At 65.6% G+C, this 57671-nt stretch carries 58 protein-coding genes and 1 pseudogene (2 of these 59 cut by a window edge); 38 read left to right on the top strand and 21 right to left on the bottom strand.

Annotated elements, in window-relative coordinates; translation table 11 throughout:
* From CG716_RS20025 to CG716_RS19995, 7 genes are all read left to right on the top strand, one after another.
* On the top strand, nucleotides 1-400 hold the 3' end of the coding sequence (locus tag CG716_RS20025) for a LysR family transcriptional regulator (RefSeq protein WP_094482796.1). The gene continues 503 nt to the left of window position 1, outside the view; the window shows 400 of its 903 coding nt (coding positions 504-903); the start codon falls outside the window, past its left edge; its stop codon occupies nucleotides 398-400.
* 220 nt (nucleotides 401-620) lie between these two features.
* A complete protein-coding gene (locus CG716_RS20020) occupies nucleotides 621-1364 on the top strand; it encodes a GntR family transcriptional regulator (protein WP_094482862.1) in 744 nt (247 codons plus the stop codon).
* On the top strand, nucleotides 1361-1588 hold the full coding sequence (locus tag CG716_RS20015; protein WP_094482794.1) for a 4Fe-4S dicluster domain-containing protein: 228 nt from the start codon (nucleotides 1361-1363) through the stop codon (nucleotides 1586-1588). Before CG716_RS20020 ends, CG716_RS20015 begins: the two co-directional genes overlap by 4 nt.
* Nucleotides 1589-1626: 38 nt before the next feature.
* A complete protein-coding gene (locus CG716_RS20010) occupies nucleotides 1627-3060 on the top strand; it encodes an ABC transporter substrate-binding protein (protein WP_094482792.1) in 1434 nt (477 codons plus the stop codon).
* Nucleotides 3057-3914 (top strand): ABC transporter permease, encoded by an 858-nt coding sequence (locus CG716_RS20005; RefSeq protein WP_420093208.1) that lies wholly within the window; start codon nucleotides 3057-3059, stop codon nucleotides 3912-3914. Before CG716_RS20010 ends, CG716_RS20005 begins: the two co-directional genes overlap by 4 nt.
* Before the next feature lie 20 nt (nucleotides 3915-3934).
* Complete coding sequence (locus tag CG716_RS20000; protein WP_094482790.1) at nucleotides 3935-4666, top strand: ABC transporter ATP-binding protein; 732 nt, start codon at nucleotides 3935-3937, stop codon at nucleotides 4664-4666.
* Nucleotides 4666-7362: a fumarate reductase/succinate dehydrogenase flavoprotein subunit gene (locus CG716_RS19995; RefSeq protein ID WP_207760727.1), complete on the top strand. Its 2697-nt coding sequence runs from the start codon at nucleotides 4666-4668 to the stop codon at nucleotides 7360-7362. The genes CG716_RS20000 and CG716_RS19995 overlap by 1 nt, the downstream gene beginning before the upstream one ends.
* A gap of 64 nt (nucleotides 7363-7426) precedes the next feature.
* Here the strand turns inward: CG716_RS19995 and CG716_RS31155 are convergent, their stop codons facing one another.
* The 4 genes from CG716_RS31155 to CG716_RS19975 form a co-directional block, all read right to left on the bottom strand.
* A complete protein-coding gene (locus tag CG716_RS31155) occupies nucleotides 7427-9820 on the bottom strand; it encodes an IniB N-terminal domain-containing protein (protein WP_094482786.1) in 2394 nt (797 codons plus the stop codon).
* Nucleotides 9821-10210: 390 nt separating this feature from the next.
* A complete protein-coding gene (gene usfY, locus CG716_RS19985; protein WP_094482784.1) occupies nucleotides 10211-10507 on the bottom strand; it encodes a protein UsfY in 297 nt (98 codons plus the stop codon).
* A 178-nt stretch (nucleotides 10508-10685) separates the two neighbouring features.
* The gene (locus tag CG716_RS19980; protein ID WP_094482782.1) at nucleotides 10686-11954 is read right to left on the bottom strand and encodes a L,D-transpeptidase; all 1269 of its coding nucleotides are present in this window, start codon (nucleotides 11952-11954) and stop codon (nucleotides 10686-10688) included.
* 165 nt (nucleotides 11955-12119) lie between these two features.
* The gene (locus tag CG716_RS19975; RefSeq protein WP_094482780.1) at nucleotides 12120-13376 is read right to left on the bottom strand and encodes a L,D-transpeptidase; all 1257 of its coding nucleotides are present in this window, start codon (nucleotides 13374-13376) and stop codon (nucleotides 12120-12122) included.
* Between the two features lie 148 nt (nucleotides 13377-13524).
* Here CG716_RS19975 and CG716_RS19970 point away from each other — a divergent pair, with 148 nt between their 5' ends.
* Complete coding sequence (locus CG716_RS19970; RefSeq protein WP_094482778.1) at nucleotides 13525-14376, top strand: NYN domain-containing protein; 852 nt, start codon at nucleotides 13525-13527, stop codon at nucleotides 14374-14376.
* Between the two features lie 34 nt (nucleotides 14377-14410).
* Here the strand turns inward: CG716_RS19970 and CG716_RS19965 are convergent, their stop codons facing one another.
* Together CG716_RS19965 and CG716_RS19960 are read right to left on the bottom strand one after the other, a co-directional pair.
* Entirely contained in the window at nucleotides 14411-15115 is a 705-nt protein-coding gene (locus CG716_RS19965; protein WP_110883957.1) for a hotdog fold domain-containing protein, read from the bottom strand.
* Entirely contained in the window at nucleotides 15112-15663 is a 552-nt protein-coding gene (locus CG716_RS19960) for a class I SAM-dependent methyltransferase (RefSeq protein ID WP_094482776.1), read from the bottom strand. Before CG716_RS19960 ends, CG716_RS19965 begins: the two co-directional genes overlap by 4 nt.
* Nucleotides 15664-15892: 229 nt before the next feature.
* Between CG716_RS19960 and CG716_RS19955 the strand changes: the two genes are divergently transcribed.
* Complete coding sequence (locus CG716_RS19955; protein ID WP_094482774.1) at nucleotides 15893-17272, top strand: DEAD/DEAH box helicase; 1380 nt, start codon at nucleotides 15893-15895, stop codon at nucleotides 17270-17272.
* 75 nt (nucleotides 17273-17347) lie between these two features.
* Nucleotides 17348-17551: a cold-shock protein gene (locus CG716_RS19950; RefSeq protein WP_094482772.1), complete on the top strand. Its 204-nt coding sequence runs from the start codon at nucleotides 17348-17350 to the stop codon at nucleotides 17549-17551.
* Nucleotides 17552-17613: 62 nt separating this feature from the next.
* Here the strand turns inward: CG716_RS19950 and CG716_RS19945 are convergent, their stop codons facing one another.
* On the bottom strand, nucleotides 17614-18117 hold the full coding sequence (locus CG716_RS19945; protein WP_234817930.1) for a DUF5994 family protein: 504 nt from the start codon (nucleotides 18115-18117) through the stop codon (nucleotides 17614-17616).
* 139 nt (nucleotides 18118-18256) lie between these two features.
* The gene (locus tag CG716_RS19940; protein ID WP_094482768.1) at nucleotides 18257-18856 is read right to left on the bottom strand and encodes a TetR/AcrR family transcriptional regulator; all 600 of its coding nucleotides are present in this window, start codon (nucleotides 18854-18856) and stop codon (nucleotides 18257-18259) included.
* Between the two features lie 185 nt (nucleotides 18857-19041).
* Between CG716_RS19940 and CG716_RS19935 the strand changes: the two genes are divergently transcribed.
* A complete protein-coding gene (locus CG716_RS19935; protein ID WP_094482766.1) occupies nucleotides 19042-19848 on the top strand; it encodes a class I SAM-dependent methyltransferase in 807 nt (268 codons plus the stop codon).
* Nucleotides 19848-20033, top strand: coding sequence for a hypothetical protein (locus CG716_RS19930; protein WP_094482764.1), 186 nt, complete (start codon nucleotides 19848-19850; stop codon nucleotides 20031-20033). Before CG716_RS19935 ends, CG716_RS19930 begins: the two co-directional genes overlap by 1 nt.
* A 6-nt stretch (nucleotides 20034-20039) precedes the next feature.
* On the opposite strand, the gene CG716_RS19925 is transcribed toward CG716_RS19930, so the two are convergent.
* The 5 genes from CG716_RS19925 to CG716_RS19905 form a co-directional block, all read right to left on the bottom strand.
* On the bottom strand, nucleotides 20040-20843 hold the full coding sequence (locus tag CG716_RS19925; RefSeq protein ID WP_165774219.1) for a transglutaminase-like domain-containing protein: 804 nt from the start codon (nucleotides 20841-20843) through the stop codon (nucleotides 20040-20042).
* Between the two features lie 58 nt (nucleotides 20844-20901).
* Nucleotides 20902-22380, bottom strand: a complete 1479-nt coding sequence (locus CG716_RS19920) for a glycoside hydrolase family 130 protein (protein WP_094482762.1) — start codon at nucleotides 22378-22380, stop codon at nucleotides 20902-20904.
* The gene (locus tag CG716_RS19915; RefSeq protein WP_165774218.1) at nucleotides 22377-23399 is read right to left on the bottom strand and encodes a glycosyltransferase; all 1023 of its coding nucleotides are present in this window, start codon (nucleotides 23397-23399) and stop codon (nucleotides 22377-22379) included. Before CG716_RS19915 ends, CG716_RS19920 begins: the two co-directional genes overlap by 4 nt.
* The gene (locus CG716_RS19910) at nucleotides 23396-24550 is read right to left on the bottom strand and encodes a glycosyltransferase (RefSeq protein WP_234817929.1); all 1155 of its coding nucleotides are present in this window, start codon (nucleotides 24548-24550) and stop codon (nucleotides 23396-23398) included. Before CG716_RS19910 ends, CG716_RS19915 begins: the two co-directional genes overlap by 4 nt.
* A 143-nt stretch (nucleotides 24551-24693) precedes the next feature.
* A complete protein-coding gene (locus tag CG716_RS19905; protein WP_094482758.1) occupies nucleotides 24694-24942 on the bottom strand; it encodes an ANTAR domain-containing protein in 249 nt (82 codons plus the stop codon).
* Nucleotides 24943-25087: 145 nt separating this feature from the next.
* Here CG716_RS19905 and CG716_RS31150 point away from each other — a divergent pair, with 145 nt between their 5' ends.
* The 3 genes from CG716_RS31150 (at nucleotide 25088) to CG716_RS19890 (ending at nucleotide 27310) form a co-directional block, all read left to right on the top strand.
* Complete coding sequence (locus CG716_RS31150; protein ID WP_094482756.1) at nucleotides 25088-25219, top strand: hypothetical protein; 132 nt, start codon at nucleotides 25088-25090, stop codon at nucleotides 25217-25219.
* Nucleotides 25220-25417: 198 nt separating this feature from the next.
* Entirely contained in the window at nucleotides 25418-25873 is a 456-nt protein-coding gene (locus tag CG716_RS19895; RefSeq protein ID WP_094482754.1) for a DUF5994 family protein, read from the top strand.
* A 93-nt stretch (nucleotides 25874-25966) separates the two neighbouring features.
* Nucleotides 25967-27310 carry an MFS transporter gene (locus tag CG716_RS19890; protein ID WP_094482752.1) on the top strand — a complete coding sequence of 448 codons (1344 nt, stop codon included), beginning with the start codon at nucleotides 25967-25969 and terminating at the stop codon, nucleotides 27308-27310.
* 67 nt (nucleotides 27311-27377) lie between these two features.
* On the opposite strand, the gene CG716_RS19885 is transcribed toward CG716_RS19890, so the two are convergent.
* Nucleotides 27378-27845 carry a pyridoxamine 5'-phosphate oxidase family protein gene (locus CG716_RS19885; RefSeq protein WP_094482750.1) on the bottom strand — a complete coding sequence of 156 codons (468 nt, stop codon included), beginning with the start codon at nucleotides 27843-27845 and terminating at the stop codon, nucleotides 27378-27380.
* A 161-nt stretch (nucleotides 27846-28006) separates the two neighbouring features.
* On the opposite strand from CG716_RS19885, the gene soxR reads away from it, so the two are divergent.
* Complete coding sequence (gene soxR, locus CG716_RS19880) at nucleotides 28007-28480, top strand: redox-sensitive transcriptional activator SoxR (protein WP_094482748.1); 474 nt, start codon at nucleotides 28007-28009, stop codon at nucleotides 28478-28480.
* A gap of 56 nt (nucleotides 28481-28536) precedes the next feature.
* Nucleotides 28537-28989, top strand: coding sequence for a DUF5709 domain-containing protein (locus CG716_RS19875; protein ID WP_094482746.1), 453 nt, complete (start codon nucleotides 28537-28539; stop codon nucleotides 28987-28989).
* A gap of 2 nt (nucleotides 28990-28991) precedes the next feature.
* On the opposite strand, the gene stpK7 is transcribed toward CG716_RS19875, so the two are convergent.
* Nucleotides 28992-30794: a serine/threonine protein kinase StpK7 gene (gene stpK7, locus CG716_RS19870; protein WP_094482852.1), complete on the bottom strand. Its 1803-nt coding sequence runs from the start codon at nucleotides 30792-30794 to the stop codon at nucleotides 28992-28994.
* Between the two features lie 364 nt (nucleotides 30795-31158).
* Here stpK7 and CG716_RS19865 point away from each other — a divergent pair, with 364 nt between their 5' ends.
* Both CG716_RS19865 and CG716_RS19860 read left to right on the top strand, forming a co-directional pair.
* Nucleotides 31159-32793, top strand: coding sequence for a fatty acyl-AMP ligase (locus CG716_RS19865; RefSeq protein WP_094482850.1), 1635 nt, complete (start codon nucleotides 31159-31161; stop codon nucleotides 32791-32793).
* A 68-nt stretch (nucleotides 32794-32861) separates the two neighbouring features.
* Nucleotides 32862-33680, top strand: coding sequence for a GAF and ANTAR domain-containing protein (locus CG716_RS19860; RefSeq protein WP_094482744.1), 819 nt, complete (start codon nucleotides 32862-32864; stop codon nucleotides 33678-33680).
* A 9-nt stretch (nucleotides 33681-33689) separates the two neighbouring features.
* Here CG716_RS19860 and CG716_RS19855 read toward each other — a convergent pair whose 3' ends face one another.
* On the bottom strand, nucleotides 33690-34445 hold the full coding sequence (locus CG716_RS19855; RefSeq protein WP_094482848.1) for a GAF and ANTAR domain-containing protein: 756 nt from the start codon (nucleotides 34443-34445) through the stop codon (nucleotides 33690-33692).
* 49 nt (nucleotides 34446-34494) lie between these two features.
* Nucleotides 34495-35202, bottom strand: a complete 708-nt coding sequence (locus CG716_RS19850) for a GAF and ANTAR domain-containing protein (protein ID WP_094482742.1) — start codon at nucleotides 35200-35202, stop codon at nucleotides 34495-34497.
* Nucleotides 35203-35479: 277 nt separating this feature from the next.
* Here CG716_RS19850 and CG716_RS19845 point away from each other — a divergent pair.
* A pseudogene (locus CG716_RS19845) lies at nucleotides 35480-36559 on the top strand (fatty acid desaturase family protein); the annotation flags it as partial.
* Nucleotides 36560-36564: 5 nt separating this feature from the next.
* Here CG716_RS19845 and CG716_RS19840 read toward each other — a convergent pair.
* Nucleotides 36565-37179, bottom strand: a complete 615-nt coding sequence (locus CG716_RS19840) for a hypothetical protein (RefSeq protein ID WP_234817928.1) — start codon at nucleotides 37177-37179, stop codon at nucleotides 36565-36567.
* Between the two features lie 79 nt (nucleotides 37180-37258).
* Entirely contained in the window at nucleotides 37259-37894 is a 636-nt protein-coding gene (locus CG716_RS19835; protein WP_094482738.1) for a TetR-like C-terminal domain-containing protein, read from the bottom strand.
* Between the two features lie 43 nt (nucleotides 37895-37937).
* On the opposite strand from CG716_RS19835, the gene CG716_RS19830 reads away from it, so the two are divergent.
* From CG716_RS19830 to CG716_RS19750, 17 genes are all read left to right on the top strand, one after another.
* Nucleotides 37938-39065 (top strand): Rv3169 family protein, encoded by a 1128-nt coding sequence (locus CG716_RS19830; protein WP_094482844.1) that lies wholly within the window; start codon nucleotides 37938-37940, stop codon nucleotides 39063-39065.
* Nucleotides 39062-40039: a TIGR03617 family F420-dependent LLM class oxidoreductase gene (locus tag CG716_RS19825; RefSeq protein WP_094482736.1), complete on the top strand. Its 978-nt coding sequence runs from the start codon at nucleotides 39062-39064 to the stop codon at nucleotides 40037-40039. The genes CG716_RS19830 and CG716_RS19825 overlap by 4 nt, the downstream gene beginning before the upstream one ends.
* 3 nt (nucleotides 40040-40042) lie before the next feature.
* Nucleotides 40043-42436, top strand: coding sequence for a PEP/pyruvate-binding domain-containing protein (locus CG716_RS19820; RefSeq protein ID WP_094482734.1), 2394 nt, complete (start codon nucleotides 40043-40045; stop codon nucleotides 42434-42436).
* Between the two features lie 311 nt (nucleotides 42437-42747).
* On the top strand, nucleotides 42748-43620 hold the full coding sequence (locus CG716_RS19815) for an MlaE family ABC transporter permease (protein WP_094482732.1): 873 nt from the start codon (nucleotides 42748-42750) through the stop codon (nucleotides 43618-43620).
* Entirely contained in the window at nucleotides 43621-44475 is an 855-nt protein-coding gene (locus CG716_RS19810; protein ID WP_410431074.1) for an ABC transporter permease, read from the top strand. It begins immediately after the preceding gene.
* Complete coding sequence (locus tag CG716_RS19805) at nucleotides 44476-45852, top strand: MlaD family protein (RefSeq protein ID WP_094482730.1); 1377 nt, start codon at nucleotides 44476-44478, stop codon at nucleotides 45850-45852.
* Complete coding sequence (locus CG716_RS19800; protein WP_094482728.1) at nucleotides 45852-46907, top strand: MCE family protein; 1056 nt, start codon at nucleotides 45852-45854, stop codon at nucleotides 46905-46907. Before CG716_RS19805 ends, CG716_RS19800 begins: the two co-directional genes overlap by 1 nt.
* Complete coding sequence (locus CG716_RS19795) at nucleotides 46900-47919, top strand: MlaD family protein (RefSeq protein WP_094482726.1); 1020 nt, start codon at nucleotides 46900-46902, stop codon at nucleotides 47917-47919. The genes CG716_RS19800 and CG716_RS19795 overlap by 8 nt, the downstream gene beginning before the upstream one ends.
* Nucleotides 47916-49031, top strand: a complete 1116-nt coding sequence (locus CG716_RS19790; RefSeq protein WP_094482724.1) for an MlaD family protein — start codon at nucleotides 47916-47918, stop codon at nucleotides 49029-49031. The genes CG716_RS19795 and CG716_RS19790 overlap by 4 nt, the downstream gene beginning before the upstream one ends.
* Entirely contained in the window at nucleotides 49028-50227 is a 1200-nt protein-coding gene (locus tag CG716_RS19785) for an MlaD family protein (protein WP_094482722.1), read from the top strand. Before CG716_RS19790 ends, CG716_RS19785 begins: the two co-directional genes overlap by 4 nt.
* A complete protein-coding gene (locus CG716_RS19780) occupies nucleotides 50224-51474 on the top strand; it encodes an MlaD family protein (RefSeq protein ID WP_094482720.1) in 1251 nt (416 codons plus the stop codon). The genes CG716_RS19785 and CG716_RS19780 overlap by 4 nt, the downstream gene beginning before the upstream one ends.
* Nucleotides 51475-51480: 6 nt before the next feature.
* Nucleotides 51481-52068, top strand: a complete 588-nt coding sequence (locus tag CG716_RS19775) for an Rv1363c family protein (protein ID WP_094482718.1) — start codon at nucleotides 51481-51483, stop codon at nucleotides 52066-52068.
* A 5-nt stretch (nucleotides 52069-52073) separates the two neighbouring features.
* Nucleotides 52074-52850, top strand: coding sequence for a mannan-binding lectin (locus CG716_RS19770; protein ID WP_094482716.1), 777 nt, complete (start codon nucleotides 52074-52076; stop codon nucleotides 52848-52850).
* 6 nt (nucleotides 52851-52856) lie between these two features.
* Nucleotides 52857-54086: a TetR/AcrR family transcriptional regulator gene (locus CG716_RS19765; RefSeq protein ID WP_094482714.1), complete on the top strand. Its 1230-nt coding sequence runs from the start codon at nucleotides 52857-52859 to the stop codon at nucleotides 54084-54086.
* Nucleotides 54087-54241: 155 nt separating this feature from the next.
* The gene (locus tag CG716_RS19760) at nucleotides 54242-54526 is read left to right on the top strand and encodes a hypothetical protein (RefSeq protein ID WP_094482712.1); all 285 of its coding nucleotides are present in this window, start codon (nucleotides 54242-54244) and stop codon (nucleotides 54524-54526) included.
* The gene (locus CG716_RS19755) at nucleotides 54526-55770 is read left to right on the top strand and encodes a WXG100 family type VII secretion target (RefSeq protein ID WP_094482711.1); all 1245 of its coding nucleotides are present in this window, start codon (nucleotides 54526-54528) and stop codon (nucleotides 55768-55770) included. Before CG716_RS19760 ends, CG716_RS19755 begins: the two co-directional genes overlap by 1 nt.
* On the top strand, nucleotides 55767-56213 hold the full coding sequence (locus tag CG716_RS19750) for a hypothetical protein (protein WP_094482709.1): 447 nt from the start codon (nucleotides 55767-55769) through the stop codon (nucleotides 56211-56213). The genes CG716_RS19755 and CG716_RS19750 overlap by 4 nt, the downstream gene beginning before the upstream one ends.
* Before the next feature lies 1 nt (nucleotide 56214).
* Here CG716_RS19750 and CG716_RS19745 read toward each other — a convergent pair whose 3' ends face one another.
* Entirely contained in the window at nucleotides 56215-56433 is a 219-nt protein-coding gene (locus CG716_RS19745; protein WP_094482707.1) for a hypothetical protein, read from the bottom strand.
* An 8-nt stretch (nucleotides 56434-56441) separates the two neighbouring features.
* Complete coding sequence (locus CG716_RS19740) at nucleotides 56442-57245, bottom strand: glycoside hydrolase family 16 protein (protein WP_094482840.1); 804 nt, start codon at nucleotides 57243-57245, stop codon at nucleotides 56442-56444.
* Nucleotides 57246-57366: 121 nt separating this feature from the next.
* On the opposite strand from CG716_RS19740, the gene CG716_RS19735 reads away from it, so the two are divergent.
* Nucleotides 57367-57671: the 5' portion of an autotransporter outer membrane beta-barrel domain-containing protein gene (locus CG716_RS19735; protein ID WP_133066986.1), read on the top strand. Its footprint extends 1663 nt past the window's final position; only the first 305 of its 1968 coding nucleotides appear in the window; it begins with the start codon at nucleotides 57367-57369; the stop codon falls past the right edge of the window.

The following is a 57671-nucleotide window of genomic DNA, read 5'->3' as shown; positions in this document are numbered from 1 at the left end:
GGTTGCTGTGCTGCCCGCTGCGCATCCGCTTGCGGCCAAGGCCTCGCTGGCGCTCACCGAACTTGCCGACCTGCCGTTCATCGACTTCCCGCCCGGATACGGTCTACGCCACGAAACCGACCGCGGCTTCACCGGTGTGCCCCGCCGCGTCGCCTTCGAAGTCACCCGCGTCGACGAGGTGATCCAGTTCGTCCGCAAGGACCTCGGAGTCGCACTGCTGCCGGAATCGGTGGCCGCGTCGCGCGCCGCTGGTGACGCCAACCTCGCACTGCGCCCAGTGGTCGGCGCCAACCTGCATCGGCAGGTCAACCTGATCGCACCCATCGGCACGGTTCGATCCGCGGCCTGCGAGGCCTTCGTGCGGTGCGTGGAGGACCACGTACGGCGCACCGGCCGCTGACCATCCGGCGACCCCAGCTTTCGGCTCAGCACGATCAGAACTGCGCCCCTCGTCGCATTGGTGGCGCAATACCCGGTGGATGACCGGTTTCGCCTGGTCTCAAGCACTTCCCACCGGCGCAATACCGGTCCTCGCCAGCACCGAAATGACAGTCCGGCTGGTGGCTACCCGCAGCGGCTTTACCGTGTTTTGCGAAGACCTCGTCAGGCAGGAGGATGCGATGAGCGACGCCGAGTCGGTGCCGATCCGCCGTGCGCGGGCCGATCACGCTCGCCTCGTCGCCGATGTCCTACGCCACCAAATCCACGTTGGCGGATACCCGCAAGGCCTACCTAACGAGGCCGAGCTGTCCGTCGAGTTCGGCGTCTCGCGCAACACCATCCGTGAAGCGCTGACCACGCTGAAGAACGAAGGGCTCATCGACCGCGGCCCGAAAGTCGGCACCCAGGTCGCGATCCGCAAATACGACCACGGCCTGGACGCGCTCGTCGGATTGAAGGAGACGTTCAAGAGCTACGGCGAAGTCCGCAACGAGGTGCGGGCGGCGATGTGGGTGGCTGCACCGCCCGCGGTGGCGCGCCGCCTGCGGTTGGAACCCGGTGAGCAGGTGTTGTTCGTCGAGCGGCTGCGTTTCCTCGGGGATCTTCCGCTCAGCTTGGACAAGACCTACCTGGCACCCGATGTCGGAGCCGACGTCGTCGCGCAGGCGCTGGAGACCAACGACATCTTCGCGCTCCTGGAAGAGGTCACGGGGCAACGGCTGGGCTCGGCGAGCCTGGCTGTAGAGGCGGTGCCCGCCGACGCCCACTCGGCAGCCATCCTGCAGCTGCCTGAAGGCGCGCCGGTGCTGTTACTGGAACGGCTGACCCACCTCGATGACGGCCGGCCCGTCGACCTGGAATACATCCGCATGCGGGGAGACCGAATCACCCTGCGCGGCAACCTCATCAGGGAGTTCTCATGACATTGGTCAACAATCGGGTCGACGTTCCGGTGACGATCGACGAGTCGCTGTGCATCGAAGGATGCACCCTGTGCGTGGACATCTGCCCTCTCGACTCGCTGGCCATCAACCCGGACAACGGCAAGGCCTTCATGCATGTCGACGAGTGTTGGTACTGCGGCCCCTGCGCAGCCCGCTGTCCAACCGGCGCGGTCACCGTCAATATGCCCTACCTCCTCCGCTGACTCATCCGCCGAATCGCCCAACTCCAGAAAAGACACCCATGAAAAACCGCTTTGCGGTCGCGTTGGCCGCTGCCCTCGTCTTGACCTCTGCCGGCTGCTCGCTGGACTCCAAGGCCCCCGCGGCCGGTGAGGTCACCGTCGTGATCGGCTACCAGTCCAAGACCATCAACACCGTCACCGCAGGCACCCTGCTGAAAGCCAAGGGTTTCTTCGAACAGCGACTCGGCGATATCACGAAGCGCACCAACGTGAAGTACACGGTGCAGTGGCAGGACTACGACACCGGAGCACCGATCACGGCGCAGATGCTGGCCGAGAAGATCGACATCGGCTCGATGGGTGACTACCCGCTGCTCATCAACGGATCCAAGACCCAGGCCAATGAGCGTGCCAAGACCGAGCTGGTCTCGGTCACCGGATACAACGCCAAGGGCGCGCTGAATATGGTTGTGGTCAAACCGAATTCACCCGCTCATACCCTCACCGATCTGGCCGGTCAGAAAGTCTCGGCCTCGGTCGGGTCGGCCGGTCACGGCACCCTTGTGCGGGCGCTGACCAAGGCGGGTATCGACCCGAAGACCGGGGTCGAGGTGCTCAACCAGCAGCCCCAGGTCGGTGCGTCGGCGCTGGAATCCGGTCAGGTGCAGGCACTCGCCCAGTTCGTCGCATGGCCGGGGCTGCTGGCTTTCCAGAACAAGGCGCGGCTGCTGTTCGACGGAGCCGAGCTCAACGTGCCGACTTTCCACGGTGTGGTGGTGCGCCGCGACTACGCCGGCCAACACCCCGAGGTGCTCGACGCGTTCTTGCAGGCCCAGTTGGATGCCACCGACTTCCTTCATCAGAAGCCCTTGGAGGCAGCGCAGCTCGTCGCGCAGGACACCGGCCTGCCCCAAGAAGTTGTGTACCTTTACAACGGACCCGGTGGAGCCGTCTCCTTTGACACCACCCTGAAGCCATCGCTGATCGACGCACTGAAAAGCGATGTGCCGTATCTGAAGTCGATCGGGGACTTCGCTGACCTGAACATCGACCAGTTCGTCGTGGACGGGCCGCTGCGCAAGGCATTTGCCGACCGGAACCTGAACTATGACTCGGCCGTCGCTGCGACCGCCAACCCGATAACGGTCAGCGGGCAAGACCCGGTGTGCAATGTGGCCGTGACCGACCCCGCGCTGGCCGGTGAGTTGTGGATCGACGGTCACACCACCACCCAACCGGCGGCCAACCCGGGCTGCCTGCTGCGGGCCATCCGTGACGCGAACGCCAAGGGCGAGAAGGTGATCGCCGCCTACGTGCCCGACGCCGAGTTGGGCACCCGGTGGTTCGCCGACCATTCGGTGTGGGTGCACTCCCCTGGGAGCGACACCAACTTCCTGCCGTTCGACACCGATGCCGGCGCCCAGCGTTATATCGCCGCACATCCCGGCGCGGCCGTGGTGGACTATCAACAGGCCTTGGCCGGTGCGGTGTGACCGCCCAGCCCGTCGTCGCCGCCCCGCTGGCCGACGTCACCCTCGCCCCGATCGCGGCGGCCGTGTCTCGGCCGCGCGCGTGGCGGGCGTGGGTGATGCGGATCGCGTCGGTGGCGGCGGCGATCCTGCTGTGGCAACTGCTCACGGCCAATCACGTCCGGTTCTGGCTGCGCTTCGACACGCTGCCGACGGTGACCGAGATCGCCAGCACATTCACCAAACGGATTGCCGTGCAGGAGTACTGGCTGGACCTCGGCCAGTCGCTGATCCGGATCCTGACGGGGTTCGCGCTGGCGGCGGTGGTCGGGGTGGTGACGGGCATCCTGTTGGGACGCTCCGACACGTTCGCCAATGTCTTCGGACCACTGACCGAGCTGGCCCGCCCGATTCCGGCCATCGCGATCGTGCCGGTGGCGATCCTGCTGTTCCCCAGTGACGAAGCGGGAATCGTCTTCATCACCTTCCTTGCCGCCTTCTTCCCGATCATGGTCAGCACCAGGCACGCCGTACGCGCCCTGCCGACGATCTGGGAGGACTCGGTGCGCACGCTGGGCGGCAACCGATGGGATGTACTGGTTCGCGTGGTCCTGCCGGGCATCCTGCCCGGAGTGTTCGGGGGGCTGTCCGTCGGCATCGGCGTCGCGTGGATCTGTGTGATCTCCGCGGAGATGATCTCCGGGCGACTCGGCGTCGGCTACCGAACCTGGCAAGCCTACACCGTGCTGGCCTACCCCGAGGTCTTCGTCGGCATCATCACCATCGGCATCCTCGGGTTCACCACCTCCGCCGCGGTCGAACTGCTCGGCCGCCGCGTCACGCGATGGCTGCCGCGCGGCGAGGAGAATGCACGATGACGCTCGCACCTCCTGCCGGAATGACGTTGCAGCTGAGCGATATCGTGCTCAGCTATGGCGGAAGCCCGATCATCAGCCGCCTCGATCTGCAGGCGCGGCCGGGCGAGATCCTCGTCCTGACAGGGCCCTCCGGCTGCGGTAAGTCGACAGTGCTGCGAGCCCTCGCCGGGCTGCTCCGCCCCGACTCCGGCGAGATCCTCGCCGACGGGCAACCGGTGCGCACCACTTCCCGCGACCGGGCCCTTGTGTTCCAGGACAACGCGTTGCTGCCCTGGCGGACAGTGCAATCCAACGTCGAACTCGCACTCAAGCTGGCCGGCACACCGCGATCCGAACGCGCTGAGGAAGCGCGACGCTGGATCGCCGACGTCGGATTGTCCGGGTTCGAGCACTACTTGCCCAAGAGCCTGTCCGGCGGCATGCGCCAGCGGGTGCAGCTGGCGCGCGGCCTGGCCGGCGCGCCGAGGGCGGTCATGATGGATGAGCCGTTCGGGGCGCTGGACACCCAGACCAGGACCAGCATGCAAAAACTGTTGATCGACACCTGGCGCGCCCATCCGACCACCGTCGTCTTCGTCACGCACGACGTCGACGAGGCCCTGCTCATCGGCGATCGCATCGCGGTGCTGGGGCGAGCAGGTCAACCGCTGCGTGCCCTTCTCGACGTTCCCACCCCACGCGAAGCCCTCGCCGATCGCAGTGCGCTGCGGTCGGAGGTCATCGCCGCACTGGATACCCCGGAGTTCCCCTGATGCAGATTCCCGACCTCGCCGACACCACCCGCCTGGACTGTGACGTGCTGGTCATCGGTGGTGGCACCGCCGGCACGATGGCCGCACTGACCGCGGCCGAGCACGGCGCCCGGGTGCTGCTGCTGGAGAAAGCCCACGTCCGCCACTCGGGAGCGCTGGCGATGGGGATGGACGGCGTCAACAACGCCGTCATCCCCGGCAAGGCCGAGCCTGAGGATTACGTCGCCGAGATCACCCGTGCGAACGACGGAATCGTCAACCAGCGCACCATCTATCAGACCGCGACCCGCGGCTTCGCGATGGTGCAGCGACTCGAGCGTTACGGCGTCAAGTTCGAGAAGGACGAGCACGGCGAGTACGCGGTCCGTCGCGTGCACCGGTCGGGGTCCTACGTCCTGCCGATGCCGGAAGGCAAGGATGTCAAGAAGGCGCTCTACCGGGTGCTGCGACAGAAGTCGATGCGGGAGCGGATCCAGATCGAGAACCGGTTGATGCCGGTTCGGGTGCTCACCTCGGGTGGTCGTGCGGTCGGAGCGGCGGCGCTGAACTCCCGCACCGGCGAGTTCGTGGCGGTCGCCGCCAAAGCGGTGATCCTTGCGACCGGAGCGTGCGGCCGACTTGGACTGCCGGCGTCCGGCTATCTGTATGGCACATACGAGAATCCGACGAATGCCGGCGACGGTTATGCGATGGCATATCACGCCGGTGCGGAACTGTCCGGCATCGAATGCTTCCAGATCAACCCGTTGATCAAGGACTACAACGGCCCGGCCTGCGCCTACGTCGCGAACCCGTTCGGGGGTTATCAGGTCAACGCCGACGGCGACCGGTTCGTCGATTCCGACTACTGGTCGGGTCAGATGATGGCCGAGGTCAAGCGGGAGATCGAGTCCGCGCGGGGTCCGATCTATCTGAAGACCACGCACCTGCCCGACGAGACGCTCACTGCGCTGGAGAACATCCTGCACACCACCGAGCGCCCCACCCGCGGCACGTTCCACGCCAACCGGGGGCACGACTACCGGACCCATGACATCGAGATGCATATCTCCGAAATCGGCTTGTGCAGTGGTCATTCCGCGTCCGGCGTCTGGGTCGACGAGCACGCGCGCACCACGGTGCCCGGCCTGTACGCCGCAGGCGACCTGGCGTGCGTGCCGCACAACTACATGATCGGCGCCTTCGTCTACGGCGACCTGGCGGGCGAACACGCCGCCTCGACACTGGCCGACCTGGAAGCGCCGCAGGACCTTCCCGGTGATCAGCTGCGCGAGGCGCATGAGCTGGTGTACCGGCCGCTACAGCATCCCGACGGGCCGCCACAACCGCAGGTCGAGTACAAGCTGCGGCGCTTCGTCAATGACTATGTGGCGCCGCCGAAGACGGCGACCAAGCTGGCGATCGCGGTCGATACCTTCGAGCGGATGCACGACGAGATCGAACAAATGGGTGCCAGGACGCCGCACGAGTTGATGCGCTCGGTTGAGGTGTCCTTCATCCGCGACTGCGCGGAGATGGCCGCCCGGTCCTCGCTGACCCGCACCGAATCCCGCTGGGGCCTCTATCACGACCGGTCCGATGTGCCCGATCGCGACGATGTGAACTGGCGCTACCACCTGAACCTGCGCAAGAGCGTCGACGGGACCATGGAGTTCTTCAAGCGGCCCGTCGCCGCGTACTTCGTGCCCGTGCCGGGGCTCGACGATTTGCCTACCGGCGGAACAGAACCCATCCCGGTGGAGCAGCCGGCGATCGCCCGTGACCGCCAGTCCTCGGCACCCAGGACGGCCGTGGCGCAGACACCGGCGCAGCCACCGTCCCCGCGTATCGCAGCGGTGCTGGCGCTGGAGTCGCCGTCGCTCGACGACCTCGCAGAGTTCCTCGCCGACGCCGATCCCGCCGTGCGCCGTACCGCGGTCGTGGCGCTCACCGAGCACCTCTGCGACGGGTATGCGGATGCGCTGTATGCGGCGTTGGCCGACGACGACGCGGGCGTGCGGCGTGCCGCCTCCGACGGGGTGCGTGAACTGGTGGAGGTGTTGCCCGAACCGGTTGCAGCGCAACATCTTGTAACTTCGCCTGATCCCGTGGTGCGCAGTTCGGCGATCTACCTGCTCAGTTTCCGGCGGGTCGGTGATGGCGCGAGCTTCCGGGCGGCGCTGGCCGACCCTGATCACCGGGTGCGGATTGAGGCGGTACGCGCGCTGGTGTCCGTGGACGATGTCGACGGGGTGGCGTCGGCTGCCGGTGACGAGAACCGCGAGGTGCGCATCGCCGTCGCCAACGGGTTGGGCACGCTGGCGAACGGGCCCAGCACCGTCCGGACACTGATCGGCGATCCCGATCCACTGGTGCGGGCCGCGGCCTTGGCCGCGCTAGGTGAGATCGGCTGCGGCGAATCCGATCTGGCGCTCATCGAACGAGCACTGCGCGACACCGCGTGGCAGATCCGGGTCGGCGCCGTCCGCGCATTGTCCGGCGCGGGCGATCCGGCGGTGGACCTCCTGTCCCGCGCTCTGATCGACCCCCACCTCGATGTGCGCAAGGCAGCGGTACTGGGTTTGACCGGGTGGGTCGCGCAGCCCACCGCCCACGATGCACTGCTGGCGGCATTGGATGACACCGACGCCGACGTGCGCGCGTACGCCCGTCATGCGCTGGCGCGGGCCGCGGAGTTCGCGGAGATCTCGGACTAGGCTGCCGCACAAACACATCGGTGGGGACCATGGGGTCCCCACCGATTTGTGTCAGGTCTTCGGGTCAGAAGCCCACGTGGTGGTCGAGCTGGCTGTGCGACGCCACATCGGTGCTCGCCGGGCTGTGCGCGGTGGCGCTGTCGCTTGTGTCGTACAGCGAGTGGCTCGAGTAGTCGGTGCTCGCATGAGCCGCCGACTGATCGACGGTCGAGTGCTCCGGAGCCGGGGTGACGGCGGCCGCATGGCTCGAGGAGTCGATGGCCGCGTGCTGGTCGACCGTTGCCGAGTCATGCGTGGTGCCCAAGGAGCTCGAGCCGCCCGCGTTGACGCTGCCCTGCGAGCTGGTGATCACCGAGCCGCCGTTGGACCCGGCCGAGACCGCGCCGCCGGCGGCCGTGGAGCCATCGGTGTGGATGACGCTGCCCTGCGAAGGGGCCGCCGCCGAGCCATGCGGTGTCGTCGTCGCGGTGGTGCTGGCTCCGGTGTTGACCGTGCCCTGCCCGCCGAGTGCCGCGGTGTCGTGGCCGAGGATGTCGGCCTGACCGCCAAAGGCGTTCTGGACAGCGCTGTTTCCACCCGCGGTCACATGATCTGCCGACGCGCCGCCGGTCGCCGAGCCTGCCGCCTGGACCGAGTTGTGGACGTTCAGGCTCGTTGCCTCGTGGTTGAGGAAGCTGGCGCTGCCACCCGCGGAGGCATTGGTGCCACCGCTGATGCCGGCGCCAGTGGTGATTCCGGTGTGTCCGCCGGCGTCAATCACCGAGGCCGCCTCGGCGTTGGTGTGCCCGCCGACCGATCCACCCGCATTGGTCTGGCCACCGAAGGCGCCGCCCACGTTGGTCTGCCCACCAAAGCCGCCGCCGAGGTTGGTCTGCCCACCTAGTGCCGCACCGTCATTGTGCAGGAAGCTCACTGCCGCAGTGTTGCTCGCGGCGGCCTGTGCACTCGCGGACGCACTCACACCGCCCAGCGGGGTGCTGAAACCCGCGGCCGTCGTGCTGCTCATCGCGGTGTTGCCGCCCGCGGTCAGGCCGCCGCCACCCAGGCCGATGGCCCCGCCGCCTGCGGCAGCGGTCTGGTTGCTGAAGCCGGCACCGCCCAGCGGGCTGCTGAAGCCAACGTTGGACGTGCTGTTGAAGTTCGCGTTCTCCTGCGCGCTCAAGCCGGTTCCGACGTTGGCGGCGGCGCCACCACTGGCACTCGCCGTGCCGTTGAACGCAGCGCGTCGTTCGGCGTCGATCCCAGTGCCGGCGTCGCTGACGCGAGCCCGGTCGTGCATTTGCGCACCGCCGCCGAACTGGGTGTTGCCGCCGGCCGCGAGGCCGCCGCCGGCATGGGCGCCGGCACCGAACTGGCCGCCGCCCTGAGCCCCGAACCCGCTGTGCTCGTGGATGTTAGCGCCGCCGCCGACATGGGTGCGACCGCCGAGCTCCGCACCGCCGCCAACCTCGGCACCGCCGCCAGCGTGGAAACCACCGCCGACTTCGGCGCCACCACCGGCACCGAACCCGGTGCCGACACCGAGCCCGCTGTGCCCGCCGAGCTCGGCACCGCCTTCGAATTCGCCGCCGAAGCCCATCTCGGCGCCGACGCCGGAATGGAATCCGCCACCGAGCTCAGCGCCACCACCGGCACCGATACCCGTACCGAAGCCGGTGCCCAGACCAACCCCAGTCTGGCCACCGAACTCGGCACCTCCACCGAGCTCCGCACCCATTCCGGTGTGGAACCCGGCGCCCATCTCAGCGCCCAGCCCGGTCTCGAATCCACCACCGGTCTGGAAACCACCGCCGGTGCCGAAACCGCCACCAAGGCCGGTTCCCAGACCGAGCCCGGTCTGGCCACCGAATTCGGTGCCCCCGCCGACCTCAGCACCCATACCGGCGTGGAAGCCCGCTTCGACCTCAACGCTCATTCCGGCCTCGAAGCCGGCGCCCATCTCGGCACCCAGGCCGGACTGGAATCCGCCGCCCGTGCCGAAACCGCCACCAAAACCGCCGCCGACGCCGGTGCCCAGGCCAACGCCGGTCGCGCCGCCCAGTTCGGCACCGCCGCCGAGCGCCGCGCCCAGCCCGGCGCCAAGGCCTTCGCCCAGGCCGACGCCGAACCCGTCGCTCACCGCGCCGGCCAAGGAGGAGCCGCCGTCGACGCCGAGATCCAGCCCCTGGTTGTCGATCACGTTGGCGGCCACGCCGGGGGCCGACAGGAAGCCCGGCGCAACATTTTCCACCGGCGCAAAGCCGTACTGGTTCGAAAGCGCCTGTGCCAGGCCGGACACCGGGTCCGCCCCGGCGAGCTCAAGGCCCGGGATCGCGGAGGCCGCAACCGACTGAATCTGCTCAGGGCTGACATTGGCCAGGCCCGCGTTGGCCAGCGCCGCGTTCGGGTCTGCGACGTAGTTCTGGGCGGCCGATTCGTTGTTGAACAGGTCGAGGATGAATTGGATCAGGTTGTCCATGGGAGTTCCTTCCGGTGATTACTGATCACGCTATGAAGAACACGCGCATTGAGAAACGGGGCGCGGTCCCCTACCCGATACAGGTAGTACCGGGATATCCCAGCAATCCCCATTAGGGGGTTAGGGGATCGCTAGGGCGTGCACCGCGGCTCTGGCAGGACACAGGGAGTCGATTCGGTATAAATACTGTTCACAGCGCCAAATAAGGGCAATGGCGGGGTGTGAACTGATTCACAACCGTGACCTCAATATTGACATTCAGGAAATTATCAGCAAATGCGATGAGCGCGAATTTGCACGTGGCGCCGCGTTCTGGGCCCACACGGCGACTCCACGCCCGGGCAATGCCCGAGCGCTTGAACGCGAAAACCCCCGCTAAGCGGTGTGGTGTTAGCGCGCCTGGTCGGGATGTTCCGCGAACCAGCGGCGCTCCACGCGCATCACTCGGGAATGCTCCGCCATGATCAGAAGCGCGCCCACGATCAGCAGGCCCGCCGCGACCGAACCGAGCATCAACAGCAGCTCATGGTGGTTGTACGCCAGCGCAGCGATGATGCCGGCGAAGCCGATCACCCCGAGGGCGATCAGGAATAACCCGGGCAGCCACAGTGTGTCGACGAACGATTCGCCGGCATGGGGTTGAGTTGTTCGGGAGTGATCAATCGGATCGCGATATGCACCCTTCATCGCGCCTCCCTTTCCTTCTAGAGACGCTTTCCACGCTACGCCTGATGTGAGCCGCATCACACGACGCCAATGCCATGGGCCCGACGCCCGCGGCACATCAGCCCACAGTCAAAGAGAAGTAGCGCTGCGCTACTACGGGCTCCGGCCAACCTGTCAGAAGCCAGAACCGAAACAAGCCTTACGGCTTGGGCGTGAGCGCACTGCCCTTCAGCCAGTCGCCCCACGGCAGGGTCCAGTCGCCGTTCTGCCAGATCTTCAGCGCCGGGCCGCCGGTGTTCTTGACCTGGACGATGTCACCGGGCTGGGCGAAGTTGTAGAACCAGGCCGCGTTTTCGCCGTTGAGGTTCAGGCAGCCGTGCGAGACATTGGTGTTGCCCTGCGCCCAAGTGGTCGCGTTGAGCTGGTGCAGATAGATGCCGTCGGTGCTGATCCGGGTGGCATACGGGATCTTCAGCTTGTAGCCCATCGACGAGTCCACCGGCAGACCGTAGGTCGACGAATCCATCGTCACCGATTCGGCCTTGTCGATCACCGTATAGACCCCCGGCGGCGTCCAGAACGAAAAGTCCCGTCCGGCAATCGTTTCGTAGCCACCCTTGCCCATCGACGTGGGCATCGACCGAACCAGCTTGCCGCCGTCGAACACGCTGACGGTCTTGGTGGTGTCGTCCGCGATGGTGACGTGCGCATCGCCGACGGTGAAACCGGCCTTGGCATTTGCGTCGCCGTACAACCCGTCGCCAAGGCGCACCCCAAAGATGTTGGCGGACACGCTCACTGCGGTACCGGGCGGGTAGTAATTCTCCGGCCGCCAGTGCGCGGTCTTGTCGTCTACCCAGTACCAAGATCCCTGCACGGGCGGGTTGGTGGTCACCACCAGGTTGCGTTCCGCGGCGGCCTTGTCGGTGATCTGCTCGTCGAACCGCGCCGCGATGATCGTGCCGATGCCGTAGCGCATGTCCTCGTGGATCGGCAGACCACCCGGCGTCTCGAGGTACACATCGACGAGGTTGTCGGGCGATGCGGTGGTGAAGGTGGTGGTCCGTGCCAGCGGCACACCGCTGGCACTCAGGCTGGCCACCTGCATGGTGTACGTGCGCCCGTACTTGAGCGGCCCGGTCGGCTGCCACGACGAGCCGTCCGGCGACAACGCCCCGGGCACGGTCTTGCCGTAATCGTCGACCAACGACACATTGGTCAGGTTGCCGCCGACCACCTGGGCGGACACCCGGCTCAGCGGGCTGAGGTCCTGCGAGCCGTTCTGCGGCGCGACGCCGAGCAGTGGCGGCTTCGGCAGTGCCGGCGGCAACTGCACCTGGGCGGTGGCGGTGGCCGTCTTACACCCGTCGCGGCAGCCGGGCAGCCCGGCGACGTCACTCACCAGGACACCCAGGAGTAACACCCCCACGACCAGGCTTGCCGTGCGCGCACGACGGGAAAAGACCACCTAAATCACTCCAGAACTGGTCGACGATGAGTTGCCGGCGTCACCATTGACGCCTGAGATCATAGACGCCTACAGGCCTGTCGTGTCACCTGACGACAGCTGACGCGGCCGTCAGCTGCAGCAAACATCCAATCATTAGCGGAATTTAACTTTTCCGTCGCCAACTCAGTGCGACGCGCTGCCTTTGAGCCACTCGCTCCACGGCAGCGTCCAGTCGCCGTTTTCGGTCAGTTTCAGTGGCGGACCGCCGGTGTTGCGGACCTCGACGACGTCGCCGGGCACCGAGAAGTCATAGAACCAGGCGGCGTTCTCGTCGCTGAGGTTCAGGCAGCCGTGCGAGGTGTCGGTGTTGCCCTGCGCCCACACGGTTGCATTCAGCTGGTGCAGGTAGATGCCGTCAGGGCTGATGCGGGTGGCGTAAGGGATGGACTCGCGGTAGCCGAGCCGGGAGTTGATCGGCAGGCCGTAGGTGGACGAGTCCATGATCACCGGGTTGGCCTTGTCCATGACGGTGTAGACACCGGGCGGTGTCCAGAACGTCAGTGTCTGGTCACCGATCGTCTCCGAGCCACCGCGGCCCATCGAGGTCGGCATGGTGCGCACCAGGTTCCCGTTGTCGTAGACGCTGACCTGCTTGGTGTTGTCGTCGGCGACGGAGACGTGCGCGTCTCCGATGGTGAACGTCGCCGTGGAATCCTCTTCGCCGTACAAGCCGTCGGCCAGCGGCACGCCGTAGACATTGGCATGCACGCTCACCGAAGTGCCTGGCGCGTAATACTTTTCCGGACGCCAATGGGCGTTCTGGTCGTCGAACCAGTACCACGATCCGCGCACCGGTGGGTTGGTGGTGACCGACAGGTGTTGCTCGGCGGCTGCCCGGTCGGTGATGGGTTCGTCGAAGTGCGCGACGACGACGGTGCCGATTCCGAACCGGCCACCGTCCAGCGGATGACCGGCCGGCGTGGTCAGGGACACCTCGGTCTGGTCGCTGGGCACCAGGGTCTGGAAGGTCGACGACAGTTCGGACGGCACACCGCCGGGGCCGCGGGCGTCAACCGTCAGGGTGTAGGTGCGTCCGTATCCGAGCGGGACGGTGGGCTTCCAGGTCTTGAAGTCGGGGGTGACGACACCGGGCACAGGCTTGTCGGCGTCATTGACCATCGTGACGCGGGTCAGCATGCCGCTGGAGGCCACGGCGGTGATCCCGCCCAGCGGGTCGACGTTGGTGGCTCCATCGGCAGGAGTGAGCGTGACGGCGGCCGGATCCTTCGACGGTGCCGGCTGCGGGTCGCGGGCGGCGGCCTCGGTGCGGCAGTGCTCGGGACAGCGCGGCACATCGGTGACGACGGCACCGCCGAGGATGGCCAGCACCGCGAGGACGAGGCCGAGGCTCGCCCCACGCGCACGACGACTGAAGGTCAACTAGTTACTCCATGACGAAAGTATTGGGTCGGCCGCTGTTGCCGGGATACCGATGATCGATCGGCCCCTGAAGCATAGACGTTCCGGCGCCCCGTCACGTTCGGGCAAAGGCGCGTGCCGCGTCACAACATGGACAAGACTCGAGCACATGACCGAACCCGGTGCTGCACGTGTCGCGGTGTACCTCGACTTCGACAACATCGTCATCTCGCGTTACGACCAGGTGAACGGCCGCAACTCTTTTCAACGCGACAAGGCCAAGGGTTTGGAGGCTGCCAAGCTGGCTCGCGCCCGCGTCGACGTGGGTGCGATCCTGGACTTCGCGTCGTCGTTCGGAACGGTGGTACTCACCCGCGCGTACGCCGACTGGTCGGCTGACGTCAACGCCGAGTACCGCGAGCAATTGGTGGGCCGGGCCGTGGATCTGGTGCAGCTATTCCCCGCGGCGGCGTACGGCAAAAACGGCGCCGACATCCGGCTGGCGGTCGACGCCGTCGAGGACATGTTCAGGTTGCCCGACCTGACCCACGTGGTGATCGTGGCCGGCGACTCCGACTACATTCCGCTCGCGCAGCGCTGTAAGCGGCTGGGCCGCTACGTCGTCGGCATCGGCGTGGCCGGCTCCTCGAGCCGGGTGCTGGCGGCGGCGTGCGACGACTTCGTCGTCTATGATTCGCTGCCCGGGGTGCCGGTGTTCGAACCGCACGCGGCCGAGGAACCGGTGAAGCGGACCAAGCGCGCCACGTCCACCGAGGTCGAGCCGCCCGACCCGCAAACCGCGGCCACCGCGCTGCTGAAGCGGGCGCTGCAGATAGGCCTCGAGAAGGACGACGTCGACTGGCTTCACAACTCGGCGGTCAAGGCACAGATGAAGCGCATGGACCCGTCGTTCTCGGAGAAGTCGTTGGGCTTCAAGTCGTTCAGCGACTTCTTGCGCTCGCGCACCGACGTGGTGGAGCTCGACGAGAGCTCGACCACCCGAATGGTGAAGCTGCGGTAGCGGCGGGCTGTAGCGCAGCGAGCGAGGGAAGGCTCTAGGCGGTGGAGTCGATCCACACCGCGCGCGCAGCCGCGAGCAGTTCGCCCTGCCCGGTGTAGAGGGCCGAACGCGCACCGATCTTGCGGCCCTCATGCCAGTCCGAGGTAGCGACCACCACGCATTGCTCGCCCACCCGCGGCAGCCGGTCGATGTGGGCGGTCATCCGGCCCAGCACCGCGACGCCGCCCGGGATGCGGTCGAACGCCGCCCACCCGCCGGGGCAGTCCAGCGCCGCCCACACGATCTCGGGTCGCACGATCCCGTCGTCGGCCAGCGATTCGTCGGGTGCCCATCGGTCAGCCAAAATCGACCGGCCTGTTATGCGTTTTGCGAAGATCCGTAACCCGTCACCGGTCTCCCGATCCGGGCCGCAGGTGAAGCAGCTGCGAAAGGGATGGTTGGCATCGGCCAGTGCGGGCACGGCGTCGGCGGGAATGTCCAGCACCGGCGGCATGACGTCGATGGGTTCGTCGACCGGCTTGGCCACGGCCACCACGTCCCCTCCGGCCGGGCGCACCTCGTACACCGGGCCCGCCAGCTCGACCAGCAGCTCGGTGTCCAGCGGAGGTGGCTTGTGCAATGTCACTTCGACCAAGTCGGCCGCGACGTGGCCGGCGATCACACCGCAGGCGTATCCGCCGTTGGCGCTGCCGGGCGGCCCGTTGAATCGTCCAGCGAACATCACGGACGGCTCGGTCAAGGCCGCTCCCCTTTCACCCGCGCCAACAGCCACGCCTGGCCGTCGCCTTCGCCCGCGGCGAGTACGTGCAGATCCGCGAACGCATCGTCGAGTTCCCCTGCCGAGGCGCGGAAAAACCCGGGTTGCGCGCCGACTTCGCTGAGCACACTGATCGCCAGCAGACCGCCGGCCACCAGCCGGTCCACCATCGCCGGATACAACCGGCGGTCGCGGAACAGGTGGCACAGGATCATGTCGACAGGCGGCCCGGGCGGCAGTCCGTCGTCGAGATCGACCACCGAGAACCGGCACCGATCGGTGACATCAAGGCGGTGCGCCAACTCCTGCGCCTGCTCGATCGCGACGGGCGAGACGTCCACACCCCATACGCTCAGACCGCGCCGGGCCAGCCAGACCGTCGCCGCACCCGATCCGCAGGCCAGCTCCAGCGCCTGCCCATCGGCGGGGATCGCATCCACATACCGCGCGAATATCTGAGGCACGGCGGGTGGACCACCGGTTCGGCCCAGATATTTCTGGTCCCAACGGACGCGATCGGTGTCGGCCACGTCACCACGGTAGACGTGCAATGACGAACGCTTGTGCTGCTATGCTGATCCCAACGTTGGCGTCACGACAAAGTCGCCAATACGTCGTGGAACACTTTCACTTCACCGGCATTTCCGGAATTCCGGAAGCCGAGTTCAGCTGATCAGTGCCCCCCAGGCACGCAGTCTCGCGGCGATCGATATTGCTCACCGGCAATCTCGCCACCTCTCTCGATGCCCGAAAGGCACCATGCAAACCGAATCAACGTTCGCCGACCTCGGCGTGCGCCCCTCACTGGTGCGCGCACTGTCCGACAACGGCATCACCGATCCTTTCCCGATCCAAGTCTCGACCCTGCCGGACACCTTGGCCGGCCGCGACGTGCTGGGCCGCGGTAAGACCGGCAGCGGCAAGACGCTGGCGTTTTCGATCCCGCTGGTCAGTCGGCTGGCCGATACCACTCGCCGCGCTTCGCGCCCCTCGGGCCTGGTGCTTGCACCAACCCGCGAACTGGCCACCCAGATCACCGCGGCGCTGCAGCCGCTGGCTGACGCCTGCGGCCTGAAGGTCACCACCATCTTCGGTGGCGTGCCGCAGAACAAGCAGGTCAAGGCACTGCAGTCAGGTGTCGACATCGTCGTCGCCTGCCCGGGCCGTCTTGAAGACTTGATGCGTCAACGCCTGATCACACTCGACGCCGTCGAGATCACCGTGATCGACGAGGCCGACCACATGGCCGACCTGGGCTTCCTGCCGGGCGTCACCCGGATCCTGGCGGCCACCCCGGCCGGCGGGCAGCGGCTGCTGTTCTCGGCGACACTGGACAACGGTGTCGACAAGCTGGTCAGCCGGTTCCTGCGTAACGAGGTGTCCCACGCCGTCGACTCCGACCAGTCGCCGGTGGACGCCATGACCCACCACGTGTTCCATGTGTCCAGCGCCGAGGCCAAGAAGCAACTGGTGCATACGCTGGCCTCAGGCACCGGCCGCCGAATCCTGTTCCTGCGCACCAAGCATCACGCCCGCAAGCTGGCCAAGCAGTTGACTGATGCGGGCATTCCGTCAGTTGACTTGCACGGCAACCTTTCTCAGCCGGCGCGCGACCGCAACCTGGCGGCATTCTCCGCCGGGACGGCGCGGGTGCTGGTCGCCACCGACATCGCCGCTCGCGGTGTCCACGTCGACGACGTGGAGCTGGTGGTGCACATCGATCCGCCCGCCGAGCATAAGGCTTATCTGCACCGGTCCGGCCGCACCGCACGAGCGGGACGGGCGGGCGACGTCGTGACCGTGGTGCTGCCCGAGCAGCGCCGCGACACCCAGGCATTGTTGCGCAAGGCCGGGATCAAGGCCGCACCCCAACAGGTTTCAGCTGATTCGGCTGAGGTGCAGGCGCTGGTCGGCGAAGTCGCGCCGTATCAGGCACCGACGGCCGCGCCTGTGGCCTCCGCGCCCAAGCGCCACTCCCCGGCTCAGCGCCGCCCCAGTGGCGGTGGCCAAGCCGGTCGCAGCGGCCAGAACGGCCGCGGTGGCAGCGGCGGCCAATCCGGCCAATCCAGCCACGGCGGTAACGGCCAGCCCGGCCGTCGCCGCGCCCGCCGACCGCGTTCGGCGGTTGGCGCCAAATAGATTTCGTTCCGGCGGGCCCGCCGGAACGATTAACGGATGCTGTCTGCATCCATCTGAATGAGAGAAGAAAAAGTAATGGCACAGGGAACTGTGAAGTGGTTCAACGGCGAAAAGGGCTTCGGCTTCATCGCTCCCGACAGTGGCGACCAGGATCTGTTCGTTCACTACTCGGAAATCCAGGGCAGCGGCTTCAAGTCGCTCGAGGAGAACCAGCGTGTTCAGTTCGAGGTCGGACAGGGCCCCAAGGGCCCGCAGGCGACCAAGGTCTCCGCGGTCTAATCGAACCCCATACCACAAGCGAGGGCTGGTGCGGCAATGCCGTACCAGCCCTTAGCTTTTGGTTAGTCTTTAGAAGCGACCGCTTCGGTCGGGCTATCCAGTATGCGGGCCGCCGAGGACGCACTTTGCACCCGTGCGGCTTGCAGCACCCGATCGGCCACCGCGTATTCCGGAGCATCGCGGTCATCACTCATCACCGGCATGGCGGCCGCCTGACGCATGACCATCCAGCCAAGTGCCTGAGTGGTCGTGTGCGGGACGACCAGTATTCGGGCGCAGCCTGTTCGGCCGACAACAACCATGATGCGTTGGCGGCTGTCGTTCCAGCGCATGGCTCGCATCGCGGTCGCGAAATGGTTATCCAACATGGGCGCCGCCGCGGTGGCCGACCAATTGATGTCGATGTCGAGGATCTCCCCGAGCGGCACGTGCAGAACATCGATGAGGTCAGGCAATTCACTGGCCAGCGAACCGGTGCGCGGCCACCACGCCCCGTCGATGTCGCCGCCCAGAATCGCGTTGAGAGTAAGGCGTACCGGACTGGCCCTTCGGCGCGATCCGCGCATGCCGTTCATGAAAATGCCGCAGTAGAGAGTTGATTCATAAGCGTTCCTCACGCAGCAGGCTGGTCGATCCGCAGACATCGCGCGAAACGGACCACCTTTGAGACTACCCTGCGCGCTGCGAAGTCACCGCCGGGCCACGTCAGCGCTGCGGCTCGACAATGTCCTTGATCATGCTGCACACAGTCGTGAGGGTGCGCTCGTCACGCGTCGACAAGGTCAGCACGAACGCGCCCTGGATCAGCGCCAGCACGCCATCGGCGAGTTCCTCGGTGGGCCGGTCGCGACGGATGTCGCCGCGTTCCTGCCCGCCCGCGAGTAACGCGGACAGCTGCGTCTTCCACATCCCGATCTGCATGGCCAGCTGCGGCCGGAAGTAGTCGGACGTCGCGCCGACCTCGGTGGAGAACTTTCCCGTCAGACACGCGGTCTGGAATCCGGACTTGATAAAGATCTGCGACATGTCCTTGAAGTAGCCGGTCAGCTGGTCGACGGTGGACAGGTCCGTGCGCGCGAACCAGGTTGCGAATAATCCGCCCTGGAACTGGATGTAGCGGTCGAGGACGGCCTGCGCGAACGCATCCTTGGACCCGAAGTGGTGATAGAAGGACCCCTTTGGAACGCCGGCTTCGGACAGAACGGCATCGATCGTCGTCCCATGGAAGCCGTTCTCATAGAAGAGCTTGATTCCGGCCCGTAGCAGCCGCTCCTTGTGCGGGAGGACCGCTTCCTGGGTAGTCATCCGAACCGCCTTCGTTATGCCGCTGAGGTGGGCTTTCCCACTATAGGGCGGTTTCAGCCGCCACTAGACCGAGTGGCCTAGACCACATCGTCCCATTCGGTGTGTGCTAGACCACATAGTCTAGACCAGTTCGTCTAGACGATTTAGTCTAGCGCGGAAGGGGTCGAGCGAACGGAGAGCCATCCATGAGCACCACTTACACACTCGGGCACGAGGACAGCGAGGTACGCCGGCTGCTGCTCCAGGGCAGGGTGTACTACTCCGACACCAGACACGCGTTGCTGATGGCGGGGCTGAAACCCGGGATGCGGGTCCTCGACATCGGCTCCGGACCCGGCGACGTCTCGTTCCTGGCCGCCGAACTCGTCGGACCGGGCGGGCAGGTGCACGGAGTCGACGCCGCCGACATCGTGCACCTGGCCCGCTCCCGCGCTGCCGACCGCGGCCTGACCAATGTGTCATTCACTCAGTCGGCGCTGGACGAGCTGGTCTTGGACGAGCCGGTGGACGCCGTCGTCGGGCGGCTGATCCTCATGCATCTACCCGACCCGGTTGCCGCACTGCGCCAGCTTGCGGGTCTAGTCCGGCCGGGCGGCGTGGTCGCCTTCTGCGAAAACGACATCGCCGCTGTACGCAGCTATCCCGAGATTCCGGTCTTTCGGCAAGTCACCGATGCGGTGGCGCGCTCATTCGAATCACTCAGCCTAGATATCTCGTTCGGCCCGAAACTGGGCGCGCTGTTTCAGGCGGCCGGGCTGGGCGTCCCGCGGATGGCGCTGGGTGCGCCACTCGGCGGTGCCGACGACATCGATCTGTTGCGCTACGCCGCGGAGATCTGGCGCTTGGTGTACCCGAGGGCCGCCCAGCTCGGGCTGACCGAGGGTTTGCCCGATCCCGACGAGATGTTGCCGGCGCTACAACGTGAGGTTGCCGCCGCGCGGGCCACCATCATGATGCCGCCGCAGATCACCGCCTGGGCACAGGTGCGGTGATGGTCGCTATCGGAGCCGGCGGTCTGTCGCCGGCACGCTTCCTGAGCCGGGTCATCACGTGGCTGCGGGCACCCGCGTTCGCCGAGCACGAGCGCGAACCCCGGGACAAGAGACGGCATTACCCGCCGCAGCGAGCCAGCTTCGTCGAGCAGGCGTCGATGTCGCGGGAGATGTACCGGCTATGAGCGGTCTCAGCCGATCGATACCAGTTGATCGATTGCGTCCCATGGCAGTTCGCCGTCGACGATCGCCATGACCTCGATGCGCTCCAGCGTGATGGCACCCTTGTGGTTGTCCAAGAAGGCGATGTCGGCCGCGTCACGACCGGTGGCGATCCGCACCAGCGACTGCCGTGGTGCCAGGAGCGTGCCATCGACCACCCGCCACTGGCCGTTCACATACGCTTCGACCACAGCATGGAAATCCATCGGATAGAGGCCCGGCGCGTAGGCCGACACGACTCGTGCCGGGACGTTGACCGCCCGCAGAAGTGCGACCACCAGGTGGGCGAAGTCGCGGCACACTCCCGCACCTGCCAACAGGGTGTCCACCGCTCCGTCGATCGGGTCGCTGGAGCCAGGCACGTAACTCAATCGGGCGCCCACCCACAACGACACCTTCTCCAGCAGGGCCTCCGAGTCGAGGTAGCTACCGAATTCCGTTGCGGCAAAGCCATAAAACTTGTCCGCCTCGGCGTATCGACTGGGACGCAGATACATCGACAAGTCGTACTCGGTGACCGGCGCCGGGTCGGTCCGGCCGGTGACCGTCGCCTCGTAGGCCACCTTCAGGCTGCCCACCGGAACCTCGAGTTTGTGGATGCGGTTACCGTGTGTGCCGCTGATCTCCAGAGCCGAGACTGGGGATCCGTTCAAGACGAATGACAAGGCCTCGGAAACCGAGGCGCCGGGATGCGGCGCGACAGCGATCTGGAACTCCAACGTCGTCGGGCCGGTGATCTCGACCTCAAGTTGCGCGCCCACTTCTCGCTTCATTCCGCCAATGATGCACCGTCGCGCGGCCGCGCGCCCGTTTGATCCCTACGCAGTGCTCTCAATCGCGCAGCGCCGACAATAGTTCGGGCATAGGAATGGTGGCGAAACCAATCGCGCCGTCGCCGATCCCGTAAGGCAGCACCAGGGTGTCCGCGTGGACGAGTGCGCCACAGGAGTAGACGACGTTCGGAACGTATCCATTCTGCTCTTCTGATGCGGGACTCAGTAGCGGCTCACGCAGGCGGCCAATCACTTTGGTCGGGTCATCGATGTCGAGCATCACGGCGCCTATCCGATAGGTGCGCATCGGCCCGACACCATGGGTGAGCACCAGCCATCCGGCATCGGTTTCGATCGGCGAACCGCAGTTTCCCAGTTGCACCACTTCCCAGGGGGCGACCGGGCGTTGGAATGCGCGCGCGTCCGTCCAGACAAAAGGGCGATCCGAAAATGCGATGGAATTCGACTCGCGGTCAGCCCTCGACAGAGCGGCGTAGCGGCCGTTGATACGGCGGGGAAACAGTGCCAAGCCCTTATTCGCCGCAGCGCGCCCCACCATCGGGGTCGAGGTGAATAACCGGAAGTCGTTCGTCTTGAGCAGCTGCTGGCTGATGACCGACCCGCTATAGGCGGTGTAGCTGGCGTAGTAAGTCTTCGACCCGTCGTCGTCGACGAAGCGAACGAAGCGGGCGTCTTCCATGCCGGCCGATTCCGCCTGGGTCGCGGGCCACAGGACTCGTTCGGAAATCGGTATCCGGTGCGAGAATTCGACAGCATAAGTCCGGTCGGCGATGGCCCGGATCTCGGAGATGGTCTCGAGCGCGCGTCCACGCGTACTCGAGTGGGCTTCCAGGAGTTTCAGTCGATCCTCGAGGTGGGCTCGGCTAAAACGCTCGCCGAGTGTGTCGAAGACGTAGTTGGCCGCCTCTCCCGCGTCGTGGAGCCGACCAAGCTCATTGCGGAACACCACTGCGTCCAGGAGAGCCGGCATCGTCGTTCCCACGGTGGCGAGCGCAGCGGGGGGCTCAACCTCGGGGCACCCGTACTCATCGATCACACCGGTTCGAAAGCCGACGGACGATCGGTGGCCTTCACCGACGCCGCGCACGCTCATCACGAATCGCAGGGTGCCTGCCGCCGTCCCCGTCTGATCCCAGTGCGGCACGATGCTGGGGTTGCACAGGGCAGCTCCTTCGATCGCGTACTCGCCGGTGAATGCCGCACCCAGAAGCAACATTCGGGCATCAGACACTGGTGCGCCCGGGCGCAGTCGATCAGCTAGCTCGCGTGCGTGCCGGCGAAAAGTCTCGCCGAGATTGCGGTGTCGGCTATCAAACCGGGCGATCACATCGTCCAACGAGCTCAGCACCTCGTCTTCACTCAACGCGAGAATGCGTGTCAGCACCGCTCCCGCGCGCGAGTCCTGATGCTCGAAACCTTCCTGCCCAGGCACGAACAGTCGGGCGACGACTCGTGATGGATCAGCCGTGAGCCGCAGTGGAACACGATTGACGATGCCGACGTTCGTCAACATCATCTCTGCAGCAACGATATTCGTTGGGCATGCTGCAATGTCGAGATCACTGCGAGGGTGGACTCCGTACCTTGATTGCGGTTGACACCGTCGGCGTGCAGACCGTCGAATCCGCCGCCGGTCTCGGGGTTCCACATGACCTCACCGGAGTCGTTGGAACCCGTGAACCACGACGCCGCAGCCCGCACTCCGTCGATCCACCTCGCGGCCGGGTCAACGGCAGCGGCGCGAGCGCACGCGTCCGCGAGACTTGAAACCTCGATCGGCTGCTGATCGAATGCGGGGCCGACATCACCTGGCCCACGTCCCCCAACCGGCGTCGGCGATAAGTGATCGCCGGAGGTTTCAATATCCAGAAGCCAGCCCAACAGGTCCAACCCCCGCTGCCAAAGGTTCGGCGCCTCCAACGCGACACCAGCCGCGATGATCGCTTCGGCGAGCAGCGCATTTGCGTAGGTCAGTCGCGGCTCGGGCCACGGCCAGTCAGCACTATCGTTGGGTGTCGGCAGCGAGACCGCATAATCGGTGATCAACTTTCGTGCAGCGCGATGATCGGGCTGAGCCGAAAGAACCTCCGCGGCACCTAATGCCGCATATGCCATTGCGCGCGGCCATGGAGACCGTACCTTCGCAGCGCGTTCGAACTGGACGAGCGCTGACTTGCGGACCCACACAACGTCGCTGCACGCCACTGCAGTGCCGAGTCCCCACAGGCATCGGCCCCAACAGTCGTTCAGGCTCGGTTCGTCCGTCCAGTTACCCGCGCTGTCCATGCGGTTTCGGCAGGCGCCACCCAGCGATTGGGCCTCGTTCAGAAATCGCAAGGAAACACCAGCCAGGCGATTGACTTCGCCGGACGGATCGGGCTCACGGGTGGTGACGACGAGCACACGGGCCACGTCATCCGTGCAATAGCCATGTTCGCGCCGCGGCTCGTCCAGACACGCGTGCTCGAACGTGCCGCGATGGTCGGTCATCCGCTGGAGGTGGCCGAAGTTCGCAATCGGTATATCGTCGCTCACACCAGTGCCGATCTCTTCGCGCAAAGTCGTTGCGCCAGAACAAGATAATCCCCGCCCACGACCGGCCAGGCCATTGTGGGCGCCAGCAGGCGCGCCCTTGCCGCCATGTGTCCGGCCAGGCGTGGTTGCGTCAGGACTGCGTGCAAAGCGGACCTCAGTGCCTCCGTATCGTTATGCGGGACAACGATTCCGGTACCGTCACTGAGTAGCTCGGCGGCATGGGGAAACGCGGTCGCCACGACCGGGCGTCCATTGGCAATCGCGTCAACCAGGACGCCCGAGGTTACTTGGTCGGTCGAGTCGTATGGCAAGACCACCACCGCGGCGGACTGCACCATCGCACCAAGTGCCGCGGCGTCATGGTAAGTGCCGTCGAAAGTCACCGAGGCGGCGACTCCGCGAGATCTTGCCCGCTCTCGCAGTTCATCGCGGTAGCCGTCGCCGTCAGCGGCGAGAACCTTCGGATGGGTGCGGCCGGCAACCAGATAGCGCGGGCTCCCGGGAAGCTCACTCAGCGAGTCCATCGCGTCGATGACGCGCTCGATGCCCTTGCCCGGCCCCAGCAGCCCCCACGTCAACAGCGTTGGGCGGCCTGAGCGCTTCACCTGGGCCTTGTCTGCCACTGTCGCTCCGTGCGGGATCGTCGCGATCTTTCGTCGGTCCACGTCGTAGCCTTCGCAGAGACGAACATGCGCAGCGGTCGTCATCACAACAACCTGATCAGCTTCGGCCGCAATCGTTTCCAGTACCCAACGCTGCCGTGGCGTCGGATCCTTGAGCACCGTATGAGCAACAACGATCGACGGGACCCGTAGCCCACGGATGATGTCGATGACTTCGTCGCCGTCGGCTCCACCGAAGATGCCGTATTCGTGTTGCACGACGACAACGTCAGATTGATTCAGTAGTCCTGCGGCGGCTGCCACCGATGCCGGCACTCCGTTGACCAACTCTCCGATGACCCCGACGTCGTCGCTGGGCGGCCCGTCGGCAATCCGAACCACGCTGACCGAGGCGCCGTTGGCGCGCAGCCCGTCGGACAGCGCCGCGCTGAACGTGGCCAGCCCACATCGCGTCGGCGGATACGTGCTGAGAATCCCGACGGTCGGGACGCGCGAAATACCCTGATGCGGAACCGGACTGGACTTCAACGATGGGAGTACGGAAAGAAAGTTCAAGGTGAATCCCGCCTGGCGGTTGTCACCGACGTGTCCGGCGTGAGCGAATGCTCGGCAAGTTCAGCGGCGGGCGGCTGACTTATTCCGGACTGGCTGGGTTTCCAACACCCCTCACGCTACACCCCGGGGGCAGGGGATGTGCGGGGCCGGGCGCGACGCACCGCCTCATCAACCAGGCTCTGAGCTACATCCACGAGCTTGCGTTGCTCGGCTTGGCTGATCGCTCGCAAATGACTCAGCGCATGCTCGGCACTACGCCCGGACCGTCCCCTGATGAGACCAACAACTCGATCGATCACCGGTCTGACCAGCAGCGCAGTCCGAAGACGCGCAGTCAGTACGTGCGCCCGCGAAAAGGTTCGCATCGTCAGGACCGAACTGATCGGATTCCACCACCCTCGCAACCGTACTTTGGCTTCTGTTCCGTTTCTGCAACATCAGCGACGAGGTTCACGCGTACAGTCACAGATACCGGGACCGTCGACAGGCCCCCTATCGAAGGGCCCTCACATGGCAGACAAATCCCCTCGTCAATCCATGACGAAGAAGGCCGGCAAGTCGTTGAAGGAGAAGCGCGCCGAGAAACGCGCCAAATCCGACGGCGCTCCCAGCGACAACATCCTGAACGCCAAGCATCGCTGAGCGGTTCTTCCGCCGATAGATTGAATTTTCCTTGGCGGATAACCATTTTCGACCCGTCCGCCGAGCGCGGTTTTGCAGTGCGTGATTCGGCGCCGACGCGAGTATGCTCGAGGCAGCGGCGGTGTTTCGTACGCGATCACAGATCGCGTCGTTGCCGATCATCTTGGCCGGGTACATGGCCGCAGACAGGAGCGTCCGATGACGCCGCCAGAAGTTCGCACATCCGTCGGCTGGAAAGAGCCGCCGCCTCAAGAGACTCCCCGCTTGCGGCTGAAGCCCAAAGGTCCGGTGACAGGTCGGGTGGACGGGGCATGGTGGCCGCATAGCGACGACCTCGAGGCCGAAGTTCCAGATCTGCTCGCAGTGTTGTCGGTTCGCCTCGGCCCCGTCCGCTACGTCCTGTACAAGATGACGGAGTGGGTGAAGACCCGCACCAAGATGCCGATCGGCGAACGATTTGTCCGACTCGGCGGCTACGAGCGCCAGCCCAGCAATACTGTTGAAGTCCAAGGACTCAACGGCAAGAAGGTGGTCCTACTCGTGGTGCCCGCAGCGACAGATCCCGATCGGGCGCACAGCATCATGATGGCGGCCGCAGCTCCCGACGACACCTCCACCGTCGACGAGTTGCTGGCTGTGGGCCACAGTAGCTAGCCCCATCCCCCGATCGGTGGACAGCGCCGTCGACCACGAAGTTCGGCTGGCCAGCGGATACCCCCGGCAACCGCACACGGTGACGATTGCCACATGGACACACTCCAGGGGATCCACGGCCGCACCGGCCGGGTCGCGCTCGCCAGCTATGTCGGCTCGGCGATCGAGTACTACGACTTCTTCATCTACGGGACGGCCGCCGCGCTGGTGTTTCCCGTCGTCTTCTTCCCGCACCTGAGCCCCTTGATGGCCACCATCGCCTCGCTGGGGACATTCGCGGCGGCGTTCCTGTCCCGGCCGATCGGCGCCGCGGTGTTCGGTCACTTCGGCGACCGCATCGGGCGCAAGAATGCGCTGGTGTTCACGTTGGTGATCATGGGCGGGTCCAGTGTGGGCGTCGGTCTCATCCCGAGCGCCGACGCAATCGGCGTGGCCGCGCCCCTGTTGTTGATCGCCATGCGGCTGTTGCAGGGCTTTGCCGTGGGCGGCGAGTGGGCCGGCGCCGCGCTGATGAGTGCCGAGCAGGCCCCACAGGGCAGGCGCGGCTACTTCTGCATGTTCACCCAGCTCGGTCTCGGCACAGCGCTGGTGCTGGCTAACCTCATCTTCCTCGGGGTACACAGCGCCTTCGGTAACGCGGAATCGCCCTTCCTGCAATGGGGTTGGCGAATCCCGTTCCTACTCAGCGCGGTGCTGCTGGCCGTGGCTCTCTACATCCGGCTGCACATCGAAGAGAGCACGGTGTTCACCGAGTCGGCCGATGAAGGGCCCAGCGGGGTCCCGCTCGCCGAGGCCGTACGCAACCAAGGCCGCGAAGTCGTGCTGGCGGCCGGGGCGGTGATCGCGATGTTCATGCTGGCTTTCCAGGCCGGCACCTACTTCCCCAACTATGCCGCTACCCACCTGCACTACAACGAGGATCTGATCCTGCTGGTCGGCGTCCTCGGCGGCGTGTGCTCGATCGGATTTGTCGCCGCCGCGGCGACTCTGAGCGACACCTACGGCCGCCGACGCGTTGTGGGGTTCGGTTCTGTGCTGGCTCTGCCGTGGACGCTGGTCCTGTTCCCGCTCGTCCAATCCGGTGACCCGGTCCGCTACGGTGTCGCGATCATCGGCACCTACGCGATCATCGGAATCATGATGGGGCCCTTGGCCGCATTCATTCCGGAGATCTTCGCCACCCGCTACCGCTACACCGGCGCCGGCGTGTCCTACAACATCGGCGGCATCATCGGCGGCGCGCTGCCGCCGGTGCTGTCCCCCGTGCTGCTGGCGTCCGAAGGCAGTTGGGCGATCACCGCGATGATGACCGGCTTGACCGCACTGAGCCTGGTCAGCATCCTGCTCCTGAGCGAGACCGCCGGCCGCAGCCTCAACATTTTCGAGGCCGGTTCGCCGTGCGGGCCTCGCCTGCCGTTAGTCGGCCTCCGAGGCTAAGGTCTGGGCGGCAATCGTGTCTGCGTGCGAACTACAGACGTCGGTCGGTGCCGATGAGAAGCGCGTCTCAGCTGATCGGATCTGACAGGTTCCCGTAGATTTTGTCGATGCTGAAGTGATACAGCAGGCAGCCTTCGGCGATCATGGCGCTGATGAAATCGGTTTCGTCGAGTTCCGCTTCGGAGTGATTGTCACCGTGCCAGGCCAAGGGGCCGCGCGGACGGCATTGGCGGACCCTCATGAACTCCACGATCTGGCGGGGAGTGTCAGAGGTGTCGAGGATCTCGACGGTGGCCTCGACAGCCAGCCACGTTGGGCCTGGCGCGTCGTAGAAGAGAGTAGTGCGCGGGTCGCGGCGCAGTCGGCGAGTTCGAACCTTGTGGCGGTGACCAATGCTCAGCAATTGGTCGTCGACGATGGCGGGCTCCATCTTGGCGGCCTTCGGTCGTCCGTCGGCGCCGACGGTGAGCATCGCCGCGACATGATGGTGGAACAGAAATTCACGTTCCGCGGCCGGCAGTTGGGAGGGCTTCATTGGCGGTATCTGCTCTCCGATTCCTAGGAATTCGTCGTCGGGTCAAAGGTCTGGGGTGCGGTTGTGGGCGGCGCGTGTGGGCACCAGGTCGGCAAACCGTCGTCCACGCCGGGTACGTTAGAACTTCAAGTCCAGTTGAAGTCAAGACGCCAGGAGAAGCGATGTCGCACAAGCCCACCGACATGCTCACGGTCGGCGAAGTCGCCCAGCGTGCCGGCATCGCCACCAGCGCCGTGCGCTTCTACGACGACCAGGGACTGATCACCGCGCTACGTACACCGGGGAACCAACGCCGCTATCCCCGCCACGTACTGCGTCGCATCAGCATCATCCAGGCCGCCCGCCGCTTCGGCGTCACCCTCGCCGAGGTCGCGACAATCCTCGACGGCCTGCCCGCCGACCGGATGCCCAGCAAGACCGACTGGACCCGGATATCGCGGCGCTGGCACGCACAACTGCAAGCCCGCCGCCGCGAAATCGAGTGTCTGGAAGCAGAACTCACCGGCTGTATTGGATGCGGATGTCTTTCGCTGACCACCTGCCGCATCGTCAACCCCGACGATCAGCTCTCCCAACAAGGACCCGGCCCCCGCCGCCTGATCCCCACGCACAATGACAGTGCCGGGCAGCGATAGTGCCGTTTGCGGGCGAACAGCTAGGTGGCGGACATCGGCCGTGACATTCTGGAGCAGTGAGCACCTGGGATGACAGCACCGATACCGGCGAATACAGCATCGACGACGACAACCAGCTCCAGCCCGAGGACACCTTGGTCGACCGCGGCGTCGACGACATCCTCGACGAGGGGATCTCACCTCCGGAACGGCCCTACGCCCGCACGAACCTGGACCATCCCGGCCCGGAAACCCTTGACGAGCTGCTCGCCGAGGAGGAGCCCGACCCGGTTGCCCGGCTGAACAATGTGCTCGACGAGCTCAACGACGACGGTTCCGAACAAGAGTCAGAGTTCCCCGAAGACGACGAGGTGGGCAGGGCAAGGTCGGGCAGGTTGGTGGCGTCCAACGAAGGCTTCGGGGAGGACGACGACTCGGAGCTGTTCGCCTCCGACGTCGGCATCGACGGCGGCGCGGCATCGGCCGAAGAGGCCGCCATGCACGTCATCGACGACGAGGACGAGGACTAGGACTAGCGAACGGCAGCGTTGATCGCCGGCTTGTCGATAATGCCCTTCTCGACACCCCAGATTGTGGCGATCGTGCGGTACTCCCCCGTCTGGATCAGATGCTCCAGCGCCTGCTGAAGCGATGGGGCGAGGCCGGAATCCTTGGCGACCGGCCAGCCGTAGGGCGCGGAGTCGAACACCGCGCCCGCGGCTTCGAGCTGCCCGCCGCTGGTCTTGATCGCGAATCCGGTGACGGGCGAGTCGGCGGACATCGCGTCGACCTCGCCGGCGGTTAGCGCGGTGTTGAGGTCGTCCTGGCGGGTGTAGACCACCTTCTTGATCGCAGGCTTGCCTGCCGCCACGCAGGCGGCGCTCTTGGCCGGTAGCTCCACTGACTCCTGCAGCGACGGATAGGCCACCCCGACCTTGAGTCCACATGCGTTGTCGGGGTCGATCGCCTTACCGGGCCGCTGCGCCCACAGGGTGCCGGCCCGGAAGTAGGTGACGAAGTCGGCGGCCTGTTCGCGTTCCTTGGTGTCGGTGAACGACGACATCCCCAGGTTGACGTCACCGGCACGCACCGACGGGATGATCGCTTCGAACGCGGTCTCGCGGTACTCCGGGGTGAGGCCGAGGGTCCGGGCGACAGCGTTCATCAGATCGACGTCGAAGCCAACGATCTTACCGTCGGCGTCGGTGAATTCGTTTGGTGCATAAGGGATGTTGACGCCGACAATCAATCGGCCGGAGTCCCGAATCTTGGGCGGCACGGCTGCGGCGATCGATGGCACGACCTCTAAGGCTGCCGGCACCGAATCGGTGCTGGATGCCGTGCCGGCCAGACTCGACGCATTGCTCGAGCGGTTGTCCGCTGCCCGCCACTGCCAGACTCCGATGCCCGCGGCCGCGATCAGCAGCACCGCGGCGCCCACCGCGAGCAGGGCGCGACGCCGGCTCCGCTGGGGGCTCGCGGCCAGCGCGTGCCGCCCTGAGCTGCCCGGCTTCCGCGCTTTGATGCTCAGTGCCTGACATGCTGCTGCCGCCAACTGGCCGGCGCTCTGGTAACGCTGCTCAGGCTTTTTGGCCATGCCCTTGGCGATGACGGCGTCGAACGCCGCCAGCCTGGAGTCCTTGTCGGACGGACGCGGCGCGGGTGTGGTGATATGCCCGGCGATCTGCTGCTCCAGGCTGTCGTCCGGGTACGGCCGAGAGCCGGTAAGGCATTCGTACAGCACGCATGTCAGGGCATAGACATCGGAGCGAGGATCGGCCTGACCGCCGCTGAACCGCTCCGGGGCCATATAGGCCAGGGTGCCCAATGTGCTTCCGGCAGTGGTCAACCCGGCCTCACCGGCGGTGCGGGCCAAACCGAAGTCGATGAGGTAGGCGAAGTCGCGCCCGGTGATCAGGATGTTGGAAGGCTTGACGTCGCGGTGGATCAGGCCTGTCGCGTGGGCGGCATCCAATGCGGCGGCGACCTGTTCGACGATGCCGACTGCCAGGGCAGGATCCAACGACTTCCCGGTATCGGCGAGGATGGCGCCCAGCGTGCGGCCTTCGATCAGTCGCATATCGAGATAGAGCCGGCCGTCGATCTCGCCGTAGCCGTGAATCGGCACGACATGCGGTTCGTTGAGGGCGGCGGCCGCCTGCGCTTCCCGCCTGAAACGTTGCTGGAAGACGACGTCCTCGGCGAGCCGGTGCGGGAGCACCTTGATGGCGACGATCCGGTCGGTCTTGGTGTCGAAAGCGCGGTAGACCTCGCCCATACCGCCGCGACCTATCAGCTCCTGCAGCTGATAGTGCCCGAATGGTGTGCCATCCACCACGTACTCCTCGGCATGCCCCTGACCGTCGATTGAAGCTACATCACCTTTGCCAGCGATGCCGCCGGTCAGCCGGGACAAACACCTGGGTCAGGACAATCGCCTGCGAGCCTTCGACTGCCGGCACGTTGGCGCGGTACGGTCAATGCGGCTGACCCACCAGCCTCCCGGAAACGTCACGGCGGCGATCTGAACTCCCCGCCGAGCCGGCCCCTCGGCCCGACGTCGGCCGGCCCGCAGTTTTGGCGCCCGCTCGGGGCGCGTGGCCCAGCAAGCGCTGCTCTCCCACGGCACTCGCAGCAGTCTGCCTGTGGCCCCAACATTGCAGGTCACGCCGTTGCGCGGCCAGCAGAAGGAAGGCTCCATGAGCCAGTTCACCGAGACGATGTTCCAAAACGCCCGGTGGAGCATGAAGGGGATGGTCACCGGGGAGCCCGATGCCCCCGTGCGACATACCTGGGCTGAGGTGCACGCGCGCGCATGCCGGATCGCCGGTGGCCTGGCGGCGGCCGGTGTGGGCCACGGCGATGCTGTGGCGGTCCTCGCAGGCGCCCCAGTTGACATCGCGCCGACCGCGCAGGGCATCTGGATTCGCGGCGCCAGTGTCACCATGCTGCACCAGCCCACGCCACGCACTGACCTTCTGCGCTGGGCGGAGGAGACCGCCGCGGTACTCGACACGATCGACGCCAAGACCGTCGTCGTCGGAGAGCCTTTCCTGCCGGCTGCGCCGCTTATCGCCGAGCGCGGGATGCGGGTGGTGACCACCGACGAACTACTGAAGTCGACAGCGGTGCGTCCCATCCAGAGCTACGACGACGACCTCGCCCTGATGCAACTGACGTCCGGGTCGACCGGCTCTCCCAAGGCAGTTCACATCACCCACGCCAATGTCGTGGCGAACGCCGAGGCGATGTTTGTCGGCGCCAAGGTCGACCTCGATTCCGACGTGATCGTCAGCTGGCTGCCGTGTTTCCACGACATGGGTATGACCGGCTTCCTCACCGTGCCCATGTACTTCGGTGTCGAGCTGATCAAGGTCACCCCGATGGATTTTCTGCGCGATAACTTGTTGTGGGTCAAACTGATTGACAAATACAAGGCGACCATGACGGCAGCCCCCAACTTCGCCTACACCCTCTTGGCGAAGAGGCTGCGCAGCCTGGCGACGCCAGGCGATTTCGATCTGTCGTCGCTTCGGTGGGCGTTGTCCGGGGCGGAACAGGTCGATCCCGCCGATGTGGAGAACTTGTGTGCGGCAGGCGCACCCCACGGGTTGGCACCGGAGGCGATCCTGCCCGCCTACGGCATGGCCGAAACCACCGTCGCGGCATCGTTTTCCGCGTGTGGCGTAGGTATGACCGTCGACGAGGTCGACGCCGACCTCCTGGCTGTCCTGCATCGCGCGGTACCGGCGACCCGCGGGAACACCCGGCGCCTGGTGACGCTCGGCCGGCTGCTGGACGGCCTGGAGGCCCGCATCGTCGACGAAGACGGTGTCGTACTGAGCGCTCGCGGCGTCGGCGTGATCCAACTCCGGGGGGAACCTGTCACGCCGGGCTACACCACGGTCGCCGGGTTCATCTCGGCGCAGGACGACCAGGGCTGGTACGACACCGGTGACCTGGGCTACCTCACCGAGAAGGACGAGATCGTCGTATGTGGCCGGCTAAAGGACGTCATCATCATGGCCGGGCGCAACATTTATCCGACCGATATCGAGCGCGCTGCTGCCCGCGTCGACGGAGTGCGGCCGGGCTGCGCGGTGGCCGTCCGGCTCGATGCCGGGCATTCCCGCGAATCGTTCGCAGTTGCGGTGGAGTCCAAAGAGTTCGGCGATCGTGAGGCGGTACGCCGTATCGAGCACCAAGTGGTCCACGAGGTGGTCATCGAAGTCAACGCCCGGCCACGCAGCGTGGTGGTGCTCGCTCCGGGAATCATTCCGAAGACCCCATCGGGCAAGTTGCGGCGAGCTCACGCGTTGTCACTGGTCACCTGAGGATGACGAGTAAGTTGATGGCACGGGGGCGTCGCCGTCCCCGCCCGTAGCGCCTGGGAGACGAGGTGATGGACGACTACGACGCACAGCCCGAACGTAAGCCGCCCCCGGGTCCAGAGCTCTCCGCGGCCCAACTGCAGGCTGACGAGCTGGACCTGTACGCCGGGCTCAGCGGTTTGGCGGGAATCGTCTCGGACGCGTGCACTGTCGACGAAATACTCGGCCAGATAGCGCAATTCGCCGTTCAGGCGATACCAGGCGCCGACGGCGCCGCAGTCACGCTGGTTCGCCCCCACGACACCGGCTCAGATGACGGCCATTTATACATCCTGGCGTGGTCGGTGACCGCGGAGTTCGTTCGGCTCATCGACACTCTGCAGTACGAGAAGCTCGGCGAGGGGCCGTGTATCACCTGCATTCGTTCGGGGCGACCCGCGGTGAGTGGTTCGTTGGGCAGCGACCGCCGCTGGCCGCATTTGGGTGGCGCAGTGGCCCGCATGGGTGTGCATTCCGTGCTGGCGCTACCGCTCATCGTCGGCAGCCGGGTCGTCGGCGCGATCAATTCCTACGCCTACGCCCGAGACGCGTTCGCGGAGCACGCCATCCAATTGGGAAGCCAATTCGCCGGACCCGCAGCGGTGTCGGTGTACAACACGCAACTGCTGGCCAGCACCAAGCTGCGCACGACGCAACTGCAGCAGGCCCTGCGCAGCCGCGCGGTGATCGACCAGGCGATCGGCATCCTCCGCAGTCGCTCGGGCGGCACCGCGCAGGAGGCGTTCGACCGTCTCACCCGCATCAGCCAACGCGAGCACGTCAAACTGGCTGACGTGGCCGAACAGCTCGTCGAGGAGGCGGTCCGGCGGGCCCGGGCACGTCAACAATGAGAGCAGCGCTCATCGCCGGCGATGAATCAGTTCCGTCAGCGACCGGATCAGCTCCGGCCGGGTATGCCGATCCCTCATCAATCGTCTCGCGACATCGGTCAGGTGCTCGCCACGCGACCGGCTGTACGTCCGAAGTAGCCGGAATGCCTCATCCATCGGTACTCCGAGCACCTCACTGACAAATCCTTTGGCCTGCTCGACGATGACACGGCCGATGAGAGCAGAGCGCAACGGAGAAATCACGGTTGCGGCCGTGGGTGGATGTTCTTGCAGGACAGCCACACACGCGATATGGGCGAGGGTCTGAACGACCAGTCGATCAGCCTCGGTGAGTTCACCGGGCCGGGTATCGAACAGACCGAGTGCGCCAAGCACGGCACCGGCTGCGCGGACGGGCACAGCATAAACAGAGGAGAAGCCGGCCTCGGCCGCGGCACTGACGAAACGCGGCCAGCGATCGATATGGGTACCCATGTCGGCGATAAGAACCGGCTCGCCCGTCTGGTAGGACTCGATGCAGGGCCCCTCCTCGGCCTGCAGTTGGAACAGTTCGAGGTCGCGCGCCTGTTCGGAGGTGGCGGCCACCAGGTGGAGGCGTTGCAGCGGGTCGGCGAGGAGGAATCCCGCCGAAGCGACGTCGAGCAGTTCTGCGCAACGTTCGGTCAGTTCCGTGAGCAGGTCGACGACGTCGAAGTCATCGAGCAGGCTGTCGACCAGGGAGACCACCGCGCTCAGCACGCGGGTTTCGCGAAGGTTGTCGCTCACCATGGCTTACCTCCCGGCCTGGGTGTCCTTGGACGTGCGTCTGCGTACATCAGTCCGCCTCCAGTCTTAACCGCCGGTTGATGATGTCTCGAGCGACGTCTGTGGCGCTCCGGCCCGTCGCGTAGGCATGGGCACGCAGCCGCACCAGCGCCTCTCTCGGCTCTATGTCCAACTGCGCCACCAACATTCCGGTGGCTTGGCTGACCTCGGCCCGGCTCAGGACGCACAGCTCGGCCCATGCGTTGCTGGCGGGGTCGTCCACGGCGGCCTGCAGGTCACCATGGAGTAGATCCAGCACCGGTACGGCGGCCAGCTCCGCGGCGACCGCAGCGCCCGCGACTTGCTCGTCCTCCAGTGCACCCGGCCGCGCTCGGAACAAGTCCAAAGCGCCGATATACTCGCCCGCCGCCAGAACCGGCATTGCAAAGACCCCGCGGATCCGATATTCCAGCATGGCCCTTCCGTAGCTGGGCCATCGTGCTTCCCCAGGATGGGCAAGGTCTACCACGGCCACCGGAGCCTGCAGAGTGACCGCGTCCAAACACGGCCCTTCCCCGTAGGTGAACTGTAGTTCGTCATATATCCGCGCCGGACTGCCGCTGGAGCCAAGCGTGCCCGCATTCGCACCGTCGAAAACAAGCGAAATCGCTGCCGCATCAACGTCCAGCAGCAGCACACAGGCTTCACACAACCGGTCGGCGGCCTTCACGCCACGCTGGCCATCGACGGCGGCAACGAGCTCGTCCTGGATCGTCACCCTAAGCCGGACCAGGCTTGGGCGGCCGGTACGGCGCGTAACGTCCCCACTGCCATCACTCCAGCCTCCACTAGTTGGCGAGCAATTGCTCGCGATTGCCGAAGACGGGAAATCGCATCACGGCGGCAGGCGGGTATATTGGTGTCGCTGGCACCGACAGCCGGCCCGAAGCGGCGTCCCACTTGCGGGGCGCCGCGAGCATCCGCTCATCGTCGGGCATTTCCTCCAACACCGTTGCGGCTCAACCATACAACGGTCGCTTTTTCGAGGACCCACCATCGCCATCACAGACGTCGCCGACTATGCGCATCTGAGCCAACACGACATCGACGCACTCGCCGCCGCCCTCGATGCGATCCGCATCGAGATCGAGGATTCCCGCGGCGCGCGCGACGCCGCCTACATCCGCCGGACGATCATGTTCCAGAGGGCACTGGACGCCGGTGCCCGCCTCCTGATCTTCGGCAGCCGGTCACGGCGCGGGTGGATGTTGGGAGTGGGGGCATTGGCGGTAGCCAAGAGCATCGAGAACATGGAAATCAGCCACAATGTTGTTCATGGGCAATGGGATTGGATGAACGACCCGGAGATCCACTCGACCACCTGGGAGTGGGACATGGCCGGGCTCACGTCGCAATGGCGTTACTCGCACAACTACCGGCACCACCTGTTCGCAAACATCGTCGGCGTCGACGACGACCTCGGTTTCGGCATCATGCGGGTGACCCGCGACGTCGCGTGGCGCCCGCGCAATCTGATGCAGCCGTTTCGCAACGCGCTGCTGGCCGTCATCTTCGAGTGGGGCATTGCTCTGCACGGTCTGCATTCGGAGCATGAGCGTGCGACGAGTCCCACCGAGCGGAGCGCGCAAACACGCGCGCTGAAGGCCAAGATCACACGTCAAGTCGTCAAGGACTATCTGCTGATCCCGGCTCTCAACGGACCGCGCTGGCGGCGGGCGTTGACCGCAAATGCCGCGGCCAACATCCTGCGCAACCTCTGGGCCTACGCGGTGATCTTCTGCGGGCACTTTCCGGACGGCGTCGAAACATTCACTCCTGATGTCGTGCAGCAGGAAAGCAAAGGCGAGTGGTACCTGCGGCAGATGCTGGGGAGCGCCAATTTCCGGGCCGGACCGGCGCTGGCATTTCTGAGCGGAAACCTGTGCTACCAGATCGAGCACCACCTGTTCCCCGACCTCCCGAGCAACCGATATGCGGAGATCGCCCGGCAGGTACGCGCGCTGTGCGACGAGTACGGACTGCCCTACACCACGGGACCGCTGCTGAGCCAGTTCCTACAGACTCAGCGGACGATTCTGAAGTTGGCGCTGCCGGATCGCGTGCCGAGCGCCAGCCGGACCTAGCCCGGCAATCCCGCCGAGACGGCCGCGGCCTGCTTGCGCGCCACATCGAGGACAGCATCCGAGGGCGCGGGATTGCCAGGAGCGCTGTCGTACTCCAAGTCGACCAGGGCGCGACCCTCGGTGAAGACGACCTCGGAGACCTCCATCGACTTCTTCTTCGCCGGGCCTTCGACCATGAACCCGTTCGAGCCGATGTCGACGGGCTTCTGCTGACCGTCGACCTTATCGGTGATGGCGTCCTTCATCGGTTGGATCATGCCGGCAGCTGCGGCGGCGTCGGGGAACACCGCGATCGTGACGACGATGATCCGGTTGCCATCGGTGGTCTTGAATGTCTGACCCGTACCGGTCGTACCGCCGGGATTGGCGGTCGGCGGCCCGTCGGCGGTGGCCTCCGGGCCGATGTCACTGGGCTTGATCAGCAAGGAGCTGTAGTCGCCGTTGGCGCCTGTCGGAGCCGCGGACTCCGTCGTCGCCGCCGACGCCGCCGCACTGGCCGAACTCGTGGATTCCTTTGAGCTGGAGGATGACTGGTCAGATCCACCACAGCCCGCAGTGGCGAGCGCGATCACAGCGGCCAGGGCGATTCCCGTGGGTAGCGATTGATGCACTGCTGCCTCCTTCGACGACAACTTCATGTATAGCCGCCGGCAGCGGCGCCGTCCCCGGAATTGCTTCACTCGGCAGCTGTCACAGCTCGGCGGCCGATGGGCCACGCGAAATCGAGGTCCAGCCCGAGCTGATGACAGCGGTGAGGTCGTCCACCCACGCAGCGTCCAGTGGGGCGTCGTGCCGAATGATGATGCGGAATATCGCGCTGCCGACGACGACCTCGGCGAGCAGGGGTAGGTCGCCATCGTCGCCACCCGGATTGGGCCGCTGGTCCAGCCTGGTCCGGAAGGTGGCGAGACTGCCGGCGAACCGAGAGATCATCCTGCTGTGCACGTCTGGATCGGCGACAGTATCGGCGATCAATGCGGGTAGGGCGGCCCGGACCTCCGGGCGGTCGAACATCGTGCGGGTCGCCTCCACGAGCGCTCGGATGTCCTCTTCGACGTCACCGGAGGCACTCGGCATGGCCATGACTTCGGCCGGCAAGATCGCTTCGTGCACCAGCTGCGCCTTGCCCGACCAGCGCCGGTAGATGGCAGCGGTGGTGGTGCCGGCGCGTGCCGCGATGGCCGACAGCGACAGCGCCGAGTAGCCCGTCTCCAATAGCAGATCACGGGTGGCTTGAACGATCGCGGCATCGATCTTGCCGTCGCGAGGCCGGCCCGCAGGCGACCGGGTAGGTCCCTTGTCATCTTCGGGTCGATCTGTTCTCATACTTCCAATATAACTCGCATCGTATCGTTATTTGGAGAGTCTGTTGATCCTGAGTCCGCTCGACGAGTACCCCATCCACCAAGCACCGGTGCCGATCAGCGCACCGGAGACCTCGGATCGCAACTTCTACGACCGCTCGTACTTCAATGTGCTTGACCGCGAAGGTCGTTTCATGGCGCTCACCGGTATCGGCTACTACCCGCGACTGGGTGTCAAAGACGCCTACCTGCTCATCCGGCGCGGCGACGTCCAGACCGCCGTCCGTTTCAGCGACGCGATCGACGGCGACCGTCTCAACCAGAACGTCAACGGATACCGGCTCGACGTCGTCGAACCCCTCCAGGAACTACATCTGACGGTGGCGGAAACCGAAGGCATCTCGGTTGATCTACGGTGGCGCGGGCTCTTCCCGGCTGCGTTGGAGCATCCGCATTCAATGCACTCAGAACGCCGAGTGACCTTGCAGGCCTGCCGTTTTGCCCAGCTTGGCACCTGGGAGGGGTGGATCGACGTCGACGGCGACCGGATGAACGTCACACCCGCCACCTCGGTGGGCAGCCGCGACAGGTCGTGGGGGATCCGGCCTATCGGCGAGCCGGAGCCCGCTGGCCGGCCGGACACCGCCTTCGGTGGAATGTGGTGGCTGTATCTGCCGCTGGCCTTCGCCGACTATCAGGTATTCCTGATCATCCAGGAGGACCCGGACGGCCATCGCAGCCTCTATGACTGCACACGGCGGTGGCCGGACGGCAGGGTGGAACAGCTCGACGGCGTGCGCGCGACGATCCACTACACGCCCGGCACCCGGATCCCGTACGGCGCGCACATCGAGATGATGACCCGGGACGGAAGTCGACTACAGCTCGATGTCGAGTCGAAGCTGTTCGCGCCCATTGCCTTTGGCTCCGGATACGGCGGCGACTCGTCCTGGTCGCACGGGACGTGGAAGGGCGGACCGTCCGCTGACCGCGTCTCCTACGACCTGACAGACCCCGATGTGATGGCGCGAGCCCCGTTCAGTTTGATCGACCATGTCGGCCGAGCCGTCTGCACCGAACCCGACGGCAGCACACAGCACGGAGTGGGACTGTTCGAGCATGCCGTTATCGGTCCGCACCACCCGTCCGGCTTCAACGACTGGACCGACGTCTTGGCAGTCGCGAAGCCGTGAAGGTCATGACGGCACTGTTCGACCCTGCGGGCGCGGTCGAACGGGCGGCACTTCTGCGCGAGGCCGGGGCGTCGGGAGTGTTCACTTTCGAGGGTCCTCGTGAGGTCTTCACCCCGCTGGTGTTGGCCTCGACGGTGAAGGGCCTGGACCTGATGACCAACGTGGCTATTGCCTTGCCCCGCAATCCGATACAGCTGGCACATCAGGCGAATGACCTTCAAGAGATCTCCGAGGGGCGGTTCATCCTCGGGCTCGGCACGCAGATTCGCGCGCAGATCGAGAAACGCTACGGGGCCGAATTCGACCACCCGGTGGCCCGCATCAAAGAGATGGTTGGTGCGCTGCGGGCAATCTTCGCCGCGTGGAACACCGGCGAGCGACTCGACTACCGCGGTGAGTTCTTCCGGCACACGTTGATGACGCCGACGTTCAACCCTGGGCCTAACCCGTTCGGGCCGCCGCCGATCTATCTCGGGGCGCTGGGCCCGCGAATGACCAGGGCCACCGCCGAAGTGGCCGACGGCCTGCTGGTCATGCCATTCGGGTCAAAGCGGTTTCTGCACGAGAAGACCATGCCCGCCGTTCGCGAGGGGCTGGCGGCCGCTGGACGAAACGCCGACGAATTCGCGGTGGTACCCGAGATCATCGTTTCGGTCGGTGAGGACCACACGTCGACACGGATGCTCCTGGCGTTCTACGGTTCCACCCCCGCCTATCGGCCGGTACTGGATGTGCACGGCTGGGGCGACCTGCAACCCGAACTGAACGCCATGTCCAAGCAGGGCCGCTGGCAGGAGATGGCCTCGCTGATCGACGACGAGATGCTGCACACGATCGCCGCCTGCGGCACACCGGCCGAGGTGGCCGCACACATCCGCGACCGCGTAGACGGCGTCTCAGACCGGATCTGTCTCTATCAACCCGGGCCTATCGCGGTGGAAGCGCTGGCCGAGATCATCGACGCGTTGGGCTGACAAATGCACACCACGACCATTGAGTTCGACGAGATCACCGACGACCGGTACGGCGGTAAGGCGCAAGGTCTGGCCGAGCTGTCCCGTCTGGGGCTCTCTGTCCCAACGGGTTTCGTCATCGCACACGCCACCGCTCTGCCCCTTTCGGACGCGGTGACAGCCCGCTTCGCCCAGATGCAGGCGACGGGCGCGTCACCGGTCGCCGTCAGATCCTCGGCAACCGGCGAGGATGGAGCCGAACACTCCTTCGCCGGGCAGTACGACACCGTGCTCGGGGTGGATTCCCTCGAGGGGTTCGCCGCAGCCGTCCGCCAGTGCGTCGCCTCCGTCAGCTCCGAACGAGCCTCCTCCTATGGCGGCCACGATGCCGGCACGGGTGCGGTCACCATGCATGTGGTCGTCCAACAGATGGTCGAGGCGCGTGCGGCCGGAGTGGTCTTCACCGCAGACCCGGCGACCGGCCGCAGGGATCTCATGGTCATCGACGCCATCGCCGGGCTCGGCGAAGCACTCGTCGACGGATCGGCCGTCTCTGATCATCTCGTGTTGACATCGGACGGTGCCCAAGCGGTACGAGAGGTCGGTGACGTCCCCGTGCTCTCCGACGAGGAGGTCGCGCAGATCCGCGCCGGCGCGCTGCGCGCTGCCCGGCACTGGGGCAAGCCGATGGATCTGGAATGGGCGATCGACAACGGCGGGCAGCTGCGGTGGCTGCAGGCCCGGCCGATCACCACACTGCCGGGGGACCTCAACGAGAAGGACACTCCGCTTGCCGGCCCTTCGCACGTCTACACCCGATGCAACATCGGGGAGATGATGCCGGGGGCGTTCTGTCCGCTGACCGCATCGGTGTCGGGACATGCGATCGACTACGCCATGCAGATGACCCAAGTGGTGGCGCGGGCGCAGGACAGCTACGACAAGCAGTGGCTTCAAGTGGGCTACTTTTACGGACACATGTTCTTGAACATGACCGAAGGGACGGCCCTGAGTTCGGGCATTCTCGGCAACTCGCTGGAGCAGTTCTCCATGTCGATCTGCGGTCGGGTCGTCGATGAACTGGAAGCGAAACCGCCAAAACCGTTTGTCTCCAGGCTGATCAACACCGTCCGACTCACGTCTTATTCGTTGTTCGCGGGCCCGGCGATCCGGCGGCTCGGCGATCAGATCGCCGCATTCCCCCTTCCCACTTCCCGCGATGCCAAAAGCGTTCTGCAGCAGCTGGAGTCAGGCGTGGAACTGTACTGCCACGTCACACTGGTCCACGTCCGGTCCTCGTCCCGGGCGGCGGTGGGCGCGAACGTGCTGGAGAGCTACCTGGTGCGCGGGGCGGCCAAGGACGGCCGCGACGAGACCGAGGCTCAAGCGCAGGCCGCCCGACTCATGGCGGGTGCCGCCGAAGTCGAGAGCGCAATGATGGTCGACGAACTGCACACGGTGGTGCGCGAGATCGCCGCCGACGCCGCCGCCGCCGAACACTTCCTCGCGGCGACGCCGGCAGATGCGGTGGCCGGGGTTCGGAACGCGGACAGCCGCGCCGGCGCGGCGTTGCGGCAGTTCCTGATTCGCCACGGACACCGCGGGTATCGCGAACTGTGCATGCGTGACCCGGCGTGGGCCGAGGACGCCGAGGGGCTCGGTTCGATGATGCAGGTCATGGTGCAGTCAGCCCGCGAAACCCCGCACGCGGTTCCCAAGCGCGACGTTGTCGAGGCACCCCGGTCGCGGACGGTCCGGCTGCTGGCGCGCCTGGCCCAGGGCGGAGCCCGCGGCCGTGAGGAGACCAAATCGAAGATGGCGCTGATGGCGCATCGCCTCAAACTCGGATACCGCCACCTCGGTGAGGTGTTAGCCGACTCCGGGCGAATCCCTGACGCCGATGTGGTCTTCTTCTTCGATCGCGCAGAATTGGCCACAGTGGTGGACAGCTCGGACATCGCAGCCACCGCCGACCTCGTGCAGCGTGCGCTGCAGCGCCGAGATGCGCTGCCGTTCCAACAATCACTCGAGTTCGACGATGTCTCAGTCGGACGGCCCACACCCATCCTCAATCGACCGGTGAGCGGGCTCGACGACGACCAGATCGTGGGGCGGCCGGCAAGCCGTGGGACGGCGGAGGGCATTGTGCGCGTGGCGAAGTCGATCCACGATGCGCGCGAAGTGCGGCGCGGGGAAATCCTCGTCGCGCCCGTCACCGATGTGGGCTGGACTCCGTACTTCACCGTGATCGCCGCCCTGGTCACCGACATCGGAAGTTCGGTATCGCACGGCGCGGTCGTGGCGCGGGAGTACGGGCTGCCCTGTGTGGTGAATACGTTGGTGGGCACCCAGGTGCTCAAGACCGGTGATCGCGTCAGGGTGGACGGCGACAAAGGGCTGATCACCCGACTCCCGTAGCCCGCCGCTAGCTGATCACAAGCCCGGCGACGCTGGGGTGCGAGGCTGCAGGCCTGGTTCCAGGATCGACCGAATTCACCGTTCACCTCCCGCAGGCCCAACGGAAATTATGTTAATGAATATTCTCCATTCTGTTGACGGCCGGAGCAGCCGGGTCTTACGGTGACCACGAGTTGGGGACGTCGACATCGCGAGTATTCGACTTCGCGCGACGGTGGATAGTTGCACGGTCCATCGCCCGCGTCGTCCTGCTTGCCCGTCAAAATGAATAGGGTTCACCATATTCGGGATTCAGATGACAGTGGCAGGCCGTGACGATAGCTGATCGCGAGCCGTCCCCGGTCGCTGCCCGCACCCCCGATGGTGTGGAGGCCATCGAGAACTGGACTGTCGGATATGTGAAGCGACATCCGCTCGCGGCGCTCACCACCGTCGGCGACCAGTTCGTCCTCGGCGTGAGAACCCTCCAGTACTTGCTGCTCGACCTGGTCACCGGCCGCTTCCCGCTTCAAGAGTTCGTCCGGCAGGGCGCGTTCATGGCCGGCACCGCCGTGGTGCCGACCGTCTTGGTCGCATTGCCGGTCGGCGTGACGTTGTCGATCCAATTTGCCCTGCTCGCCGGACAGGTCGGCGCCACCTCATTGGCGGGTGCGGCCAGTGGTTTGGCGGTGATCCGGCAGGCCGCCTCCTTGGTCGCCGCGATCCTGATGGCCTCCGCCGTGGGCTCGGCGATCACCGCCGACTTGGGCTCGCGAACCATGCGTGAAGAGATCGACGCCATGGAGGTCATGGGCGTCTCAGTAATCCGCCGACTGGTGGTCCCGCGGTTCGCGGCGGCGATCATGATCGGCGTCGCCCTCACTGGCGTGGTGTGCTTCGTCGGGTTCCTGGCGAGCTACCTGTTCAACGTCTACTTCCAAAACGGCGCCCCCGGCAGTTTCGTCGCGACGTTCGCCTCGTTCACCACCCCCGGCGACATGGTGCTGGCACTACTCAAGGCGGTGATCTTCGGCGCGATCGTCGCGGTGGTATCGAGCCAGAAAGGCCTGTCCACCCAGGGCGGCCCGACGGGGGTGGCCAATTCGGTCAATGCCGCTGTCGTGGAGGCGATTCTGATCTTGATGGTCGTCAACGTCGTGATCAGCCAGCTCTACAACATGCTGTTCCCGAGGGTGGGACTGTAAGTGACGGTGTCCACCTACAGTCCGTTCCGGGTCCCGTGGGCCCGCTTCGCGCGGCGGCTTTCCGCGCCGCTGCTTCGGCTCGGACACATGCTGGTCTTCTTCATCCGCGCTGTGGCCGCGGTCCCGATTGTGTTGCGCCACTACCGCACCGAGTTCGCCCGGCTGCTGTCCGATATCGCCTGGGGCAACGGCTCTCTGGTGGTCGGTGGCGGGACAGCCGGAGTCGCGCTGGTCCTCGGCGTGACCGTCGGCGCGATCGTCGGCATCGAGGGCTACAACTTCTTGAACCTGCTGGGTCTGGGACCGGCCACCGGAATCATCTCGTCGTTGGTCAACACCAGGGAGTTGGCACCCATCGCGGCATCGCTGGCGTTCGCCACCCAGGGTGGCTGCCGGTTCACCGCGCAATTGGGATCGATGCGGATCGCCGAGGAGATCGACGCCCTCGACTCGCTGGCGATCCGGCCCATCCCCTATCTGGTCACCACCCGGCTGATGGCCTCCGTGGTCGCCGTGATCCCTTTGTACGTCCTGTGTTTGGCGACAAGCTACCTGACCACCCAGATCGTGGTCGAGCTGATCAGTGGCGGGTCCAACGGGGCCTATCTGCATTACTTCACGCTGATGCTGTCCGGCACGGACGTGCTGTACTCGCTGCTGAAGGCGGTGGTGTTCGTCTGGATCGCCTCGACGATCCAGTGCTACTACGGGTTCTACGCCAGCGGCGGCCCCGAAGGCGTCGGGGTCGCCGCCGGGCACGCCATGCGCGCCGCGATCACCGTGACGATCATCGTCAACATGCTGATGACCATGGCGCTGTGGAGCGTCGACGCCGGAGCGAGATTCGGCGGATAGATGGCGAATTCCTTCGACTTGGATGGACGCGGCCCCTCGGAACGGCAACTGCTGCTGTGCGGGCTGGCCGTGGTTCTGGCCGCGGCCTTGGTCACCACGGTCCTGCTGGCCAAGTCCACCGGCAAGCTCAACAACTACGTGCGGGTGGTGGCCGACCTGCTGAACGTCGGTGACGGATTGCCACAGAAGTCGGACGTCAAGTACCACGGCGTGCTGGTCGGCTCGGTCGACAGCGTGATCCCCGCGGCCAACGGCCATCCCAACTACGTCCACATCGACCTCGACCCCGAATACGCCGGTTCCATCCCGGCGTCGGTGACCGCGCGGGTCGTTCCCTCCAACGTGTTCGCGGTGTCGTCGGTGCAATTGGTCGCCGCCGGGGCCGGGCCGGCGATCCGCGCCGGCGACCACATCCCCGAGGACACCGCGCTGCCGACCGTCCTGTTCCAGACCACCATCAGCAAGCTGCGCGACGTGCTGGCCGCCACCGGGCGCGGCCGTGAGGACCGCAGTGTCGGAATCCTGGCCGCCGTCAACGCCGCCACCGAGAACCGCCGCGGCAAGCTGCTGGCCAGCGGAGCTCAGCTCAACAAGCTACTCGACCAGCTCAACTCGATCGTAAGCACCGACCAGGGACCGTCGACGGTATCCGCGCTGATCGACGCCACCCACGGATTGGCCGCCACCGCACCAGATCTGGTGGACGCCCTGCACCAAGCGGTCGAACCCATGCAGGTGCTGGCCGAAAAGCGCACAGCGTTAACCACTTTGCTCACCGGTGGCCAGCACACCCTGGGCACCACACACACCGCGATCGACAATCACATCGACCAGCTCACCGGTATCACCAACCACCTGACTCCCGTGCTGGGGAGCCTCGCGATCAACGCAGGCAAGTTCGTGCCGGCATTCACGAAGCTGAACACGTTGTCCCGCAAGTTCTTCGACGAGGTGTGGATGCCCGACCTGGACACCGGCAACATGCGCATCAATCTTTCTCTGACGCCTACCTCCACGTACACCAGGGCCGACTGCCCGCGCTATGGCCAGCTGTTGGGCAACAGCTGCTACACGGCACCGCAGATCGTGGTCCGACCAGACCTGCCCGAGATGCTGTTGCCGCAGAACTACCAGCCGCCCAAAGACCTGGCGCCGACGCCGGGCACGGTCCTCGGCCCAGACGGCAATCTCGTCGCCGTCGGCCCACCGCTGATCAACCCGAACCCGAACCTGGCCGACCCGAATCCGCCGACACCGTGGTGGGCACCACCATTTCCTCGGGTGCCGGGCACCGCCGATCCTGCCGACGCACCGCCACCGCCGGCCGCCCCTGCACTCCCGCCGCCGCTGGCCGCCGAAGCGCCGGGAGGCTCCTGATGAAATTTCGCGCCCCGCTGATCGGGCTGTCGCTGTTCATGGTCGTGACGATGATGTTGACCTGGCTGGTGTATGTCACGCTGCGTCGCGACGTCGCCGGCCCCACCACCCCGTATGCCGCAATGTTCACCGACGTCTACGGACTGAGGGAAGGTGATGACGTCCGGATGGCGGGCGTGCGGGTCGGCCGGGTCGAAAAGATCGAGCTGGCAGGCAAATTGGCCAAGGTGTCGTTCGTCGTCCAGAACGACCAGCATCTGTTCGGCAATACCGTGGCCTCGGTGACTTACCAGAACATCGTCGGGCAACGCTATTTGGGGTTGAGCCTGGGAAAGGCCGGTAGTACGACGCCTTTGGCCCCACACACGGTGATCCCGCTTGAGCGCACCGATCCGTCCTTCGATGTCGGGACGCTGCTCAACGGGTACGAGCCCCTGTTTTCCGTCCTCAACCCGCGCGACGCCGACAACCTGACCAAGGGCGTCATCCAGTCATTGCAGGGTGACAACGCCTCGATCGTGGACCTGGTCAGCCAGACGTCCACTCTCACCGACACATTCGCCGGACGCGACCAGACGCTGGGCGACGTGATCACCCAGCTGAATACGGTGATGGGCAGCCTCTCCTCCCAGAACAAGAACCTCGACCAGGTGATCTCCCAGACCAGCAAGACGGTCTCGGATTTCAACGCGCGACGCCCCGAGCTGGTGGATTCGACGGGCACGTTGGCGCGGGTGATACGCCAACTGTCCACCATCTCTGACACCGTCGACCCTCAACTGAACGCCATGGTCACCCGCGAGCCCGGTTTCACGCGGCACCTCGTCGACATCGAGCCGCAGCTGGCGTTCACCGGTGACAATCTGCCGCTCATGCTCAAAGGGCTGGCCCGGATCACCAACGAAGGCGCCTACGGCAACGCCTATGCCTGCGACCTGAACATCAGCGGCTACTTCCCCGGCCTCAACGATGTGGTGCCGATCATCGTCGACCACGCGACACCGGGGAACAAGGCGCAGTACACGCCGCGATGCAGGAACATGGCCAATGGCTAGGCGCAGGCTGGAGAGCTACAACAAGACCTGGCTCGGGTTGATCGCCGTCACGGTGGTCGCCGTCATCATTGGGGCGATGCTGATTGCGAACGCCGCCAACGTCGGTCATCGGCATTACACCGCGAAGTTCCTCCAGGCCGCGGCGCTGCAGACGGGAAATCCGATCACCATCGGCGGCATCCCGGTCGGCAAGGTCACCAGCATGAAGCTGGCCGGCGACCACGTCGAGGCCAGCCTCGAGGTGCGTGACGACGTCGTGCTGGGCAAGGACTCGAAGGCCGTCATCAAGGTCGCCACCATTCTGGGCTCACGCTATCTGGCGTTGGAGCCCGAAGACGGCGGGTCGTTGCCCGACAACACCTTCGACCTGGCGCATACCGAGGTGCCCTACGACCTGCAGGCCGCGCTGGCTGATGTGACGACCACCTACGAGCAGGTCGACACCGACGCGTTCGCGAAGTCGCTGGGAATCCTGGGCACGCAGATGCAGGGCCTTCCCGCTGTGGTACCGCAGGCCATGCAGAACATCCAGACCCTCTCGACGGTGATCGCCGATCGCCGAGACCAGCTCGGCGCCTTGCTGAAGAGCACTGACATGATCAGCAGCACCCTTGAGCGTCAGCACTCGAACATCGCCGCGATGATCAATCAGGGCCAGGAGCTGATCGGCCGATTCGTGGACCGCAGCGCGACGTTCCACGCAATGCTCGCGGCACTGACCAATCTGGTGAACAAGATGAGCACCACGGTGGTGGCCAACCGCGGCGAGTTGGATAAGACCATCACCAACCTGCGCCAGCTGTCCGATCTCCTCGCCCAGCATGACGATCTGCTGCGCAGCACCCTTCAGGCCGGCCCGGTGGCGCTGCGGGGATTCGCCAACGCGAGCGGCACCGGAAACGCTTTAGACTTCAACACGCCGAACGGGATTGTCATCGACTCCTGGATGTGCGCGATCAGTGGGCGAGCCAAGCAGTTCGGCATGGTCCAGTACTACAAGGACTGCAAGTGAGCGCGCGCACCCGACTGCTGGCGATCGCGACGGTGGCCGTGGTCGTTATCGCATCGGGGATCACCGCGGCATGGGTGTACTTCAAGTCGGCCACCGATCACATCACACTGACCGCCCAATTCGATAGCGCTGCAGGTCTTTACGTCGACAATACGGTGGCAGTGCTGGGCATGCCGGTTGGCAAGGTCACCGCGATCACGCCTAAGAGCGGCTACGTCGAGGTCCAGTTCACGGTCGACCGTGATGTGAAGATTCCTGCGGACGCTCAGGCGGTGACGATATCGACGTCGATTCTGACCGACCGGCAGATCGAGCTGACACCGCCATACCGTAACGGCCCGGCGCTGAAAGACCACGACACCATCGGGCTACCCCGAACCAAGACGCCGGTCGAATTCGCCCGGGTGCTCGATGTGCTGGACAAGATCTCGGTCTCGCTCAAGGGCGATGGCAACGGCAACGGCCCGGTAGCCGATGTCGTGAATTCGGGTGCGGCGATCGCTGACGGCAACGGCCAGAAAATCAAGGATGCGCTCGGCGAGCTGTCGAATGCGTTGCGGCTGTCCGCCGACGGTGGTGCGCAGACCCGCGATCAGCTGACCACGATCGTGCGCAACCTCAGTTCACTGCTGCAGGCCGCGGCCGACAACGACACGAAACTGCGCGACTTCGGGACCACCGTGCGTCAGCTGAGCCAGATCGTCAACGACGAGGACTTCGGCAGCGGCAAGACCGGCAAGACCGTGAACACCCTGCTGGCGCAGGTCGGCGACTTCTTGGAGAAGAATCGCGACAACATCAAAGCCGTTGTGAACAACGGTAGTACGACGTCAAACACGCTCGTCGAGCGCCAGCGGGATCTCGCGGAGTTCCTCGATCTCACCCCGTTGACGCTGGACAACATGTACAACATCGTCGACCAGAATAACGGCGCTGCCCGGGCCCGGATACTCACCGACCGGGTGTTGTTCGACAGCCAGTACACCAAGGAGGTCTGCAACGTGATGGGTCTGCGCCAGTTGGGCTGCAGCACCGGCACGTTGCAGGACTTCGGACCGGATTTCGGGCTGACGTACGTGCTCGACGGTATGGCCGCAATGGGGCAGAAATGAAACGCGCCATTGCAATTCTCGGCGTCGCCCTCGGCGTCGCGGGCTGCTCGTCAAACGGGTTGTCCAGCCTGCCGTTGCCCGCGCCGACCGTCGGCAGTGGCGGCTACCGGCTGACCGCAATTTTCTCCAACGCGTTGAACCTGCCCGCCAACGCCAAGGTGAAGCTCGCCGGCGCCGACGTCGGCCAGATGGAGACCATGGTCGCGCGTAACTACACCGCGGTCACCACGATTCGGGTCATGGACGGGGTGCAACTGCCGAAGGGCACCACCGTCGAACTGCGTTCGGCCACCCCGCTTGGCGATGTGTTCATCGCGCTGAAACCGCCGGCAGACGCCTCCGCAACCACACCGTTGCTCAAGGACGGCGATACCATCGGCCTGGATTCCACAACGGCTGCGGCCACGGTGGAGTCGGTGCTGAGTTCGGCGGCGGTCTTGGTGAACGGCGGCGCCGTGCGCAATCTCACCAACGTCATCAATGGCGCGGGCAAGGCGACCGGCGACCAGGGCCAGGCCTTCGGGGATCTCATCGCCAAGACTAATAGCACGCTGTCCAAGCTGACGGCACGCTCGAACCAGATCTCCCAGGCGCTGACCGAAACATCACAGTTGGCCAAAAATCTGGATGCCAAGAATCAGGCGCTGAGCGAAGTGATGGCCGCGGCGGGTCCGGCGACCGACGCGTTGGCCGCCAATGCTGACACCGTCGCCGACGTCGTCCAACAGGCCGGTGACACCAGCAAGCAGTTGCAGAAGTTCCCATCGATCGCGGGCACCGACACCAGCGGGCGCAGCATGATCGCCGACGCAAACACCCTCGCCGGGGCGTGGAATGACTTGGTCTTGACTCCGGATGCGAATCTGGCTGCCTTGAACCGGTTGATGCCGCCGTTGATCAAAGCGACTCCCAGCAATGCGTTTTCGGTGCGGGCCAGCATTGACCGGTTGGTGCTCGGGTCGATCCCCGATGCCGGCTTCCTCGGTGATCCCGGATTCCACGGGCCGAAGCGTTATGACTGGGCCCAGATGGTCGGGTCGTTCAAATACACGCTGTGGCGGTTGCAGCAGCGCGTCGTCGGGCAGGGGCCAGGGGTGCCGCAGGTCCCGGTGCTGCCCAGCCCCACCGACCCCGGTGAACAGATCGTCGCGCCTGGGCCGCCGCCCGGGCCGCCTGCCGCGGAGCCACCGCCATGATCGACAAGGCAGCCGATCGGCTGGTGCGCGTGGTCGGGTTCGGACACCGCCACCGATTGTGGCTGTCCACAGCGGGTTTGGTGCTGACGCTGGTGATCGCGACGGCCTACGTGTTGCTCGGCGCGCTGCGGGTGTCACCGTTCGCGTCGGCGTATCAGGTGACCATTCAGCTGCCGGAATCCGGTGGGCTGCTACCCAATCAGGACGTCACGCTGCGCGGGGTGCCGATCGGGCGGGTGCAGTCGCTGGCGATCACACCCGACGGGGTCGCCGCGGTGGCCACCGTTCGTTCGGATGTGCGGATCCCGGTGGCCAGTCCGGTGCGGGTGTCGGGGCTGTCCCCGGCGGGTGAGCAGTACATCGAATTCGTGCCGGACTCCGATGCGGGCCCATACTTGCAGGATGGCAGCGTCGTCGCGCAGAACAAGACGTCGGTGCCGGTCAGTCTGGCGCAGCTGCTGGCCAATGCCGACGGGATGCTCAAGCAGGTCGATCCGGCCAAGCTCGAGCTGATCAAGAAAGAGCTGAGCCTGACCAATCAGGGTCCGCAGAAGCTGGCCGACATCATCGACGGTGGCACGTTCCTGCTGTCCACTTTGGATTCAGTGCTGCCGGAAACCACCAGCATTCTGCGGACCAGCCGGATCGTGCTGACGACGGCCGCGGACAAGACCCCGGGCATCGCCGTCGCCACCGGAAACCTGAGCCGCACGTTCACCGGGGTGGACAAGATGCTCGGCGGCTACCGGCGGTTCGTCGACCAGACGCCGCAAACCCTTTCTGCCACAGACAATCTGTTCACGGATAACTCCGACACCATGGTGCGGCTGCTGACCAGCATGGCCACCGCGTCGCAGCTGTTGTATGTGCGGGTGCCGGCGCTCAACGCGCTGTTCCCGGACTACCGCGGGTCGCTACTCGATGCGTGGGCCACCACGATGCACGACCACGGCCTGTGGGCGACGGCCGACATCTATCCGCGCTACGCGTGTGACTACGGGACACCACGGCGGGCGGCGTCGTCAGCGGACTATCCCGAGCCCTACCTGTACACCTACTGCCGCGACGACGATCCGGCGGTGCTGATCCGCGGTGCCAAGAACGCACCACGGCCGGCCGGCGACGACACCGCCGGTCCCCCGCCCGGCGCCGACCTGGGCCAGACCACCGACCCGACACCCAAGGGCCGCTACACCATTCCGACCCCCTATGGCGGCCCGGTGCTGCCGATCGAACCGCCGAGCTAGAAGGAGATTGCGGTGACCGTGACTGATGAGACCGAAGCCGAGGATGTCGAGACCGAGTCTGAAGCCGAGCCCGCGGCGGAGGACGTTGCCTCGGATGTTGTTGAGGAACAGCAGCCGCGGCGGCCGTGGCTGCGACGGGTTCTGTTGGGCGCGTTGATCGCTGCTCTGCTGGGGGTCTCAGGATTCCTGGGCTGGCAAGTGTGGCAGCAGCGGCAGATCGCCGCGGCGTCGCACGATGCCCAGGAGGCGGCCGTGCACTACGCGCAGGTGCTGACGAGCATCGACTCTAACAACGTGGACCAGAACTTCACCGAAGTACTCAACGGCGCGACCGGCGAATTCAAGGACATGTACTCGCAATCCAGCGCGCAGCTGCGTCAGCTGCTCGTGGACAACAAGGCCACCGCACACGGTGTGGTGATCGATTCGGCGGTGAAGTCGGCGTCCGAAAACCAGGTGGTCGTGCTGCTGTTCGTCGATCAGACGGTGGCCAACAAGTCCGCGCCCGATCCGCGCATCGACCGCAGTCGGGTCAAGATGACCATGGACAAGGTCGACGGAGTATGGCGGGCAAGCAAAGTCGAATTGCCCTGATTCGTATGTGGATCCGTTTGGGTGGGGCTCTCGCGGCGGCGGCACTGGCGTTCACGCCGGTGGCCTCGGCGTCGGCGCCGGATTTCTGCTCAGGCCTGGGGACCGACTGGGACGGCCAGTACTGCCACACGTCGGTTTTGTCGGAACGTAATGCGGTCCGCGACATCAAGGTGGCCGTGCCTGGGGACCTGATCGACAACCCCGTTACGGGTCCGACCATCCGGGACTATCTGACGCAGTTGGTGAACAACTGGCGCAACGTCGGCGTGCACATGGTGGCCGACAGCTTCGGTGAAGAGAACTTCCAGGTCCTTTCCCGCGGGGGCGTGATGAGTGTGGTGTTCCATGAGGACTACCACGCCGATGGGCCCCAGCCCAACAATGCCTATCGGACGTTCACCTGGGATATGGCTCGCGGGACTCGGCTGGCGCTGGCCGATGTGCTGAAGCCCGGGGCGGACCTCGGGGCGATCGCCACGCTGGGTGAGCCGTTCATCGAGGACGCCCTTAATCAGGCTCCGCCACAACACGAGCCGGGCAGTTATCCGTTCGTGGTGGATCGGTGGGGGCCGGACAAGGTGTATTCCGGCGGATACAAGGCATGGGCGCTCTCTGGTGACGAGCTGATCCTGTACATGCCGGACTATCCGGTGGGCCATGATTCGCCGATCAACTACACGCCCGGGGTGATGCAGTGGTCGATGGATGGCGGCACTGTGCAGGCGCACATTCCTTTGGCTGCACTGAGTTCAGTGTTGCGACCGCAGTTCGGTGGGGCGTGATCTAGCGTGGAATCCGTATCAGAGGGCGACCCCGTCGTTCGGCGGCGCCCCAAGGACCGTAAGGCGCAGATCGCGCGCGCGTCGGCCGATGCGTTTGGGGAGCAGGGCTATCACGCGGTCAGCATGGAAGATATCGCGGCGCGGGTCGGCATCACGCCAGCTGCGTTGTATCGCCACTCCCCCAGTAAGTACGACTTGTTCCGCGACGCGGTGCTGGGACTGGGCCAACAGCTGGTCGACTCCACGGCGTTCGCCGACGACGGCGGCGACGACGAAGACCCCGCGACGACGTTGCGGGCGTTGACATCTGCGTTGGTCGACACCACGATCAGTTGCCGCACGGCGGGGGGGCTGTACCGGTGGGAAGCGCGCTATCTGCGTGACCCCGATCGCGCGATCCTGGTCGATCAGCTCAAGGTGATGAACCATCGCCTGCAGGTTCCGCTGGAGCGCCTGCGGCCCAAGCTGACGCCGCCTGAAGTGCGGACACTGTTGACGGCGGCTCTCAGCGTGATCGGCAGCATCACCGATCATTCCAATCCGCTTGCGGCAGGCGAGATCCGCGCGTGCCTGACCACCATGGCGGCTGATCTGCTGGCCGCTGAATTGCCTCTGGCTCGGCGCCGCACCGGCGCGCCGCGCAAGGCCGTCACCGTCGGCGCCGAGGCAGGGATGTACGAGCATGTGCTCTCCGAGTCGGTGCGGTTGTTCTACCAGAACGGGTACCGCAACACGAGCATGGAGGACATCGCCTCAGCGGTCGGCATCCAGGCGTCCGGGCTGTATCGGTCGTTCCCTGGCAAGGCCGACATCCTGGCCCTGGCCTATCGGCGCGCCGCTGACCGGCATTCCAGTGATACGGCCGATGCGCTGTCGCGCACGTCCGATCCGGAGGAAGCGCTGGACGAAGTGATCGACGACTACCTAGGCCGCGTCATGGAGTGGCCGGAACTCCCGTACGTGTATTACACGGAGCGGCACAATGTTCCGGAGGCGGACCTGCGGGTGCTGGAGACCATCGAGAGTTCGACGATGGATGCGTGGGCGCGTTTGGTGACGGCAGCGCGGCCCGACATGAAGATCGGCGCCGCCCGGTACGCGGTGGCCGCTGCCTTCTCGCTGACGGTGGACTTCGGGCGAATCTTCACTCGCGAGGCCGGCCCCGAGTCGGTGGCGACGGTGCGGCGGCTGATGGAGGTCACGCTGCTGGGGCGGCCGGTGAAGCGCCGGCGGTAGTTTGGTCCGCGCCGATTCGCCAAAAGGCTTGCAGGAGGCCCACAGTCGAAGAGAGGGCAGATGACCGAAATCATCTGTGAGCTGCGCGAATCCGAGGACGATGACCTTTGCTGATGAATTGCTGTGAGGCTGTACCACCGTTGTATCCTGGTCGAGTGAGTTTGCTGGACGTCAATACCGCTGGTTTGCATGCACTGGCCACCAAGTGCACTGGATGGTCGGCTGAGCTCACCCAGACACCACCATCAGCCGCGGGAGTATCGGCTCAGCCGTCGGCAGTGGCCGTCAACTTGGTTCACGCTGACGCAGCTCTGGCTGGCGAAGCGCTCACCGCGCGCATGCAATCCACCGCGGCAAAGCTCGCCCAAGCCGGTGCCCAGTACGACGCAAACGAAGCCGGATCCTCCACAGAGCTCACCAACCTGGCGATTGATCTGTAATGCCCAGCAGCGGAACCGTTCCCACGCTTTGCCAGGTCAAGTCCTGGGACACCAGCCACCTCACCGAAGCCGCGAGCCACTGGACCCAGACCGCCGCCGTCTGGGAGAACCACTTCACCGCGCTGTCCACTCAGATAGGCAGCCCAGGCGGCACACCATGGGAGGGCGTCGCTGCCGAAGCCGCGCAGCAGCGGGCCTATGACGACCGCATGAAGGTGATCGGCGCTGCTGACCAGTTGCACGAAGCTTCGTCGGCTGCCCGCACCGGCGCCCAACAGATCCAGTCGGCAAAGTCGGCTGCGCTCAACGCAATTAACGCAGCCGAAGACGCTGGCTTCACCGTCGGGGAAGACTTCTCCATCACTGACCGCGCGACGGGCGGCAACGCCGTGGCAAGGGCCGCCCGCCAGGTGCAGGCGCAAACCCATTCCGCCGCCATTCGCGAGCGGGTCGGCGAACTCATCGCCGCCGACCAGCAAGTGGCGGGTAGGCTCACCACGGCTGCCGGCGGTCTGGGTTCGGTGAGCTTTCCCGACGACGAGATCGTCGGCGAGGGCGGGCGTAAGGATCCGACGATCAAGGCGGTCGACAACCACACTGGCGAGAAACCGGAGCCGGTGCGGCAGGGCCAGAACGCCGACCCGGCCAACTCGTTTGTCGGCGATGAACGATTCGGTCATTGGGAGGATGTGCCTCCTCCCCCGCCCTACACCGGCGCCAACCCACCACCGTTGAAGGATCAATACCGACCGTTCCCGCCCGGTACCCCGGCGAAAAACGGCGGGCCGACGGAGTGGTACGTGCCCGGCAAGAGCTGGATCGGCGACATCGATCCTCCGCTAGTCCAGCGTCAGGAGCAGTACAAGTTCCGCATCGCCGGAGAAGATGCGACGACGACCACTCGCATGGTCACCAACAATGGAGTGGCGCAGGAACAAAGGTGGGTGCAGAACGTCTATGAGGCCCAGCACAACACGTGGTGGAAGGTCGATGGCACCATCCCGGTCAAAGGCGAGGGCGGCTGGGACGAAGGCGATATCAGCATCCCGACGCCCCCGAGTTTCGGTCAGTGGCAACAGATGCCGTTGAACCAGATCGCCACGCTGTCGGCGACCAACCCTGACGTCACGTTTTATATGCCCGACGGCTGCGGGGGCCAGTTCAACTATAGCGGCGGAGTGCCGGTCGGCGGAATCAGCGGCCTGCCGGCCAACCCCGTCCCGATCATGACCGCACCGCGATGAGCGCGCGTAAATGGTGGCTCGTCGGAGGCGTCATCGTGGCTGTGGTGGCTGTCGTCACGGTGTTCGCGATCGTGAAGCTGACCCGCCATAAGCCGTCGGACTGCGACACCGTGCGCGCGATGATGGCCTACAACGTGGATTTCAACCAGCAGGTCCAACGATCGGCCAACGAGGGCGACCCCGCCGGCTCCACTGACGCCGACTATCAGAAGTGGGCGGCTCGCCTGCACCAGTACGCGGGCCAGATCCATGACCCCAAGCTATCCGAAATCGCCAATGGCGCTGCCGGCCTGGCTGATCAGACGGTTGCCCTGGTGCCACAGGTGCGCGCGGATTCCGATAACACGGCGTCGGCGCCGCCACGGTCGGTGAACGAGTACAGCCGGGTCGCACTCCAGTTCAGGGACGATTTCGCCAAGCTGAAAAGCTCCTGCCCGGCGTGAGTCAGCCCTTGCGGTCAGGGTCCTCTTCATTCTCGTCCCAGTACGCCCATTCCGGCAGCGGGGTCGGTGCGACAACGCCGCGAACCGAGGTGGGTCCGAGGTTCGGATCAGGCAGTCGGCGTTGGGATTTCACGCGGCGCAGCCCTCGTATGTAGGCGACGACGATGGTCATCACGCCAATCACCAGGAATGCCACCAACGCTATCTTGAAGATCACCATGATGCCGGCTACCAGACGCGGATGTAGTCGATCAACATGTTCGCCGGGTAGGTGCCCCCGCGAGGATCGCCGCCGCCGGAGCCCGCGACCGCGAGGTCGAACACCGGAAACATTTGGTAGCCAGGGTCATTGAACTGCCAGTCGGGCAGGGTGTGCGCCGGAACGTTGTAGTAGGGCGCTGCGCCGTCAACGTAGTCCTTGTAGAAGCTCATACCGGCGTCGTCCCACACCACGCGCCAGGTGTGCCAGTCAGGGTCGACGGCGATGCGCGCGCTGACGTGCTCGCCCCCATTGAGCTTGGCGTGGATTGCGGTTGCGGGTCCCCAGCTGCCGTTGCCGTACCACTCCAGGACGTCGACCTCGCCGCCGTTGACGGGGCTGTTGTTGGACAGGTACCAGGCGGGCCAGCAGCCGGCGGTGAGGCAGTCCAGCTTCATGCGAGCTTCCCAGGTGTGGCCGATGCCGCCGTTCCACTTCCCGAAGACCTTGCCGCTGTAGTAGGTCGGGCCGTCTTTGAAGGCGCGGAACACCAGGTTGGAGTTGCCGTCGAGGAAGACGTTGCGGCGGTCGTCGCGGTATTGCCCGACGTTCTCGGGCAGCTCCCAGAAGGTCGGGTCTTCCATCGACTCGCGGGCCAGGGCGATGGTCCACTTCGTGGGGTCGGGGGCCGAGCCGGCGGGGCCGTCGAACTCGTCGTGAAAAATGTAGTTCTGCGGGGCCGGAGCGGCTGGGGTGGGTGTTGTCGGTGTGGCGGTGGCCTCGGGCAGTTTGGTGGCTGCGGCCAGGAGGCCGAGGCCCGCTGTCATCAGCATGTGGCGACGGTCCATGCCCCCATACAAGCCGGATCGTTGGGCGGGTTGCAACCTAAGGTCCGCGAATTTGGAGAACATTGACGGTCTTGACAATTTCTGAGGAGTCACCTAGGAACGGTCTATGGCCGGGGGGGCGATACGCGGATTTGGCGTCTGGTTAGGTGCCGGCGCCGTCTCGCTCGGCGTGGGTGCCGCGATCGCGTGTGGCTGTGGCGTCGCCAACGCAGATGCGGACAATAGCCATCAGGCCGCGCACTCGACGTCGGCGCACTCGGCGGCGTCGGGCACGGCAACAGGCGTGAAGCCCGCGAAGCCGGCGTCCTCCACCGGCAGGGTGCGGACGGACGCTGTGCCCGCGACGCCAGGCCAGGCTGCCGACGTCGCACTCGGCGGTTACTTCGTGGGGCGGAGCAACCGGGCGGCCTC

The organism is Mycolicibacterium sphagni (assembly GCF_002250655.1).
Lineage (GTDB): Bacteria > Actinomycetota > Actinomycetes > Mycobacteriales > Mycobacteriaceae > Mycobacterium > Mycobacterium sphagni.
This window is presented reverse-complemented; position numbering and strand designations above follow the sequence as displayed.

Bases quoted from the DNA above. Each gene is read 5' to 3' on its own strand.
- CG716_RS31155 (WP_094482786.1), bottom strand. From the start codon at position 9,820: ATGGACAACCTGATCCAATTCATCCTCGACCTGTTCAACAACGAATCG.
- CG716_RS20015 (WP_094482794.1), top strand. From the start codon at position 1,361: ATGACATTGGTCAACAATCGGGTCGACGTTCCGGTGACGATCGACGAG.
- usfY (WP_094482784.1), bottom strand. From the start codon at position 10,507: ATGAAGGGTGCATATCGCGATCCGATTGATCACTCCCGAACAACTCAA.
- CG716_RS19865 (WP_094482850.1), top strand. From the start codon at position 31,159: ATGAGCCAGTTCACCGAGACGATGTTCCAAAACGCCCGGTGGAGCATG.
- CG716_RS19800 (WP_094482728.1), top strand. From the start codon at position 45,852: ATGAAATTTCGCGCCCCGCTGATCGGGCTGTCGCTGTTCATGGTCGTG.
- CG716_RS19940 (WP_094482768.1), bottom strand. From the start codon at position 18,856: ATGACTACCCAGGAAGCGGTCCTCCCGCACAAGGAGCGGCTGCTACGG.
- CG716_RS19750 (WP_094482709.1), top strand. From the start codon at position 55,767: ATGAGCGCGCGTAAATGGTGGCTCGTCGGAGGCGTCATCGTGGCTGTG.
- CG716_RS19920 (WP_094482762.1), bottom strand. From the start codon at position 22,380: ATGATGTTGACGAACGTCGGCATCGTCAATCGTGTTCCACTGCGGCTC.
- CG716_RS19740 (WP_094482840.1), bottom strand. From the start codon at position 57,245: ATGCTGATGACAGCGGGCCTCGGCCTCCTGGCCGCAGCCACCAAACTG.
- CG716_RS19805 (WP_094482730.1), top strand. From the start codon at position 44,476: ATGGCGAATTCCTTCGACTTGGATGGACGCGGCCCCTCGGAACGGCAA.
- CG716_RS20000 (WP_094482790.1), top strand. From the start codon at position 3,935: ATGACGTTGCAGCTGAGCGATATCGTGCTCAGCTATGGCGGAAGCCCG.
- CG716_RS19890 (WP_094482752.1), top strand. From the start codon at position 25,967: ATGGACACACTCCAGGGGATCCACGGCCGCACCGGCCGGGTCGCGCTC.
- CG716_RS19950 (WP_094482772.1), top strand. From the start codon at position 17,348: ATGGCACAGGGAACTGTGAAGTGGTTCAACGGCGAAAAGGGCTTCGGC.
- CG716_RS19860 (WP_094482744.1), top strand. From the start codon at position 32,862: ATGGACGACTACGACGCACAGCCCGAACGTAAGCCGCCCCCGGGTCCA.
- CG716_RS19885 (WP_094482750.1), bottom strand. From the start codon at position 27,845: ATGAAGCCCTCCCAACTGCCGGCCGCGGAACGTGAATTTCTGTTCCAC.
- CG716_RS19925 (WP_165774219.1), bottom strand. From the start codon at position 20,843: ATGAAGCGAGAAGTGGGCGCGCAACTTGAGGTCGAGATCACCGGCCCG.
- CG716_RS19780 (WP_094482720.1), top strand. From the start codon at position 50,224: ATGATCGACAAGGCAGCCGATCGGCTGGTGCGCGTGGTCGGGTTCGGA.
- CG716_RS19945 (WP_234817930.1), bottom strand. From the start codon at position 18,117: ATGCGCGGATCGCGCCGAAGGGCCAGTCCGGTACGCCTTACTCTCAAC.
- soxR (WP_094482748.1), top strand. From the start codon at position 28,007: ATGTCGCACAAGCCCACCGACATGCTCACGGTCGGCGAAGTCGCCCAG.
- CG716_RS19785 (WP_094482722.1), top strand. From the start codon at position 49,028: ATGAAACGCGCCATTGCAATTCTCGGCGTCGCCCTCGGCGTCGCGGGC.
- CG716_RS19795 (WP_094482726.1), top strand. From the start codon at position 46,900: ATGGCTAGGCGCAGGCTGGAGAGCTACAACAAGACCTGGCTCGGGTTG.
- CG716_RS19835 (WP_094482738.1), bottom strand. From the start codon at position 37,894: ATGAGAACAGATCGACCCGAAGATGACAAGGGACCTACCCGGTCGCCT.
- CG716_RS19970 (WP_094482778.1), top strand. From the start codon at position 13,525: ATGACCGAACCCGGTGCTGCACGTGTCGCGGTGTACCTCGACTTCGAC.
- CG716_RS20020 (WP_094482862.1), top strand. From the start codon at position 621: ATGAGCGACGCCGAGTCGGTGCCGATCCGCCGTGCGCGGGCCGATCAC.
- CG716_RS19935 (WP_094482766.1), top strand. From the start codon at position 19,042: ATGAGCACCACTTACACACTCGGGCACGAGGACAGCGAGGTACGCCGG.
- CG716_RS19820 (WP_094482734.1), top strand. From the start codon at position 40,043: ATGCACACCACGACCATTGAGTTCGACGAGATCACCGACGACCGGTAC.
- CG716_RS19905 (WP_094482758.1), bottom strand. From the start codon at position 24,942: ATGCGAACCTTTTCGCGGGCGCACGTACTGACTGCGCGTCTTCGGACT.
- CG716_RS19770 (WP_094482716.1), top strand. From the start codon at position 52,074: ATGTGGATCCGTTTGGGTGGGGCTCTCGCGGCGGCGGCACTGGCGTTC.
- CG716_RS19930 (WP_094482764.1), top strand. From the start codon at position 19,848: ATGGTCGCTATCGGAGCCGGCGGTCTGTCGCCGGCACGCTTCCTGAGC.
- CG716_RS19995 (WP_207760727.1), top strand. From the start codon at position 4,666: ATGCAGATTCCCGACCTCGCCGACACCACCCGCCTGGACTGTGACGTG.
- CG716_RS20010 (WP_094482792.1), top strand. From the start codon at position 1,627: ATGAAAAACCGCTTTGCGGTCGCGTTGGCCGCTGCCCTCGTCTTGACC.
- CG716_RS19895 (WP_094482754.1), top strand. From the start codon at position 25,418: ATGACGCCGCCAGAAGTTCGCACATCCGTCGGCTGGAAAGAGCCGCCG.
- CG716_RS31150 (WP_094482756.1), top strand. From the start codon at position 25,088: ATGGCAGACAAATCCCCTCGTCAATCCATGACGAAGAAGGCCGGCAAG.
- CG716_RS19745 (WP_094482707.1), bottom strand. From the start codon at position 56,433: ATGGTGATCTTCAAGATAGCGTTGGTGGCATTCCTGGTGATTGGCGTG.
- CG716_RS19955 (WP_094482774.1), top strand. From the start codon at position 15,893: ATGCAAACCGAATCAACGTTCGCCGACCTCGGCGTGCGCCCCTCACTG.
- CG716_RS19755 (WP_094482711.1), top strand. From the start codon at position 54,526: ATGCCCAGCAGCGGAACCGTTCCCACGCTTTGCCAGGTCAAGTCCTGG.